Annotated in this window: 59 protein-coding genes and 2 pseudogenes (2 of these 61 cut by a window edge); 44 read left to right on the forward strand and 17 right to left on the reverse strand. The window is 33.3% G+C overall.

The features are described 5' to 3' along the window. From trpC to ABJM36_RS15095, 8 genes and pseudogenes are all read left to right on the forward strand, one after another. A protein-coding gene (gene trpC / locus ABJM36_RS15060; RefSeq protein WP_348452317.1) for an indole-3-glycerol phosphate synthase TrpC crosses the window boundary here: on the forward strand, positions 1–483 show its 3' portion. Its footprint begins 303 nt before the window's first position; 483 of the gene's 786 nt are visible here — the last part of the coding sequence; its start codon lies off the left edge, out of view; its stop codon occupies positions 481–483. A 17-nt stretch (positions 484–500) separates the two neighbouring features. After that, positions 501–1,076: pseudogene (locus ABJM36_RS15065) on the forward strand (phosphoribosylanthranilate isomerase); the annotation flags it as partial. 51 nt (positions 1,077–1,127) lie between these two features. After that, entirely contained in the window at positions 1,128–2,309 is a 1,182-nt protein-coding gene (gene trpB / locus ABJM36_RS15070; protein ID WP_348452520.1) for a tryptophan synthase subunit beta, read from the forward strand. A gap of 120 nt (positions 2,310–2,429) precedes the next feature. Further along, positions 2,430–3,194, forward strand: a complete 765-nt coding sequence (gene trpA, locus ABJM36_RS15075) for a tryptophan synthase subunit alpha (RefSeq protein ID WP_348452318.1) — start codon at positions 2,430–2,432, stop codon at positions 3,192–3,194. Positions 3,195–3,200: 6 nt separating this feature from the next. Beyond that, a complete protein-coding gene (locus ABJM36_RS15080; protein WP_348452319.1) occupies positions 3,201–3,425 on the forward strand; it encodes a hypothetical protein in 225 nt (74 codons plus the stop codon). A 93-nt stretch (positions 3,426–3,518) separates the two neighbouring features. Further along, a complete protein-coding gene (locus tag ABJM36_RS15085; RefSeq protein ID WP_348452320.1) occupies positions 3,519–4,805 on the forward strand; it encodes an NAD(P)/FAD-dependent oxidoreductase in 1,287 nt (428 codons plus the stop codon). Then, a complete protein-coding gene (locus ABJM36_RS15090; protein WP_348452321.1) occupies positions 4,805–5,266 on the forward strand; it encodes a tRNA (cytidine(34)-2'-O)-methyltransferase in 462 nt (153 codons plus the stop codon). Before ABJM36_RS15085 ends, ABJM36_RS15090 begins: the two co-directional genes overlap by 1 nt. Positions 5,267–5,332: 66 nt before the next feature. Next, the gene (locus ABJM36_RS15095; RefSeq protein WP_348452322.1) at positions 5,333–5,647 is read left to right on the forward strand and encodes a hypothetical protein; all 315 of its coding nucleotides are present in this window, start codon (positions 5,333–5,335) and stop codon (positions 5,645–5,647) included. Between the two features lie 458 nt (positions 5,648–6,105). On the opposite strand, the gene ABJM36_RS15100 is transcribed toward ABJM36_RS15095, so the two are convergent. The 4 genes from ABJM36_RS15100 to ABJM36_RS15115 form a co-directional block, all read right to left on the reverse strand. Further along, positions 6,106–6,330 carry a VF530 family protein gene (locus tag ABJM36_RS15100; RefSeq protein WP_348452323.1) on the reverse strand — a complete coding sequence of 75 codons (225 nt, stop codon included), beginning with the start codon at positions 6,328–6,330 and terminating at the stop codon, positions 6,106–6,108. Further along, positions 6,330–6,545 (reverse strand): DUF6500 family protein, encoded by a 216-nt coding sequence (locus ABJM36_RS15105; protein WP_348452324.1) that lies wholly within the window; start codon positions 6,543–6,545, stop codon positions 6,330–6,332. Before ABJM36_RS15105 ends, ABJM36_RS15100 begins: the two co-directional genes overlap by 1 nt. 5 nt (positions 6,546–6,550) lie before the next feature. Continuing rightward, on the reverse strand, positions 6,551–7,825 hold the full coding sequence (locus ABJM36_RS15110) for a DEAD/DEAH box helicase (RefSeq protein ID WP_348452325.1): 1,275 nt from the start codon (positions 7,823–7,825) through the stop codon (positions 6,551–6,553). Between the two features lie 126 nt (positions 7,826–7,951). Next, complete coding sequence (locus ABJM36_RS15115) at positions 7,952–8,632, reverse strand: uracil-DNA glycosylase family protein (RefSeq protein ID WP_348452326.1); 681 nt, start codon at positions 8,630–8,632, stop codon at positions 7,952–7,954. Positions 8,633–8,730: 98 nt separating this feature from the next. On the opposite strand from ABJM36_RS15115, the gene ABJM36_RS15120 reads away from it, so the two are divergent. Beyond that, positions 8,731–8,865 (forward strand): 30S ribosomal protein THX, encoded by a 135-nt coding sequence (locus tag ABJM36_RS15120; protein WP_348452327.1) that lies wholly within the window; start codon positions 8,731–8,733, stop codon positions 8,863–8,865. A gap of 135 nt (positions 8,866–9,000) precedes the next feature. Continuing rightward, positions 9,001–11,724, forward strand: coding sequence for a chondroitinase-B domain-containing protein (locus ABJM36_RS15125; RefSeq protein ID WP_348452328.1), 2,724 nt, complete (start codon positions 9,001–9,003; stop codon positions 11,722–11,724). A 178-nt stretch (positions 11,725–11,902) separates the two neighbouring features. On the opposite strand, the gene ABJM36_RS15130 is transcribed toward ABJM36_RS15125, so the two are convergent. Both ABJM36_RS15130 and yaaA read right to left on the reverse strand, forming a co-directional pair. Next, positions 11,903–12,628 (reverse strand): hypothetical protein, encoded by a 726-nt coding sequence (locus ABJM36_RS15130; protein WP_348452329.1) that lies wholly within the window; start codon positions 12,626–12,628, stop codon positions 11,903–11,905. A 51-nt stretch (positions 12,629–12,679) separates the two neighbouring features. Next, positions 12,680–13,438 (reverse strand): peroxide stress protein YaaA, encoded by a 759-nt coding sequence (gene yaaA / locus ABJM36_RS15135; protein ID WP_348452330.1) that lies wholly within the window; start codon positions 13,436–13,438, stop codon positions 12,680–12,682. Between the two features lie 135 nt (positions 13,439–13,573). On the opposite strand from yaaA, the gene ABJM36_RS15140 reads away from it, so the two are divergent. Next, the gene (locus tag ABJM36_RS15140; RefSeq protein WP_348452331.1) at positions 13,574–14,290 is read left to right on the forward strand and encodes a 3-ketoacyl-ACP reductase; all 717 of its coding nucleotides are present in this window, start codon (positions 13,574–13,576) and stop codon (positions 14,288–14,290) included. 58 nt (positions 14,291–14,348) lie between these two features. After that, a pseudogene (locus tag ABJM36_RS15145) lies at positions 14,349–14,783 on the forward strand (RbsD/FucU family protein). A gap of 435 nt (positions 14,784–15,218) precedes the next feature. On the opposite strand, the gene ABJM36_RS15150 reads toward ABJM36_RS15145, so the two are convergent. Continuing rightward, positions 15,219–16,256 carry an RluA family pseudouridine synthase gene (locus tag ABJM36_RS15150; protein WP_348452332.1) on the reverse strand — a complete coding sequence of 346 codons (1,038 nt, stop codon included), beginning with the start codon at positions 16,254–16,256 and terminating at the stop codon, positions 15,219–15,221. A 2-nt stretch (positions 16,257–16,258) separates the two neighbouring features. Further along, positions 16,259–16,816 carry a PASTA domain-containing protein gene (locus ABJM36_RS15155; protein ID WP_348452333.1) on the reverse strand — a complete coding sequence of 186 codons (558 nt, stop codon included), beginning with the start codon at positions 16,814–16,816 and terminating at the stop codon, positions 16,259–16,261. 475 nt (positions 16,817–17,291) lie between these two features. On the opposite strand from ABJM36_RS15155, the gene ABJM36_RS15160 reads away from it, so the two are divergent. From ABJM36_RS15160 to ABJM36_RS15170, 3 genes are read left to right on the forward strand one after another with little or no spacing between them, the layout of a single operon-like run. Further along, the gene (locus tag ABJM36_RS15160) at positions 17,292–18,263 is read left to right on the forward strand and encodes a D-alanine--D-alanine ligase (RefSeq protein WP_348452334.1); all 972 of its coding nucleotides are present in this window, start codon (positions 17,292–17,294) and stop codon (positions 18,261–18,263) included. Between the two features lie 18 nt (positions 18,264–18,281). Next, positions 18,282–18,740 (forward strand): pantetheine-phosphate adenylyltransferase, encoded by a 459-nt coding sequence (gene coaD / locus ABJM36_RS15165; RefSeq protein ID WP_348452335.1) that lies wholly within the window; start codon positions 18,282–18,284, stop codon positions 18,738–18,740. 8 nt (positions 18,741–18,748) lie between these two features. Further along, positions 18,749–20,287, forward strand: coding sequence for a phospholipase D family protein (locus ABJM36_RS15170; protein ID WP_348452336.1), 1,539 nt, complete (start codon positions 18,749–18,751; stop codon positions 20,285–20,287). 199 nt (positions 20,288–20,486) lie between these two features. Here the strand turns inward: ABJM36_RS15170 and ABJM36_RS15175 are convergent, their stop codons facing one another. From ABJM36_RS15175 to ABJM36_RS15185, 3 genes are all read right to left on the reverse strand, one after another. Then, positions 20,487–22,151: a SulP family inorganic anion transporter gene (locus tag ABJM36_RS15175; protein WP_348452337.1), complete on the reverse strand. Its 1,665-nt coding sequence runs from the start codon at positions 22,149–22,151 to the stop codon at positions 20,487–20,489. Between the two features lie 99 nt (positions 22,152–22,250). Next, complete coding sequence (locus tag ABJM36_RS15180) at positions 22,251–22,622, reverse strand: hypothetical protein (protein WP_348452338.1); 372 nt, start codon at positions 22,620–22,622, stop codon at positions 22,251–22,253. A gap of 135 nt (positions 22,623–22,757) precedes the next feature. After that, a complete protein-coding gene (locus ABJM36_RS15185) occupies positions 22,758–23,339 on the reverse strand; it encodes an NUDIX domain-containing protein (RefSeq protein ID WP_348452339.1) in 582 nt (193 codons plus the stop codon). A 133-nt stretch (positions 23,340–23,472) separates the two neighbouring features. Here ABJM36_RS15185 and pyrE point away from each other — a divergent pair, with 133 nt between their 5' ends. Continuing rightward, positions 23,473–24,117 carry an orotate phosphoribosyltransferase gene (gene pyrE / locus ABJM36_RS15190; protein WP_348452340.1) on the forward strand — a complete coding sequence of 215 codons (645 nt, stop codon included), beginning with the start codon at positions 23,473–23,475 and terminating at the stop codon, positions 24,115–24,117. 80 nt (positions 24,118–24,197) lie between these two features. Then, the gene (locus ABJM36_RS15195) at positions 24,198–24,593 is read left to right on the forward strand and encodes an SRPBCC family protein (protein ID WP_348452341.1); all 396 of its coding nucleotides are present in this window, start codon (positions 24,198–24,200) and stop codon (positions 24,591–24,593) included. Here the strand turns inward: ABJM36_RS15195 and ABJM36_RS15200 are convergent. Next, on the reverse strand, positions 24,590–25,321 hold the full coding sequence (locus tag ABJM36_RS15200) for a biotin--[acetyl-CoA-carboxylase] ligase (protein ID WP_348452342.1): 732 nt from the start codon (positions 25,319–25,321) through the stop codon (positions 24,590–24,592). The two genes, ABJM36_RS15195 and ABJM36_RS15200, sit on opposite strands and share 4 nt — an antisense overlap. 94 nt (positions 25,322–25,415) lie before the next feature. Here ABJM36_RS15200 and rsfS point away from each other — a divergent pair, with 94 nt between their 5' ends. The 6 genes from rsfS to ABJM36_RS15230 all read left to right on the forward strand — a co-directional run bounded on the left by rsfS (position 25,416) and on the right by ABJM36_RS15230 (position 30,219). Beyond that, positions 25,416–25,787: a ribosome silencing factor gene (gene rsfS / locus ABJM36_RS15205; RefSeq protein ID WP_092851508.1), complete on the forward strand. Its 372-nt coding sequence runs from the start codon at positions 25,416–25,418 to the stop codon at positions 25,785–25,787. 9 nt (positions 25,788–25,796) lie between these two features. Continuing rightward, positions 25,797–27,761, forward strand: a complete 1,965-nt coding sequence (gene ftsH, locus ABJM36_RS15210) for an ATP-dependent zinc metalloprotease FtsH (protein ID WP_348452343.1) — start codon at positions 25,797–25,799, stop codon at positions 27,759–27,761. Positions 27,762–27,882: 121 nt separating this feature from the next. Continuing rightward, positions 27,883–28,491, forward strand: a complete 609-nt coding sequence (locus ABJM36_RS15215) for an LUD domain-containing protein (protein ID WP_348452344.1) — start codon at positions 27,883–27,885, stop codon at positions 28,489–28,491. A gap of 1 nt (position 28,492) precedes the next feature. Beyond that, a complete protein-coding gene (locus tag ABJM36_RS15220; RefSeq protein ID WP_348452345.1) occupies positions 28,493–29,314 on the forward strand; it encodes a phosphatidate cytidylyltransferase in 822 nt (273 codons plus the stop codon). Continuing rightward, positions 29,304–29,960: a phosphatidylserine decarboxylase family protein gene (locus tag ABJM36_RS15225; protein ID WP_348452346.1), complete on the forward strand. Its 657-nt coding sequence runs from the start codon at positions 29,304–29,306 to the stop codon at positions 29,958–29,960. Before ABJM36_RS15220 ends, ABJM36_RS15225 begins: the two co-directional genes overlap by 11 nt. Next, the gene (locus tag ABJM36_RS15230; RefSeq protein WP_348452347.1) at positions 29,953–30,219 is read left to right on the forward strand and encodes an acyl-CoA-binding protein; all 267 of its coding nucleotides are present in this window, start codon (positions 29,953–29,955) and stop codon (positions 30,217–30,219) included. The genes ABJM36_RS15225 and ABJM36_RS15230 overlap by 8 nt, the downstream gene beginning before the upstream one ends. 197 nt (positions 30,220–30,416) lie before the next feature. Here ABJM36_RS15230 and ABJM36_RS15235 read toward each other — a convergent pair whose 3' ends face one another. Beyond that, a complete protein-coding gene (locus ABJM36_RS15235) occupies positions 30,417–33,050 on the reverse strand; it encodes a valine--tRNA ligase (protein WP_348452348.1) in 2,634 nt (877 codons plus the stop codon). Between the two features lie 305 nt (positions 33,051–33,355). On the opposite strand from ABJM36_RS15235, the gene ABJM36_RS15240 reads away from it, so the two are divergent. After that, complete coding sequence (locus ABJM36_RS15240; protein WP_348452349.1) at positions 33,356–33,772, forward strand: DUF1573 domain-containing protein; 417 nt, start codon at positions 33,356–33,358, stop codon at positions 33,770–33,772. A 55-nt stretch (positions 33,773–33,827) separates the two neighbouring features. Here ABJM36_RS15240 and ABJM36_RS15245 read toward each other — a convergent pair whose 3' ends face one another. Beyond that, positions 33,828–35,156: an aspartyl protease family protein gene (locus tag ABJM36_RS15245; protein ID WP_348452350.1), complete on the reverse strand. Its 1,329-nt coding sequence runs from the start codon at positions 35,154–35,156 to the stop codon at positions 33,828–33,830. A 118-nt stretch (positions 35,157–35,274) separates the two neighbouring features. Here ABJM36_RS15245 and ABJM36_RS15250 point away from each other — a divergent pair, with 118 nt between their 5' ends. The 10 genes from ABJM36_RS15250 to ABJM36_RS15295 all read left to right on the forward strand — a co-directional run bounded on the left by ABJM36_RS15250 (position 35,275) and on the right by ABJM36_RS15295 (position 45,351). After that, the gene (locus ABJM36_RS15250; protein ID WP_348452351.1) at positions 35,275–36,465 is read left to right on the forward strand and encodes a pyridoxal phosphate-dependent aminotransferase; all 1,191 of its coding nucleotides are present in this window, start codon (positions 35,275–35,277) and stop codon (positions 36,463–36,465) included. After that, positions 36,465–37,478, forward strand: coding sequence for a UDP-N-acetylmuramate dehydrogenase (gene murB, locus ABJM36_RS15255; RefSeq protein WP_348452352.1), 1,014 nt, complete (start codon positions 36,465–36,467; stop codon positions 37,476–37,478). The genes ABJM36_RS15250 and murB overlap by 1 nt, the downstream gene beginning before the upstream one ends. 67 nt (positions 37,479–37,545) lie before the next feature. Continuing rightward, a complete protein-coding gene (locus ABJM36_RS15260; RefSeq protein ID WP_348452353.1) occupies positions 37,546–38,079 on the forward strand; it encodes an RNA polymerase sigma factor in 534 nt (177 codons plus the stop codon). Positions 38,080–38,087: 8 nt separating this feature from the next. Further along, positions 38,088–38,876, forward strand: a complete 789-nt coding sequence (locus ABJM36_RS15265; RefSeq protein WP_348452354.1) for an anti-sigma factor — start codon at positions 38,088–38,090, stop codon at positions 38,874–38,876. Between the two features lie 283 nt (positions 38,877–39,159). After that, positions 39,160–39,363 carry a membrane or secreted protein gene (locus tag ABJM36_RS15270; RefSeq protein ID WP_348452355.1) on the forward strand — a complete coding sequence of 68 codons (204 nt, stop codon included), beginning with the start codon at positions 39,160–39,162 and terminating at the stop codon, positions 39,361–39,363. 6 nt (positions 39,364–39,369) lie between these two features. Beyond that, positions 39,370–40,482 (forward strand): glycosyltransferase, encoded by a 1,113-nt coding sequence (locus tag ABJM36_RS15275; protein WP_348452356.1) that lies wholly within the window; start codon positions 39,370–39,372, stop codon positions 40,480–40,482. Next, a complete protein-coding gene (locus ABJM36_RS15280; protein WP_348452357.1) occupies positions 40,473–41,018 on the forward strand; it encodes a sigma-70 family RNA polymerase sigma factor in 546 nt (181 codons plus the stop codon). The genes ABJM36_RS15275 and ABJM36_RS15280 overlap by 10 nt, the downstream gene beginning before the upstream one ends. 168 nt (positions 41,019–41,186) lie before the next feature. Then, the gene (gene lipA / locus ABJM36_RS15285; protein WP_348452358.1) at positions 41,187–42,065 is read left to right on the forward strand and encodes a lipoyl synthase; all 879 of its coding nucleotides are present in this window, start codon (positions 41,187–41,189) and stop codon (positions 42,063–42,065) included. Between the two features lie 3 nt (positions 42,066–42,068). Further along, positions 42,069–43,085 (forward strand): type I glyceraldehyde-3-phosphate dehydrogenase, encoded by a 1,017-nt coding sequence (gene gap / locus ABJM36_RS15290; protein ID WP_348452359.1) that lies wholly within the window; start codon positions 42,069–42,071, stop codon positions 43,083–43,085. Positions 43,086–43,149: 64 nt separating this feature from the next. Then, on the forward strand, positions 43,150–45,351 hold the full coding sequence (locus ABJM36_RS15295) for an ATP-binding protein (protein ID WP_348452360.1): 2,202 nt from the start codon (positions 43,150–43,152) through the stop codon (positions 45,349–45,351). Here the strand turns inward: ABJM36_RS15295 and lpxK are convergent. After that, entirely contained in the window at positions 45,341–46,339 is a 999-nt protein-coding gene (gene lpxK, locus ABJM36_RS15300; protein WP_348452361.1) for a tetraacyldisaccharide 4'-kinase, read from the reverse strand. The two genes, ABJM36_RS15295 and lpxK, sit on opposite strands and share 11 nt — an antisense overlap. A 125-nt stretch (positions 46,340–46,464) precedes the next feature. Between lpxK and ABJM36_RS15305 the strand changes: the two genes are divergently transcribed. The 3 genes from ABJM36_RS15305 (at position 46,465) to msrA (ending at position 49,317) form a co-directional block, all read left to right on the forward strand. Beyond that, a complete protein-coding gene (locus ABJM36_RS15305; protein WP_348452362.1) occupies positions 46,465–47,559 on the forward strand; it encodes a Nif3-like dinuclear metal center hexameric protein in 1,095 nt (364 codons plus the stop codon). A 3-nt stretch (positions 47,560–47,562) separates the two neighbouring features. Further along, a complete protein-coding gene (locus ABJM36_RS15310; protein ID WP_348452363.1) occupies positions 47,563–48,342 on the forward strand; it encodes a C4-type zinc ribbon domain-containing protein in 780 nt (259 codons plus the stop codon). Positions 48,343–48,654: 312 nt separating this feature from the next. After that, the gene (gene msrA / locus ABJM36_RS15315) at positions 48,655–49,317 is read left to right on the forward strand and encodes a peptide-methionine (S)-S-oxide reductase MsrA (RefSeq protein WP_348452364.1); all 663 of its coding nucleotides are present in this window, start codon (positions 48,655–48,657) and stop codon (positions 49,315–49,317) included. 340 nt (positions 49,318–49,657) lie between these two features. Here msrA and ABJM36_RS15320 read toward each other — a convergent pair whose 3' ends face one another. Further along, positions 49,658–50,458 (reverse strand): class I SAM-dependent methyltransferase, encoded by an 801-nt coding sequence (locus ABJM36_RS15320; RefSeq protein ID WP_348452365.1) that lies wholly within the window; start codon positions 50,456–50,458, stop codon positions 49,658–49,660. Positions 50,459–50,491: 33 nt separating this feature from the next. Here ABJM36_RS15320 and ABJM36_RS15325 point away from each other — a divergent pair, with 33 nt between their 5' ends. Then, the gene (locus ABJM36_RS15325) at positions 50,492–51,133 is read left to right on the forward strand and encodes a hypothetical protein (RefSeq protein WP_348452366.1); all 642 of its coding nucleotides are present in this window, start codon (positions 50,492–50,494) and stop codon (positions 51,131–51,133) included. 228 nt (positions 51,134–51,361) lie between these two features. Here the strand turns inward: ABJM36_RS15325 and ABJM36_RS15330 are convergent, their stop codons facing one another. Further along, entirely contained in the window at positions 51,362–51,784 is a 423-nt protein-coding gene (locus ABJM36_RS15330; RefSeq protein WP_348452367.1) for a (4Fe-4S)-binding protein, read from the reverse strand. Between the two features lie 116 nt (positions 51,785–51,900). Between ABJM36_RS15330 and kynU the strand changes: the two genes are divergently transcribed. The 6 genes from kynU to ABJM36_RS15360 form a co-directional block, all read left to right on the forward strand. Beyond that, positions 51,901–53,166 carry a kynureninase gene (gene kynU, locus ABJM36_RS15335; RefSeq protein WP_348452368.1) on the forward strand — a complete coding sequence of 422 codons (1,266 nt, stop codon included), beginning with the start codon at positions 51,901–51,903 and terminating at the stop codon, positions 53,164–53,166. Between the two features lie 128 nt (positions 53,167–53,294). After that, complete coding sequence (locus ABJM36_RS15340) at positions 53,295–54,698, forward strand: NAD(P)/FAD-dependent oxidoreductase (RefSeq protein ID WP_348452369.1); 1,404 nt, start codon at positions 53,295–53,297, stop codon at positions 54,696–54,698. Between the two features lie 2 nt (positions 54,699–54,700). Further along, the gene (locus tag ABJM36_RS15345) at positions 54,701–55,102 is read left to right on the forward strand and encodes a RidA family protein (protein ID WP_348452370.1); all 402 of its coding nucleotides are present in this window, start codon (positions 54,701–54,703) and stop codon (positions 55,100–55,102) included. Then, the gene (locus tag ABJM36_RS15350) at positions 55,103–56,542 is read left to right on the forward strand and encodes an aldehyde dehydrogenase (protein WP_348452371.1); all 1,440 of its coding nucleotides are present in this window, start codon (positions 55,103–55,105) and stop codon (positions 56,540–56,542) included. Between the two features lie 46 nt (positions 56,543–56,588). Continuing rightward, positions 56,589–57,371 (forward strand): SDR family oxidoreductase, encoded by a 783-nt coding sequence (locus tag ABJM36_RS15355; protein WP_348452372.1) that lies wholly within the window; start codon positions 56,589–56,591, stop codon positions 57,369–57,371. 222 nt (positions 57,372–57,593) lie between these two features. After that, positions 57,594–57,671, forward strand: the 5' portion of a protein-coding gene (locus ABJM36_RS15360; RefSeq protein WP_348452373.1) for a 3-hydroxyanthranilate 3,4-dioxygenase. Its footprint extends 456 nt past the window's final position; only the first 78 of its 534 coding nucleotides appear in the window; the start codon lies at positions 57,594–57,596; its stop codon lies off the right edge, out of view.

Consider the following 57,671-nt stretch of genomic DNA (forward strand, 5'->3'; position numbering starts at 1 on the left):
TTACTAACAGCAAGAGCAAGTTGCAACTTACCTTTGCTAAGAAAAGAATTTATAATGGATGAATATCAAATGCTAGAAGCTAAAGCTTATGGCGCAGATGTCATTCTACTTATTGCAGCTATTCTATCTAGAAACGAAATAAAACAATTCTCTGAGTTTGCTAAAAGCTTGCATTTAGATGTGCTTTTAGAAGTGCATAATGAGGAAGAATTACATAAATCTGTAATGCCAAGTTTAGATATGCTAGGTGTTAATAACAGAAACTTAAAAACGTTCGATGTTAGCCTAAATACAAGCAAAAGTTTAAGCAGCCTGATTCCAAATGAATTTGTAAAAGTATCTGAAAGTGGCATTAGTAATATTGAAGCTATAAAAGAATTACAACATTATGGTTACCAAGGCTTTTTAATAGGAGAAAACTTCATGAAAACAGATAACCCTGGAGCAAGTGCAACCGAATTCATAAAATCTTTAGAACAATGAAATTAAAGATTTGCGGCATGAAATATCAAGATAATATCAATGAGATTGCAGCATTGCAACCAAATTATCTTGGGTTTATATTTTATGAAAAATCGGCACGTAACTTTGATGCTAGTAGCATTCCTAAATTACAAAAATCAATTAAAAAAACTGGCGTTTTTGTTAATGCAGCTATGGATTTTGTAATTGAGAAAATAAACACATACGATCTGCAAGCTGTTCAATTACACGGAAAAGAATCTCCTGAGTATTGCAAAGCACTTAAATCTGAAAAAGTTGAAATTATAAAAGTATTTTCTGTAAAAGACGAATTTAACTTTGAAAGGCTTAAACCTTATGAAGCCGTTTGCGATTTCTTTTTGTTTGATACAAAAGGTAAATTACCAGGAGGAAACGGATATACCTTTGATTGGAATTTACTAAAGAATTACCCATCAACAAAACCCTTTTTTTTAAGTGGTGGTTTAGGTAATAATGAAGTTGAAGACATTAAACAATTCGCAAACAGCAAGGCATCAAAATACTGTTATGCTTTAGATGTAAACAGCAAATTTGAAATTGAACCAGGATTAAAAAACAGTTCAACTTTAAAAGAATTTAAAAAGAACCTCAGCGAGGTATTAGTTTATAAAAAAGAACATGTTATGAATTATAACGTAAACGAAAAAGGCTATTATGGTGACTTTGGAGGTGCATTTATACCAGAAATGCTTTACCCAAATGTAGAAGAGCTGCGCCAAAACTATTTAAAAGTCATGGCAGAACCCGATTTTAAAAAGGAGTTCGATCAACTTTTAAAAGATTATGTAGGTCGCCCTTCCCCTCTCTATTATGCCAAACGTCTTTCAGAAAAATATAACACAAAAATATATTTAAAGCGCGAGGACTTAAACCATACTGGTGCTCATAAAATCAATAATACTATTGGTCAAATTTTAATGGCCAAACGCCTAGGAAAACACCGTATTATTGCCGAAACTGGAGCAGGACAACATGGTGTTGCCACCGCTACTGTTTGTGCTTTAATGGGACTAGAATGTATTGTTTATATGGGTGAAATTGACATAGCAAGACAAGCACCAAATGTTGCCCGAATGAAAATGTTAGGTGCTAAAGTAGTGCCAGCATTATCTGGAAGCCGTACGTTAAAAGATGCTACGAACGAGGCTATTCGCGATTGGATTAACAACCCTGTGGATACGCATTATATTATTGGTTCGGCTATTGGACCACACCCGTATCCAGATATGGTAACAAGATTTCAAGCGGTAATTTCGGAGGAAATTAAATGGCAATTAAAAGAACAAACGGGAAATGAAAATCCAGATTATTTAGTGGCCTGTATTGGTGGTGGTAGTAATGCCGCAGGCACCTATTATCATTATTTACATGAACCAGAAGTTGGTATTATTGCCGTTGAAGCTGCTGGCTTAGGTGTAGATTCTGGTGAAAGTGCCGCAACATCGGTTTTAGGTAAAGAAGGTATAATTCACGGTTGTAAAACCTTGTTGATGCAAACTAAAGACGGCCAAATTACAGAACCATATTCTATTTCGGCGGGATTAGATTATCCTGGTGTTGGCCCAATGCATGCACATTTAGCTAAAACAGGACGCGCAGAATTTATGGCAATTACCGATGATGATGCTATGAATGCTGGTTTAGAACTTTGTAAACTAGAAGGTATCATTCCTGCTATTGAAAGTTCGCATGCTTTAGCCATTTTCGAACAGAGAACCTTTAAACCTGACGATGTTGTGGTGGTTAGTTTATCTGGTCGTGGTGATAAAGATTTGAATAATTATATTGAATATTTTAAAATATAAATTGAAAACGTTGCTAATGCGTTAGGGATTGAACGGCATGTTTGAGCTCCCCGACATTTTAGAAGGGAGCGAGTAGTAAAAGCCCGACCCTTGTGGTAACGCCAAAATAAAAAAATGATAATGAATCGCATTCAATCAAAATTAAAGGAAGACAAAAAATTATTGTCTATATATTTTACAGCTGGTTACCCAAACATTGATGATACCACTACCATTATTCAGAATTTAGAAAAAAATGGGGTTGATATGATTGAAATTGGATTACCGTTTAGTGATCCATTAGCCGATGGACCAACCATTCAAGCAAGCTCAACTGCAGCTTTAAAAAATGGTATGACCACAGAAGTGCTGTTTAAGCAATTACAAGACATTAGGAAAACAGTAAATATTCCCTTAATTATTATGGGATATTTTAACCCTATGTTTCAATATGGTGTTGAGGCGTTTTGCAAAAAGTGCCAAGAGATTGGGATTGACGGCCTAATTATTCCAGATTTACCTGTTGATGTTTACCATGAAGAATATCAGGCTATTTTCGAGAAATACGGACTTATAAATGTGTTTTTAATAACACCACAAACTAGTGTTGAGCGCATTCAATATATAGATTCCATATCTAACGGATTTATTTATATGGTGAGCAGCGCGAGTACTACCGGAGCGCAATCTGGTTTTGGAAATGAACAAACAGAATACTTTGAGCGTATTGGCAAAATGAACCTGAAAAACCCGCAGGTTATTGGCTTCGGGATTAGTAATAATGAAACCTTTACCCAAGCAACACAATTTGCTAAAGGAGCTATTATTGGTAGTGCTTTTGTAAAACATGTTACAACTAATGGCGTTAACAGCATAGATAAATTTGTAAATTCAATTTTAAATTAAACCTTTTTGAAACCAATTAAGGATCTTAGAATAGCTATACTACTTTGTCTTACTTTAGGCCTAGCCCCTTTTTATCCTGAGCCACATCTTTGGGGAAAATTAAAATGGGTTTTTGGAGGTGCAAATGGTATGGGATTTAAAGATTGGTTTGATTTACTAATGCATGGATTTCCTTTTTTATTTCTATTGTGGTTAACCGCTTTAAAACTATTTAAAAATTCATCCTCGTAATAAGGTTTTACTAGAATTTGAAATACTTAATAACACCTTAAAAAGAAGAGTTAGTATTATAAATAACATTGTTGAATCTATATTAAAATAAAAATGATACAACCAGAAAAAATCGTAATTATTGGTGCAGGATTTGCAGGATTAAGACTTGCTCAAGAATTAATAAACCACCCTAATTACGAAGTGTGGCTAATTGATAAACAAAACTACCACCAGTTCCAGCCATTAATGTATCAAGTGGCAACAGCAAGATTGGAACCGGCAAGTATTTCGTTTCCGCTAAGAAAAGTTTTTCAAAAAGCAAAAAATGTACGTATTAGAATTACAAAGGTTTCTGAAATTAATTTTAATGACCAATTTGTAAACACGCCAATAGGTGATTTTAATTACGATCATTTAGTCCTTTCAATAGGTTGTACTACTAACTATTTTGGCAATAAAAGTATAAAGAAGTTTGCCTACCCAATGAAAACTATTCCTGAAGCCATACAGCTAAGAAATAGAATTCTTCAAACCTTTGAAGATGCTTTAAATACCACAAACCCAGATAAACTTCAGGCATTACTGAATTTTGTAATTGTAGGTGGAGGTGCCACGGGAGTAGAATTGGCTGGTGCTTTAGCCGAAATGAAACACAACATTTTACCTAAAGATTATCCGGATAAAGATTTCTCAAAACTTACTATTTATCTTCTTGAAGGTAGTCCGCATACATTAAGTCCTATGAGCCAAGGCTCACAGAAAATGTCGCAACTTTACCTTGAAGAATTGGGTGTTAATGTAAAAACAAACACGTTTGTAAGCGATTACGATGGTTCTGTAGTAACTCTAAATTCTGGTGAAATAATTAATTCTAAAAATGTCATTTGGGCCGCCGGAGTAACCGGAAATATTATAAAAGGTTTTCCTGAACAATGTATTACACGAGGTAACAGATTAATTGTAAATCGACATAACCAAGTTGAAGGATTAAAGCAAGTTTACGCCTTAGGCGACATTGCCTATATGAGTACACCACATTACGAGCACGGGCATCCGCAAGTTGCAGGTGTAGCGCTACAACAGGCCGAGGTGTTAGCTAAAAACTTATCTAAACTAAGCGAAGGCAAACCCCTGAAAGACTTTGAGTATAAAGACAAAGGCTCCATGGCAACCATTGGTAAACGTAAGGCTGTGGTAGATTTACCTAAATTTAGTTTTCAAGGTAGATTGGCTTGGTTTACATGGATGTTTATTCACTTAATGCTAATTTTAAGTATTAAGAATAAACTTCTTATTTTCATGAACTGGATGATTAGTTATTTCAATAACGATAGTACTTTAAGAATAATAATGAAACCTGCTGCCACCAAGGTTAAGGTTAAAACCAAAACAGAATAATGCCATTAAACATCGTTTTAATAGAACCGGAAATACCTAATAACACAGGAAACATTGGCCGTTTAGCATTAGCTTCCGGATCGCATTTACATTTAGTTAAACCTTTTGGTTTTGAAATTACTGATTCCCGGTTAAAACGTGCTGGACTGGATTATTGGCAACATTTAACGGTTACTTATTATGATAATATTGAAGCGTTTTTCAATATTAATAAAAACAAAACCATGGCGTTTCTTTCTAGTCATGGCTCCAAAAACCACTGGGATATTCCCTTTGAAGATGATATGTTTTTAATATTTGGAAAAGAATCTGTTGGCTTACCTAAACAACTTATAGAAAAGCACAAAGAACAGCTTTTTAAAATCCCTTTATTTAGCGAACATATAAGAAGCTTAAACTTAGCCAATGCGGTTAGCATTACTGTTTACGAAGGTTTGAAAAAAATTCAAGTATCACATTAAACCTTTTTTATTTTTTTTAGTCTAATTTGACAGTACTATTACTAAACAAATAAAAAAAATAAAAAAATGAAATTAAATACAGTAAAATTAGGAGTGTTAGCACTTGGTTTATTTGGTTTTTCTTTATCTATGTCTGCTCAAGAGAAAAAGGAGCCTAACTTTGAGAAAATACTTAAAAAATTTGACGCTGATGAAAATGGTTCAGTATCTCTAGAGGAATTCAAAAATGCAAAAAGAAAGAATGAAATTCCTGCTGAAAAATTGGAAAAACAATATGTAAAATTAGATGCCGATAAGGATGGTGCAGTAACTTTAGTTGAACTAAAAGAGAACTGGGGAAAAAGCAAAGGAAAAGGAAGGAATAAGAAAAAACAAGACTAGTTTTTAAAAATTAAAATTGCAAAAAGGCTCAAGTTATAACTTGAGCCTTTTTATTTTTAGTACACTAAAGAATTACATTTTAAACTACATTTACTTAAATAAAGTAAATACCATGACATATCATATCGTTATTAATAGTGTAAAAACTGCAGATGAGTTAATAAGTCACTTGGAGTGATCATGACATTTTTTAGTTCTTGAACGTTTAGATTTTTCAGATGCTGGAAGTTCGAAATCTAAAGAAACAAATGGCTTATTAGTTATGGATTTATCTGATTTTGAGCCCACTGAAACTTCTACTATCATTCTTAAACATAAGTTTTCGGAACGTTTAAGCGACAATTAAATTGAGAAAATTTCTCATGAAATGTTGCTAAAGAAGATTTCTCATTTCATAATGAATTAATATGAGTTTAATACCAAAATAATCGATTTTGAACCTAATGAAGATCATTAGATTACCTCTTATTTTTAAGCATATTTAAATACATATTCTCAACCTTCGTTCTTGCCCAAGGCATTCTACGCAAAAATTTCAAACTTGATTTTACCGAGGGATTATCTGTGAAACATTTAATTTTTACAACAGTTCCCATATATTCCCATCCGTAATGCGCGACTAAATCATTAATAATTTGTTCTAGCTTTATTCCATGAAGCGGATTATTTGGTTGCGATTCCATTATAAATTTTCAACTAATTTTTTAATTTTAATGGCCTTTTCAAAATGGTCTAACTTATGGGTTTCAATCCACCAGGTTGCAGCTTCCATTAATAATTCTGGGTTATCGTTTTTATTCTTAAAAAAAGCATAGAAGGATACCCCAACATCGTCTCCTTTCGAGGCAATTTTTTTGTCGCAAACTTCTATGATTTTATCTTTAAGAATCTTGTTCATGTATACTATTTACGTCTGTTACTATTAGCGCTTCTAGATTTATTGCTTCTACCAGAGTTTTTATTAGAACCACCAGATTTGTTATTATTTCTAGGTTTTCTGTTTTGACGGCCTTGTCCTTGCTTTATTGGTGCTGTAGATGCATTAGGATCGGGCTCGAAACCTTCTACAATTTGTACCGGCAATTTCATATCAATAAGCTTTTCAATATCTCTTAAAAAACTAGTTTCATCGGCACTAACCAAGGATATAGCTTCACCTTTTGCTCCTGCTCTCCCTGTTCTTCCAATACGGTGTACGTAATCTTCAGAAATATTAGGCAATTCAAAATTAATAACATGCGGTAATAATGGAATATCCAATCCACGTGCGGCAATATCTGTAGCTACTAAAACACGTACTCGACCACTTTTAAAACCAGCCAAAGCCTTTGTTCTTGCGCCTTGACTTTTATTTCCATGAATAGCTGCAGCAGTTATTCCAGATTTAATCATTTTTTCACAAAGCTTATTAGCACCATGTTTAGTCCTTGTAAACACTAAAACCTGTTTCCAATTTCCATCGGAAATTAACTTAATAATTAATCCTGTTTTTAAACCTTTAGCAACACGATACACTTTTTGTGAAATCGCTTCCACCGTTGTATTTTCTGGTGTAGCCTCAACTTGCACGGGATGGTTTAAAATACCATGTGCTAATTTTTTAATATCTTTTGAAAACGTAGCTGAAAACATCAAATTCTGACGTTTTTCTGGCATAGATTTAATGACCTTCTCGATATCTCTTAAAAAGCCCATATCAAGCATTCTATCGGCTTCATCTAAAACAAATATTTCTACACGTTTTAGCGATATAATACCTTGACTCTGTAAATCTAATAAACGACCGGGAGTAGCAACTAAAACATCGACACCTTGACGAATGGTTGCTGCTTGAGGTTTTTGGTTTACTCCACCAAAAATTACAGCACTACGTAGGTTTAAAAACTCACTATATTCTCTAACATTAGCATAAACCTGTGCTGCCAACTCTCTTGTTGGTGTTAATATTAAAGCACGAATGGGTCTATATTTTTCTTTCGGATTTTCAGAAAGTATATGTAACAATGGTAATGTAAAACCGGCTGTTTTTCCAGTTCCTGTTTGTGCAGATGCTAGTACATCGTGCCCTTCTAAAACTGGAGGAATTGCTTTTTGTTGAATTGGACTTGGGGTTGTGTATCCTTTTTTGCTAATTGCTTTTAGCAAGGCTTCGGATAAGCCTAAAGATTGAAATGACATATATTGTATTTATGAAGACCCTTTATTGGGCATTTGAGATAACAAAACATAAATGCATTTTACCTCCTTCTTATTATTAAGGCGCAAAGGTACAGCTAATTTTCTCGCTAACTTTCAATTCAGCACTCAAAAAAACTCACTATACTGCATCACTCGAAAATCAAACGTATTAAAATCGGGATTTTTAGCCTTTAGTTGTTTGTAAAGTGGTATTCTACTTATTGAAATATTTGCAGCGCCAGAACTTGATGTTAACGAAACAGTTTTAACAATTCGTCTTGAATCAATAGCTTCCTGTGCATTACTTGGCATAACGAATTTATGAATTCGAGGCACTTCATTTTCAACCACATCTAATTTCAAATTATAAGTCTTTAAATGCCTTCTAAAGAAGTATTCAGGTCCATTTTTACTGTTCCCACCAATAAACAAGATGGTGTCAATATTTGGGTACTGCTTTAAATAGCCAATAATATCGCGAAGTTTAATATTTGTCATTCCTAAATCGGAAGCACCAATGGTTCCTCGTTCTGCACTTTCAACTATATCACAAATGCCAATTTTATGTTTTATTAAGAATACTTTGCGTTCTTCAATAGCCTCACTCGAATTATCGTAATGCAAACCTAGATTATGAATTTTATCTATAAATAACCAAAGTGAATTGTAATAACTTCCGTAGCAGAAATCGACATCTTTTTCTAAAAGGTCTCCTGTTGAAAATCTTGGAGGCGGTAAAGTACCAACAATCAATTTTGTGCTGTCTTTTTTAATAAATGGTTTATAGGGGTGTTTATGAAGGAACATCTACTTAACTTGTGTTTCTGCTATAATATTACTATCTTAAAATAGTTAAAGATAATGAGATTCCCTTCTTAATGGGAATTTAAAAAACTTAATTTATTATGGGAAAGGGAGACAAAAAAACAAAGCGAGGCAAAATAAACAGAGGTACTTTTGGCGCCAGACGACCACGAATAAAAAAGAAACCATCTGTTGAAAATAAAATTAGTATTGGAGGTAAGGCAGAAGCAAAATAACTTTTTAAAACTCTTTGGTAGTTTAAACAAAAAATAAGCCTTTTATCGGTATTTTTTTATAGTTCTGTTTTTTATTATATTTTTGGTAAACCAATTTGGTTTACCAAATCAAATAAACAAATAAAACTATACTAAATGAAAACTATTCAAATTAAACACGCCTTGTTTAAAGCGCATGTCTTTAAAACTTGCATTTTCACCTTATTATTATTCTGTAATAATGTATTTTCTCAAACCACTTATAATATTGATGATCCCACGGATCTTAGGAATGTAATATACGAACCCGGAGATATTATTATATTAAAAAACGGTACTTATACTACTGATGAGCGTATAAGATTTCTTGGCTCTGGTACCGCTGAAAATCCAGTTCTTTTTAGAGCAGAAACACCAGGTGGTGTTATATTTACTGGTGGACCACGATTAACAATTGGTGGCGAATCTGATAGTACCACAGGTGAAAAAATTGCGACTGGTGAATATCTAATTGTAGATGGTTTTCATTGGAAAGGTGGCTATGGCGCTAGTAATTTTATTGAATTTAGAAATGGTAATGATTATGCGCATCACAGTACTATACAAAACTGTGCAATTGATGGATTAGGCATTGAACCAAGCGAGTTGGCTGAAGATTTAGCTGATGAGCAAATTACAAAACACAGATGGATTGTACTATACGGCACTTACAATACGGTAATAAACTGTTCATTTATGAATAAAGTTAGTGCTGGAGCCATTATTTTAGGAGAGTATTCCTATAACGCATTTCCTGAAGTTCCAGATGGTGAACCAGAAGTTAATAATAGTTGCGCCGTAGTTGGTCATACTATTATGAATAATTACTTCTATAATTTCGAAAAAATGACAGAAAAATATGGAAGAAAAGCCAATGGCGATGAGCTGTCTAACGCTGGTGATAGCGAAACAATACGTATAGGTACAAGTTCCTATCAAATGGTCAACAGTGATGCTGTAGTTAGCAACAACTATTTTGTACAGTCTGACGGTGAAAATGAAATAATAACCAATAAAAGTAAAGGTAATACCTATACCAATAACACCTTTAGAAGATGTAGAGGATCTTTAGTGCTTAGACATGGATCTAACGCTACTGTTGATGGAAATTACTTTTTAGGTGAAGATGTTGAAGGTACTGGTGGCATTAGAATCTCTGACAGCAACCATTCGATCACTAATAATTATATTCAAGATTGTATTACAGTAAGCAACAATGCTAAGTGGAATAATGGTATAACATTTATTGGTGGAGGTGCTAACGCAGATGTAGATTGTTCTACTGATAATGTATCAAACGGGTATCAAAAAACTGAAAACATCGTACTTTCTAATAATTCGATTGTAAACACTAATTCCCCATTATTTTATAACGTAAATACAGATAACAATAATGATGTAAAGGGAACTGTAGCAAATAACTTAATTTATTTTGCAGCAGATTATCCTACTACCAATTTAACACCGGTAATTTCTGGTGACGAACCTACCTCTTATTCTAACATTGGCTCAACTTTAACGTACACCGGAAACGTGTATAACGGCACAACATTAGGCGAAACCAACGCTGGTTTCTCTGAAAAAACAGGCCTTATGGCCACAGCTGTAGGCGAAGGTGATGCCCAAATTTATACTTTTTCAGGAAGTGGATCCGAAGGAAAAGGTGCAGATATGGGAGCTTATGAACCCACTACAGATGCTATGGTTGGCTACGGCATTGGTGCTTGTTTTATAGATTATACTGGCGCAAGTATTATTGATGGTGATTGTACTATTGAAGTCGTAGAATCTTTAACTGTTAGCAGTCTAGAGCCACTTGGTCCAGAGGCAGCTAGTTATAATGTTACTGTAAATTCTAATGTAAGTTGGACTGCAACGTCCAACAACGATTGGATAACTATTAATACCAATTCAGGAACTGGTAATGCAACAGTATCTGTTTCGGTAACAGAAAACGCAGATACAAGCAGTAGAACTGGATCAGTAACATTTACACAAGTTGCTGGAGGCGATGATATTGAAAGAACACTAACTATTACTCAAGAAGGGGCAAATTTAACAGATATATACGACCTTATTAATACAGGAACAGGCTTACCTACCGATAAGGTTACTATACATTCCTTTTCAAAAGAAGAAGTAAACGAAACCACAAAATTTAATTACGCTAAGAATACTTTAGATAAAGATAACAACACAGTTTGGGCTGCCGATGATGGCGCCATTTTGGATGGTGATTTTAAAGGCGATGGAGAATATATTATTTTCGATTTAGGCAGCATTCATAACCTTGATTTAATTCAATTTACTACTACCAACAAATCTGATGCCTTTGGATATCAAGTTTGGGTATCGACAACGGGAACAGAAGACACGGATTTTACTATGGTATTACCCACCACAGGTGATTTACTATTAACTGCAACAGGCACTACAGATTTTAACACCTATGAAGTTGATGCCAACGCTCATTATATAAAACTAATTGGTTATGGAAGATTTAATAGCACTGGCGATACACGTAAAAGTCAATGGAATGCCATTGGAGAAATAGAATTTTATGGTTCTGAAAGTTTATCGGTTAGTGATAATCTGTTAAGTAAATTAAATGTATATCCTAATCCTGCTAAAAATAGCATTCAATTAGAGCATTTAAATTCTACAATTACATCTTTAAGTATTTATAGCATTCAAGGTAGAAAAGTTTTAGAACAACCTATTAGTAGCTCAAAATCTAAAATAGAGGTTGATATTTCATCATTAGTAAATGGACTTTACCTGTTAAATATTAAAGATGAAAATGGCGCTAAAGCCTCAAGAAAAATTGTAGTTTCAAACTAGTACTTTTTGTTTTGAACTATTTTGTGTAACTAAATGTCAGTTCGAGTGATTCCGATTTTTCGGAATTGTATCCAGATCAGGTTTAAAAATTGATTATCGATACAATTTTTACTCTTAAAAACGAGTGAAATTCAATCGAATTGACATTTTTTTATTTCGTAAAATGGGTTTCAGTAAGTTATCCCAATTCCTTTAAAAGCTTTTCAACCTCTAGAATCGTTACTCTATAAAGACGTTGATTTTGCTTAGTCATATGGCTAGATTCTGTCGAAATCTCATTTAAAATTTCTTTTGCATCCTCTGTTTTATTAATCTTTAGCAGAAATTTGGCTAATATGAGTCGTTCTTCATAAAAGGAATACCTTATATCGATACTTCTTAAATTGGTTTCAGCCACTTCTATTTCACCTAAACGTTCTAAGGCTAATCCGTATAAAAATTGCGTTCTAGATTTTTTAAATTCGGCATGGTTTTTAATTTTTTCAACATAAAAAACAACCTTTTCATAGTCTTCAATATTATAATAAGCTTCTATGAGTTGATTTGTAACGTAAAAATTGTTTTGAGATGTATCTTCTAAAGCTTTCAAATATTGAGCAATAGCCTTATTAAAATCATTTATTTCTATATAGGCATCGGCCAGATTCACTCGGTTTTGATAAGAATCTGAGAATTCAAATCGCTTTTCTAAATCTTTAACTTTTTTTGACGGATTAATTACATGCGCAATATCCTCTGTTATTTTTTCGGCATCGCCCCTATTATAAACTTGAGTTAATAAATAGATGGCGCAACCAATAGGACCTAAAAACAAAATAACGAACCACCAATAAAAGGCTTTCCTATTCGTGTAAAGGTGGTATAAACAATACACTTGAAGTGCAATTATTAAGTAGTAAAACATTTAAATATTATAGTTATAAAAGTTAAAAACTGCCGCCTAATTAAGAGAACATTATCTCGTAAAAACCAAATCATTCGTTTTAGATAGCTCATCGCTAAAACCGTAATCCATATAATTAAACCCTTTTAAGTCATCTATGGTTTTCGCATTAGTATCTACAATATACCGCGCCATAGCACCACGAGCTTCCTTAGCAAAAAATGAAATAACCTTAAACTTACCATTTTTAAAATCTTTAAAATTGGCAGTTACAACAGGCACCTTTAAAGCTTTAGTATCTATAGCTTTAAAATACTCATTACTAGCTAAGTTTAAAAACAACTCATCGTCTTCAAGCTCCTCGTTTAAGGCCTTGGTGATGTCTTTTTTCCAAAACTCGTAAAGGTTCTTTTTTTGACCAACTTTTAATTTTGTTCCCATTTCTAGTCGATAGGGTAGCATTAAATCTGTAGGTTTCAATATGCCATATAAACCAGAAAGTATGCGCACTGTGTTTTGAAGCGTTTCCAATTTTTCCTCCGGAATGGTGTAAGCATCTAAACCTCGATACACATCACCATTAAAAGCATATATTGCTGGTCGTGCATTTTCAGGCGTAAAAGGGGTTTCCCAATCTTGGTTACGCTCGTAATTTAATTGTCCTAAAGCATCTGAAATACTCATAAGTTTAGATAAACTTTTAGCCGATTTCGTTTTAAGTAATTTATTTAAACGTTCCGACTGCTTTAAAAATTCTGGCGTAGTATGTTTTGCCGTTGGTAACGGACTTTCAAAGTTTAAAGATTTTGCTGGTGATAATACTAATTTCATTGCTAATGCTATTTTTTTCATTTCAAATTTACAACTCCTAATTCACTTAAAAGTTTTAGCCTTAAAATTATTTATGATACGACTATAAATAGAATTGATGTTTTTATCTTTACTTAAAACTTAATCTAAAATATTATGGAAGTTATAAAAGGAAAAAAAGCAATTATTACAGGAGGAAGCCGAGGACTAGGGAAAGCAACTGCTATAGCTTTTGCGAAAGAAGGAATCGATGTGGCCATTACAGGCCGTAATGAAGACACCTTGCAAAAAACAGTTGCAGAATTAAAAGATTTAGGCGTAAATGCCACTTATGCGGTTTTTGATGTAAGCAATTACCAAGACGTACAAAAAGGCATCAAAAAACTTATAGCAGATTTAGGCACTGTAGACATTTTAGTTAACAATGCAGGTATTGCCGCCTTTGAAACTTTTAACGATATGAAAGTTGAAGATTGGACCCAAATAATTCAAGTGAATGTTATGGGTATGTATTATGTTACCAAAGAAGTATTACCTTATTTAATAGATAAAAATGAAGGTGACATTTTAAATGTATCATCAACTGCTGGTTTAAGTGGTAATGCACAAACCTCGGCATATTCAGCTTCCAAATTTGCAGTTATTGGTATGTCGGAATCTTTAATGAAAGAAGTTCGTAAAAACAATATTCGCGTGTGTACTTTAACACCTAGCACTATCGCTACAGATATGGCATTAGGTTTAGGGATAACCGATGGTAATGAAGAAAAAGTATTACAACCCGAAGATTTTGCAGAATTAATTGTGGCTGGTTTAAAATTACCAAGAAGAGCCATGTTAAAAGGCGCGTCCTTATGGTCTACTAACCCTTAATTAGGGGTGTATTTCCATTTACAGGCACAAATTAAAACCAGTATTTTAAAATAAAATTATGCTAAAAACACCAGTAATACATCCCACCATAATGGAAGCGCTTGGGCGATCAGGACATTTTGCACAAGTAGTAATTGCAGACGGTAATTTACCCGTTGGGGCTATGGCTGGTCCAAATTCAACCACCGTACACCTTAATTTTAAACCAGGTTTATTAGATGCCCTTACGGTTCTTGAAGGCATATTAGAAGTTTGCCCAGTGCAAGGTGCCATTGTTATGGAAAGGCCTGCTGAAGCTAGTGCAGAAATACACGATGCATATAAACAACTTTTAGGAAACGTTAATTGAGACGAAATGGAACGATGGGCCTTTTACGATAAAATTAGAGATGTAAATACCACTTTAATTATTCAAACAGGAGAACAACGTCGTTTTGCTAATTTAATACTAACGGTTGGTGTTGTTAAAATGGCTGAGGAGAGTAACTTTTAACATACAATAATGGCGCTAGTTTGCAACTAGTGCCATTATTGTTATTTATAGTTTAGTTATAAAAGGAATGGATTTACTTGACATTATAAAAAGGTTCATCTAAATTCATTTAACGTCGGATATAGATCATAAAAAGGATGCATATCCATTAAAAACATTAAACGAACGTTCCAAATTAAGTAAAATTTTCAAATTAGTTATTCAGCTCGCGTTAGGGATTGAGGTCCCGATACTATCGGGATTGAAGCTCTTTTTGAGTTGTTGCACATATGCAACACAAAAAAGCGACTGCCGCAAAAACCGACCCTTGTGGTAACCTGCCTACCGGTAGGTAGGCGCTCTACTTCCCGATTTAGACAAAAAAAACACGGCCTCCCAATTGGCAATTATATAAAATAATTTGATGAGATTCCTACCATCGCAAGAACGTTAAACCTATTTTAAATCTTGGTTTTTAGTATAATTACGCCATTTCTCAATACACTGTTGCATATCGTCTGGAATTGGTGTTTCAAAACGCATAAACTCTCCCGTTGTTGGATGCTCGAATCCTAATGTTTTGGCATGTAGGGCTTGCCTTGGTAACACCTTAAAACAATTATCTACAAACTGCTTATATTTAGTAAATGTAGTTCCTTTTAGTACTTTTTCGCCACCGTAGCGCTCGTCGTTAAATAAGGTGTGCCCAATGTGTTTCATGTGTACACGTATTTGGTGTGTACGTCCTGTTTCTAGTTTGCAAGACACTAAGGTTACATACCCCAAACGCTCTAAAACTTTGTAATGGGTAACTGCTGGTTTGCCTTTATCGGCCTCATCATCAAAAAACACAGTGTTTTGTAATCTGTTTTTTGGATGACGACCAATATTGCCTTCTATAGTTCCTTCATCTTCGCTCATGTTACCCCAAACAATAGCAACATATTCACGCTCGCTAGTTTTATTAGCAAACTGTGCCGATAAATGTGCCATGGCTTTTTCGGTTTTAGCTACCACTAAAAGTCCGCTTGTATCTTTATCAATTCGATGTACCAACCCCGGTCGTTCGCTAGAGTTGTTTGGTAAATTATCGAACCTATAAATTAAAGCATTTATAAGGGTGCCCGAGTAATTGCCGTGTCCAGGATGCACAACAATACCGGCCTCTTTATTAACAACTAACAGGTCGTCGTCCTCATAAACTACATCAATATCAATATCCTCACCTACCAATAAATTCTCGAATGGTGGGTGCGATAATAATACTCTAATTTTATCTAAAGGTTTTACTTTGTAGTTTGCTTTAACAGCCACATCGTTAACAAAAATGCTACCTTCTTTGGCAGCAGCTTGTATTTTATTTCGCGTAGCGTTTTCAACAAAATTCATTAAGTATTTATCTATACGAAGGGGAGTTTGTCCTTTATCTACAGTAAATGCATGATGTTCGTAAAGATTGTTTTCGTCTGGTAATTGCGGTGTATAGTCGTCCATAGTTACGGTCGGTTTCCATTACCAAGCACTAAATCTATAACCGAAGTTTTGGCTAATTTATCGCCAGCATTAAGTGTTTTTCCTTTGTGACTAAGCTTTAAAACCATGTCTTTTCCAATATTATCAACATAAGTTATTTTACCAATTTTAAAACCTAAGGCTTCTAAAGTTGGTTTAACCTGTCTAAATGTTTGATCTATTAATCCCTCTGGTATGTTCATTTTTCTGTAACCAGATGGGTTAAGGGTTATGTAAATTTTTCTATCTTTTTTTACTTGTGTTCCAACTTGTGGATCTTGCTCAATAACAGAAAACTTAGGATAATCCGGATTGTAATTTGCCGAATCCTGAATTTTCATAACCAAGTTATTATCCTTCAATTCTATTTCTGCTACACTTATAGATTTACCTGTAAGCTGTGGCACGGTTTCAAAATCACCATGATTCGTTGTAATATTTAACCATTTTAACATGATAAAACACAACACTACTACAGCTATAACAGCTAGTAAAACTTGTTTAAAAAAAGTTTTACTGGTTAAAAATTTTATAATACTCATGAATAGAATTTTCGATTAGGCAAATATATAAAAACAGAACTGTTTTTTCTTTTGCAATATATATGATATTTTAGCTTAACTAATAATAGTTACGTTTTATTATTAGTTTTTGGTTGTAAGTTCACAAAATTAGTTTTTTTAAATGTTATGTCACTTCAATTGATTTACGTGTTTAATCCTAATCTTATCTCGAAGTTGGGCGCCTGCCTGCCGGTAGGTTACCTCAAAGATCGGGCTTTAGTTCATTGGTTTAAATTATAAATTAATGAACTCATGAATGTAAACATTTCGGCAGTCGCTCTCTATGAGGAGCTTCACCAAATGTTTTAATCCCTAACGCAAGTGGAGATCCCAAATTAACTTTTAAAATTAAAAATCGTGTTTACAACGTTTAAAAATGAGATTCCCGAAGAATAGGGAAAGTAAAATATGATTAGATTCCCGCCTTAGTGGGAATAGAAAAAATACAATATCTATGAAAAATATCGCCATAATTATGGGTGGGTATTCTAGCGAATACAAAATCTCTTTAACTAGCGGAAATGTAGTTTATGACACGCTTGACAAAACAAAATACAAAGCCTATCGCATACATATTTTTAAAGACAAATGGGTTTACGTTAATGACGAAAACGAGGAGTTTCCAATCGATAAAAACGATTTCTCTATAAACGTAGATGCTTTTAAAATAAAATTCGATTGTGTTTTTAATGCCATACATGGCTCACCAGGAGAAGATGGCTTTATGCAAGGCTATTTTAACCTATTAAACATACCACATACTAGTTGCGATATGTATCAAGCAGGTATTACTTTTAATAAACGGGATTGTTTAAGTGTTTTAAAACCTTACGGTATAAAAACAGCCGAATCATTTTATGTAAACCTTGGCGATACTATTAATCCAAATGCTATTGTAGAAAAAGTTGGCTTACCATGCTTTGTAAAAGCCAATAAAGCCGGAAGTAGTTTTGGTGTTTCAAAAGTGCATAAAAAGGAAGATTTACAAAACGCAATCGATGTGGCTTTTAAAGAAGATAACGAAATTATTATTGAATCTTTTCTAGAAGGCACGGAGGTTTCTGTTGGCGTGATTACCTATAAAGGCGAAACCAAAGTATTGCCTATTACAGAAATCGTTTCAGAAAATGATTTTTTTGACTACGAGGCTAAATACCTTGGTAAATCTGAAGAAATTACACCAGCTCGATTAACACCCGAGCAAGAAGAAAAAGTAACCAAAGAGGCTAAAAAAGTTTACGAAGTTTTAAAAATGAAAGGCTTTAGCCGAAGCGAATTTATATTTAAAGACGACGAGCCTCATTTATTAGAAATGAATACCATTCCTGGGTTAACCAGAGAAAGTATTTTACCGCAACAAGCAGCAGCAGCAAACATATCATTAGCCGATTTGTTTGAAAATGCAATTGAAGAAGCTTTAAAATAAATATTGTAATTTTAAACTATGAAACGAGCTTTATTCCCTGGATCCTTTGATCCTTTAACTTTAGGACACGTAGATATTATAACTCGCGGTGTTACACTTTTTGATGAAGTTATTGTAGCTATTGGTGTTAATGCCGATAAAAATTACATGTTCTCTTTAGAAGAACGAAAAAGATTTATTGAAGACGCTTTTAAAGACGAACCTAAAGTTAAAGTTGTTACTTACAAAGGCTTAACGGTAGATTTTTGTCACGACATTGGTGCCGAATTTATTTTAAGAGGCCTAAGAAACCCTGCCGATTTTGAGTTTGAGAAAGCCATTGCGCATACAAACAGGCATTTATCAACCATTGAAACCGTGTTTCTATTAACCGCTGCTAGAACGTCGTTTATCGCGTCGTCTATTGTCCGAGATGTTATTAGAAATAACGGCGATTACACGAAACTGGTACCTGATAGTGTTCGGGTAAAACCTTAGAACTTTAAATGAATGGCTTTTTAAAATTAAAATACTATCTACTAGCAGTTGTAATGGCTTTAACGGCTTGCAACACTAAGAATACTGAAATTCCAGAAACAGATTTTTGTTCTAAAATCCATAGAAACGACAGTATTTCGCTATCCAAATCTTTAGAAGAGTTTAATCCCTTAATACAGAATAAAACGGGTGTTTATGTGCTTGAAGATGGAAGCGGATCGATGGTTGCTAGAGCTTGGCTAACCGAATATGCCGAAAAAACTATTGATATTCAATACTTTATATTTTCAACAGATAATGTCGGTTTAATAGCGTGCGATTATTTAATTAAAGCTGCAGACCGAGGCGTTCATATCCGTGTTCTAGTTGATGATATTATGGTTGAAGCTGATGCTCAAGATATTTTAACCTTTAATTCTCATAAAAATATATCGGTAAAAATATATAACCCTGGCGTAAATTTAGGTAAAAACATTTTTCAGAAAATAGGAAAGTTTACAACAGATTTCAAAGCTGCCAACCAGCGTATGCACAACAAAACATTTATTGTTGATGATAAAGTGGTTATTACTGGTGGCCGAAATATAGCCGATGAATATTTTGATTACGACCACGAATATAATTTTAGAGATAGAGACATCTTATTAATAGGCAAGGAAACAAAAGCCGTAAAAACATCTTTTGAAACCTTTTGGAATAACAAATTGAGTATAGATGTTACCCAAGTTATTAAGGACATTCCTAAAAATATACTTGAAGACGATAGGTTCGATAAACTCCATGAATATGCCTGCAATCCAGAAAATTTTTGGCCACAAGTAAGAACGCGTATTGAAAATTTACCCGAAACTTTTAATACTATTAAAAACTCTGGAGAATTAGTTTGGTTAGACCAGGTTAGTTTTATCTCCGATTTACCTGGAAAAAATGATGGTGAAAATGGTTTAAGTGGTGGAGGTATTTCTACTTCTGCGCTTATCAATTTGGTTAAAAACGCAAAGTCTTCTATAGACATACAAACCCCTTATTTAATAACCACAAAAGCCTCACGTAAGTTATTTAAAGACGCTGTAAATCGTGGTGTAAATATTAGAATACTTACTAATAGTTTAGCGTCTACCGATAACCTAGAAGCCTTTAGTGGTTACCAATCAAACAGAAATGATTTACTTAAAACTGGTGTTAGAATATTTGAGTTTAAACCAGATGCCGAAGAGCGAAAAAAGATTATGACTGGAGAGTTACAATCTACTTTAGACTACACTCCAATTTTCGGTCTGCATGCTAAATCGATGGTTATTGATGGTAATACAACCGTTATTGGCACCTTTAACCTTGATCCCAGAAGCGCTAATTTAAATACGGAATGTATTGTAGTTGTAAAGTCTAAAAAAATATCTGAAGGGGTTTTAATAGGTATGAATATAGAGTTTAACCCAGAAAACTCTTGGGAAACGACACTAGATTACAATCCAGATTCTGAGGTTAGCAACTATAAGCGTTTAAAAACTTGGACAAGGAAAGTAATTCCTAATTCGATATTGTGATAACTGTGATTAAACTAAAGCTACTTATTGCCTTCATTTTAAGTTTGCACACACCTTCTGAATGTCAACTAAAGATAGATACGAGTTTTATTAGTTTGCAGTTTGCGTTAGAGATAGTAATGGATAGCCAACAGCCCTCCCCTCGTTGGTAACGCCAAAATTTATAATAAAATTAGAAGGACTCGAAGTTACACGAAAATTAAAACTTATATTCTGAAAGCCCTTTGGTGAATGCCTCTGGGTTTTCAGCTAGATGATAACGTGGGTCGTCAATATCTTCAATTATAACTTCTCTAAACTTAGGGCTTGATTTGTAAAGTAATATTTTACAGTCTTCGCTTAAGTGTTTTAACTTAATAGTTTTACCTGCAGCCTCGTATTTATTAACAATATTGAAAATAGCTTCAAGCGCAGAATGGTCGCTTACTCGAGACTCTATAAAATCTATTTCGATATGGTCTGGGTCGTTTTTAACATCGAATTTTTCATTGAAAGCCTGAATAGAACCGAAGAATAAAGGCCCCCAGATTTCGTAAGTTTTTGTTTTACCATCTTCTGATAGACGTTTTCTTGCTCTAATTTTTTTAGCGTTTTCCCAAGAGAATACTAATGCTGAAATAATAACTCCTACGAATACTGCAATGGCTAAATCGACAAATACAGTTACTAAAGAGACTGTTATAAGCACAAAAGCATCGGACATTGGAATTTTCTTTAAAATCCTGAAACTAGACCATGCAAAAGTTTCAATAACCATCATAAACATAACCCCTATTAAAGCTGCAATAGGTACCATTTCAATTAATTTATCTGCAAAAAGGATAAAAGATAATAAGGTTACTGCCATCATAATCCCTGATAAACGGCCACGACCTCCAGAGTTTATATTAATTACAGTTTGCCCAATCATACCACAACCACCAGTACCACCAAATAAACCTGAAACGATATTCCCTGCTCCTTGTGCCACGCATTCTTTATTCCCATTTCCTCTTGTATCTGTTACATCGTCGACTAAATTCATAGTCATTAAAGTTTCAATTAACCCTACCGAAGCCGCTAAAAATGCTGGTAATGCAATAAATTTTAAGGTATCTAAATTAAACGGTAAACTTTGCCATAACTCAATATTTGGTGTTGGAAATTCGCCTTTTAAACCTGTTCCTCCGCCTTCAATAATATAAGATCCAACGGTTGAAACATCCATATTAAAACCAATAACAATAAGACTTGTTACTAAAATAGCTGTTAATGCTGCTGGTAATTTTTTTGTGATTTTTGGTAACCCCCAAATAATTCCCATAGTTAAAAGCACTAAACCAATCATAGTATATAACTCTGCTCCCTGCATATAGGTGCTAACGTATTCCTTTACACCTTCAGGAGATACCTGTAAAGATTTATGGGTAAACATTTTTACCTGTGCCATAAATATAACAATAGATAAACCGTTTACAAATCCCATCATAACTGGATGCGGAATTAAACGAACAAAACGTCCTAGTTTAAAAACTCCTGCTAAAATTTGTATAACCCCCATTAAAATAACACAGGCCATAAGGTAGAAAAAACCCATATTTTCAATAGGCGTATCGAATAACATACCTTTGGTATGCCCTTCAGCAATCATATTAACAAAAATTACAGCAACTGCACCTGCAGCTCCAGAAATTAACCCTGGTCGCCCACCAAAAACAGCAGTAATTAAGCCTATAATAAATGCACCGGATAAAGCCATTAACGGATCTATTTGCGCAACAAAGGCAAAAGCAACCACCTCCGGGATCATTGCTAAAGAAACGGTAATACCACTTAAAATATCGTTTTTTGCGTTAGCTGAGCGCTTTCTGAAAAATTCGGTCATATTTCTTTTATTGAAGCTGCAAATTTACGCTTAATATAATGGTAGGCAAGTGAGAAGGATTATAATTTACAATTCTGAAATTATAACGTTTTCGTAAGTTTAAGCTAATTCTTTTTTAAGCCACAAAAGCGCTTCTTCACGATCTTGAAATAGTTTGGAGTTTTTATAAATAGCCCCATTAATATTTAGTAAAGTTTCGGTAGACATTACACCTCCACTTGTTTTGGCAAGAATTGCGATGCTTTCTATTTCTTTTAAAGATCCAATAATTTTTTGAGCACTAAAAGTGTAGGTATATGAATTCTTTTTATTTACCAATAAACCAAAAGGAGGCTTTAAGTGCCGTAATAAGAAGTTGTGGTATTCGTCTACACGGCTCTCGTTCATAACAACACCTTGGTTAACAATAACCTCGGCTAATTTATCATGAAGAATTATAATAGAGCCAAATGACAATTTAAAAACACTCATTAAATAATAGTATAAGCCTATTAAAAGAAAAACATATAAAGTATATAAATTTAAATAGGTAAACCACTAAGGTAGTCATTTTACTTAACAACTCAAACAATAACAACCTAGTCATTAAACAAAAGTAATAGCATCTTAAACCAGTAACTTAATGTTTGCATAAGAGTTTTTCAGCGCCTCTTTTGTTTGGCTATCATTTAACCAAGCCACTTTAGTAATGCCTTCGTTTTCTTGTGCTTTTAACTTACCATCGTAGTTAGTTTTCATTTCAAACCAATACGTAACTTTTATTTTATAACGCCCGTTACGTTTAAAAATATGATATGTAGTATCTAGTGGCTTTACTATTTCTAAACCTTTGACACCTGTTTCTTCCTCTACTTCACGTATTGAGGTTTGCTCAATACTTTCCTTCTTTTCTGTTTTTCCTTTAGGTAAATCCCATTTATCATTTCTATAAATAAATAGAACCTCCCCATTAGCATTATAAACTTTACCTCCCCCAGCAACAACATTTGGAAGTTTTTTTAAGAACTTTTTTAATATTTTTTTGGGGTTTTTATGAATGAGCCTAACCTCACTTAATTCTGTTTTATTAAGCTTTTTAATAACCTTTACCATATCCACTTTTTTAAGCAAATAATTTTTAAAGTTAGTTTCTTCTTCGGCAACAGTGGTTAATAATATTGGTTTATCGCCAACAAAAATTTTGTACATGGTTTGCAATGGTTAATAATTTGGTGTTGTAAAAATATCATTTTTAGGCATATCTAAACCATTGTTGAAAAAAAATAATTTTATTAATAACTAACAGATGATTTAAATTTAAATTTATCCGTAATTTTGCAACATGATTTTTGATAAAGACACAGCTAAAAAAACCGCAGAAGTTTTATTGCAAATTAATGCCATAAAACTAAGTCCACAAGAGCCTTTTACTTGGGCATCTGGATGGAAATCGCCAATTTATTGCGATAATCGAATAGTTCTTTCTTTCCCTACCATTCGTAATTATATCCGTGAAACCATGGGTAAATATATTGAAAAAGAGTATGGGAAACCCGACGTTATTGCAGGTGTTGCTACAGGAGCTATAGGCATAGGCATGCTAGTTGCAGAATACTTAGGGCTACCTTTTATATATGTTAGACCTGATGCAAAAGGCCATGGTAGAAAAAACCAAATTGAGGGTTTTGTAGAAAGCGGACAAAATGTAGTGGTGGTTGAAGACTTAATTAGCACTGGAAAAAGTAGTTTGAATGCAGTTAAAGCCTTAAAAGAAGCTAACATTAACGTTAAAGGTATGGTTGCTATTTTTACTTATGGTTTTGAAATAGCAGAAGTAAATTTTAAAGAAGAGAACATTCGTTTGAATACTTTAAGTAATTATGAAAGTTTACTTGAAGAAGCTTTGGAAACGAATTATATTTCTGAAAAAGAATTAAAAACCTTGTCTGAATGGAATACCAATCCAAGCGAATGGACCGGTATTTGATACAAAACGTTTAGTGTTAAGTTGTGAAGTCCTTTAGATTAAAAACTTAACAATTTTACTTATAACAACTTTACAACAATATGAAATTAGAATCTCCGAAAATTAGTGTAAAAAAATCCCCTGAAGACGTTTTTAACTTTCTGTCAGATATAAAAAATTTTGAATCTTTAATGCCGGAAAAGATTAGCAAATTTGAAGTTTTAGCTGAAGACAAATTTCTGTTTGCGTTAAAGGGCATGCCAGAAATTGTATTGAAAAAGAAAGAAGTTACACCTCCAAATAAAATTGTTTTAGGTGCTGCTGGCGGAAAAATAGATTTTTCATTAATAGCTAATATTATCCAAATAGACGCGGAAACAAGTGAGGTTAAACTAGATTTTAAAGGCGATTTTAACCCTATGATGGCCATGATGATTAAAAGCCCAATCACTAAATTTATTGAAACACTAGTAACAAGTATCCCGAAATCCATTTAATACAAAAGGGTAATTTCTTTTAAATCGAATGCCTTCAATACATCATCCTCTAACAGGACTTGAAGATACCCTGCATCGGAAACACTTTTTATAAAACCAGAAAACATTTGGCCTTCAGCATTTTTAAATGTTGAAGGTTTATTTTTTCTAAACAGTTGTGCTTCATATTCTGCCTTTATAGTTTCGTATTTTCCATCTTTTAATATCAAAAAATAGTCTTTAAAATTACTAATAACAGCCAAAAGGATTTCGTTTATATCAAAAGCCTTATTAGTAATACTTTTTAATGAAGCGGCTTTAGGTAAATTCTCGAATGTGGTTTGGTTAACATTTAAGCCTATTCCAATAATTGAAGCATTAATTTTATTTTGTTTTATGACATTTTCTATTAAAACGCCACATATTTTTTTGTCTGCTGACAAAATGTCGTTAGGCCATTTTACACTCAATTTAGGAATTTCAAACGACCTTAAAGTTTTTAAAAGCGCCAACGAAGTTATCATGCTTATATAAAAAGGATACTCTAAATGAACATCTGTAAAATCCTTAAACACACTAAACATCAGGTTTTTACCAGACTCAGAACTCCAAACAGCACCTCTTTGCCCCTTACCTTCAGTTTGATTTTCTGCCGTAACTACTGTGTAATCTCCAATAAATTCTGAGTTTCCTAACGCCTTTAAATAGCTATTAGTTGAATCAATGGCATTAAGTTTGACTATACGCATATAAAAGTTATTAACAATACTATAAAATCTTATGAAAATTTTAAAGTATAAAGAACTAAAAAAATAATAACTTTGCACAAATTAATTATATTTAATGGCGAAAGAAAAAATAAGCGCAGACCAATTAATATCAGTAATAATCAGTGGGATTGAAGATGTTAAAGGAAAAGAAATTAATATTCTAGATTTAAGGGAAATTGAAAACACGGTTTGCGATTACTTTATTATTTGCGAAGGAACTTCAAATACGCAGGTAAACGCTATTGTAAATTCTATCCAAAAGAAAGTAAGTAAAACTCTTAAAGATAATCCTTGGCATACCGAAGGTGCAGATAATGCCGAATGGGTATTAATTGATTATGTAAATGTTGTTGTCCACGTATTTCAAAAACATATTAGAGAATATTATGATATTGAAAGTCTTTGGGGTGATGCAAAAACAACTGTTATAGAAACGAGTTACTAAAAAGAACAAATGGCAAACGATAAGAAAAATATAAAGGATAAAAAGCCTAAATTTAGTCCGTATTGGGTTTATGGAGTACTAATAGCCCTTTTCTTGGGGTATCAACTATTTAGTGGCGCCAATTACCAAGACGCGAACAAAACAACACCTTCAGACTTTTTTAAGTATTTAGAGGACGGAGATGTCTCACGTATTGATATCATTAAAAATACCCGAGTAGCAAAAGTATATCTAACTAAGGAGGCATTAGAGAAAGAGATTCACAAAAACTCTAAACCACAAACATTTATTCCTTCTGCTACGGTATTACCAAACTACAGATTTGAATTTGGTGATCTTCAAAATTTTGAAAATCAATTAAATGAAAAAACCGCAGATTTATCAGCTAAACCCGTAGTTACTTTTGATACCGAAACTAACGACTGGGGCAATTTACTTATGGGAATCCTGCCTTTTATTCTATTAATAGGAGTTTGGATATTTATTATGCGTAGAATGTCTGGTGGTGCTGGCGGTGGTGCCGGAGGACAGATTTTTAACATAGGAAAATCTAAAGCTAAACTTTTTGACCAAAATACAGAAGTTAAAACAAGTTTTAAAGATGTTGCCGGGCTTGAAGGTGCTAAAGAAGAAGTTCAAGAAATTGTAGACTTCCTTAAATTTCCAGAAAAATACACAACACTAGGTGGTAAAATTCCTAAAGGTGCCCTACTTGTAGGACCTCCAGGAACGGGTAAAACCTTATTAGCCAAAGCTGTTGCTGGTGAAGCTAAAGTACCATTCTTCTCATTATCAGGTTCAGATTTTGTTGAAATGTTTGTTGGTGTTGGTGCTTCTCGTGTTAGAGATTTGTTCAAACAAGCTAAAGAAAAATCGCCATCTATCATTTTTATTGATGAAATTGATGCCATTGGTCGTGCAAGAGGTAAAAACGCCATGTCTGGAAGTAATGACGAACGCGAAAACACCTTAAACCAATTATTAACTGAAATGGATGGTTTTGGTACCAATACTAATGTAATTGTAATTGCCGCTACCAACAGAGCTGATATTTTAGATAAAGCGCTTATGCGTGCTGGTCGTTTCGACAGACAAATTTTTGTTGATTTACCAGATGTTCGCGAACGTGAAGAAATTTTCGAAGTACATTTACGTCCTTTAAAAAAGGCAAAAAACTTAGACTTAGATTTTCTATCCAAACAAACACCTGGTTTCTCTGGAGCAGATATTGCAAATGTTTGTAACGAAGCCGCTTTAATTGCCGCTAGAAATGGAAAGAAAGCCGTTGATAAACAAGATTTCTTGGATGCCGTAGATAGAATTATTGGAGGTCTAGAAAAGAAAAACAAAATAATAACACCAAGTGAAAAACGGGCAGTTGCTTTCCACGAAGCTGGACACGCCGTTACAAGTTGGATGTTAGAGCATGCAGCGCCATTAGTTAAGGTAACTATTGTACCTCGTGGCCGATCCTTAGGTGCCGCTTGGTATTTACCAGAAGAACGCTTAATAGTGCGTCCGGAACAAATGCTGGACGAAATGTGTGCCGCATTAGGTGGTCGTGCCGCAGAAAAGGTGATTTTTGATAAAATTTCAACAGGCGCTTTAAGCGATTTAGAAAAAGTAACCAAACAAGCCAGAGCCATGGTAACTATTTATGGTCTTAGCGAAAAAGTTGGAAACCTTACTTACTATGATTCTTCAGGGCAAAATGAATATGGTTTTTCAAAACCATACAGTGAACGCACAGCAGAGTTAATAGATAAAGAAATTTCAGATATTATTGAAAAACAATACCAACGCGCTATAAAGTTGCTTGAAGCTAATAAAGATAAGCTTACCCAACTTGCGGAAGTATTATTGGAAAAAGAAGTTATTTTTAAAGATAACCTTGAAAAAATATTTGGAAAGCGACCTTTTGAAAAGGAAGTAGCTTTAAATACAAAAGAAAGCATAAAAGACGAAGAGGAATAAAGCTCAAACATCTTAATTTGTTAAGCATTTGGTAAAAATCTTAAATTAAGCGTAAGGTTAATTTAAGATTTTTTATATTTGAAGAACCTCATCATAATATCAGTTAATAGCAACACATTAAATGAGTCTTTTTAGAAAACTTTTTGGTTCTAAATCTGCAAAATCAGAAGAAGAATTAAAATCTGACAATAGAGGCAAATACATGCCTGAGATTAAACTACCAATAGACGAAAGGTTTACTATAAACTTTAAAGCTAATGGCGGTAAGTTTCTGTATTGTGAAAACTTAGATGAAATATATAAAACGTTAGAGTACATCATTGACGAAAATGATTGGCAAGAAGAACAAGTTCTTTTATTAGATTCCGAATTAAAAGCTAAGTTTAAAAACTCCAATTTACTTCCAACTAAAAAAATAAGTGAAGCCACTTTTTTCCTTACCACTTGCGAAAACTTAATTGCTAACGATGGTTCATTACTAATTTCATCAAAGCAAATATTTGAAAAGAAACTTCCGGAATTACCTTTTAACTTTATTGTTTTTGCAACAACTAGTCAAATTGTAGATAATATTGGCGAAGGGTTGAGAGGAATAAAGTCAAAAAACAAACAGAACATCCCAACAAACATTACAACAATAAAGCATTTTAAATCTGGAGATAAAAAGGATTTTTTAAGCTATGGAAGTAGCGCAAAAAACTTATACCTACTACTTTTAGAAGACTTATAGTATGAAAGAAACCTTGACACGATCAATTTCTGGAATAATCTATGTTTCATTATTACTTATTTGTATATGCTTTGAACAAGCTTTAATTGGTCTTTTCTTTGTTTTTGGAATGATATGCTTAGGTGAATTCAAAAAACTAATTCAGTTAAAAAGTTTTATTCCTTATATCATTTTTGTTCTATTATATGCTGTTTTCGTATACTGGAAATCCGTATTAAATACCAATGAAGGTTTAACTGAAGCCGTTCAAATTTTAATGGTATTATCCATATTCGTAAACTTATTTTTAATAAAAGATTTATTTTCACCTCGAAGCATACCTTTATTTGCCACTAAACGCTATTTACTCACTACATTTTATGTTTCTAGTGCGTTTGTATTTTTAATTTTAATAGCCAACTATTACGAAAAGTACAACCCTAATATTGTTTTAGGCACATTCATATTGGTTTGGATTAACGATTCTTTTGCTTATTTGGTAGGTAAAAATTTTGGTAAACAAAAGCTTTTTGAAACAATATCTCCTAAAAAAACAGTTGAAGGATTTCTAGGAGGATTATTCTTTTCGTGTGTAGCAAGTTATTTTATTGCTACCTTTACACACACCTTAGGAACTACAAGTTGGTTAATATTAAGTATAATTATAAGTGTATTTGGTACTTTAGGCGATTTAATAGAATCTAAATTTAAAAGACAAGCAAACGTTAAAGATAGTGGGGTTATAATGCCAGGTCATGGCGGATTATTAGACCGACTAGACAGTATATTTTTTGCAGCACCATTTATATATTTATTTTTAAGAATTTTGAATTATGTTTCATAAAGAAGGTCATAAAATTATAATCATTACACTAATTATAGTTGTAGCAGGTTATTTGTTAGTTGATAGGTTTATTGATATTACATGGCTGAGCACCCTTATTATGCTTGTTTTATTAGTGTTCTTAATACTAATACTTCAATTTTTCAGAAACCCTAAAAGGCATACACAACTCAATGATGCCCAGGTTATTTCTCCTGTAGATGGTAAAGTGGTTGTTATTGAAGAAGTTTTTGAAAAGGAATACTTTAAAGAAAAACGTTTACAAGTTAGCGTATTTATGTCTCCAATAAATGTGCATGTTACTCGTTATCCTATTGGCGGAAACGTTGTTTTTAGCAAATACCACCCAGGCAAATACCTTGTTGCATGGCATCCTAAAGCTAGCGAAGAAAACGAACGTACCACTGTAGTTGTTGAAAATAAAACATACGGCAAAGTGCTACACAGACAAATAGCAGGAGCTTTAGCTAAGCGTATTGTAAATTATGCAACGGTTGGCGATAAGGCCGTTCAAGGTGGTGAATCAGGGTTTATAAAATTCGGGTCTAGAGTCGATTTATATTTACCTTTAGATACTAAAATTAAGGTGGCGTTAAACCAAAAAGTTAAAGGAGGCGAAAGTATTATTGCAGAAATTAATGAGTAGTACTAAATTAGACATACAATTTGAAGAGGCTGTTGCGAGAGTTAATGCGCATAAAGAGCCATTTCCTGCAGACACGCTTTTAAAACTTTATGCTTATTATAAAAAAGCAACGAACGACTACGGACGCCCAAAAAGTAAAAAAGAAATAATTAATGCGTTTAAAACAAACGCTTTATTTCAGGCTAAAGGACTTTCAGAAGATGATGCTAAACAAGCCTATATTGACTTGGTTACCAATTACTTTTTATACAGAAAATAATTTTCAATACCGTTTCCTTCACAAGTATTGATTTTCAAAAATTCTCCTTTCTTTTTAATAAGACATGCTTATGCATAAAATTTTATTCATACACTTTCTTTAAATTTGAAAACAGTTTTTAAACAAACATTTTAAATAAAAAACAGCCATGGTATGTATAACACCATGGCTGTTTTGAATTAATTTGAAACTCTATACTAGCCTAAACTCGCCAAACTCGTTTTCAACGTTTCTATTTTAGCTAAAGCATCAGCTTCCTTTTTCTTTTCACTTGCTACTACTTGCTCCGGCGCACCTGCAACAAAACGCTCGTTAGAAAGCTTCTTTTGTACCGATTTCAAGAATCCCTCTGTATAGTTAAGCTCATCGGTTAATTTTTTAATTTCAGCGTCAACATCAATAGCACCAACCATTGGAATAAAATACTCATTCGATTTTACTCTAAAGGTTAATGCACCTTCAACAGCTTCAGAAATAGACTCTATACCTTCAAGATTTCCTAATTTAGCTATAACCCCATGAAAGGTAGTATTAGATTTTTCATTATTTATAACTGAAAAACCAATAGCATCTTTAAAAGCTATATTTTTCTGCTTTCTAATATTTCTGATCCCTGAAATAACTTCCGATGCAAATTCAAACTCAGTAATTAACAAATCGTTAATTGGTTTAGCTTCAGGCCATTTTGAAATGATTAAAGCTTCTTCTGGTGTGCGTTTAGAAATATACTGCCAAATCTCTTCCGAAAGGAATGGCATAAACGGGTGCAATACTTTCAAATTATTTTCGAAAGCCTCAATAACCAATTTATACGTTTTGGCATCAATTGGTTTTTGATATGCAGGTTTAATAATTTCTAATAACCACGAAGAAAAATCGTCCATGATTAATTTATAAATAGCCATTAAAGCATCGCTCAACCTATATTTACTAAAATGATCTTCAATTTCTACTAAAGCTTTTTGAAACTTAGCTTCGTACCACTCTAAACCAACTTTTGCAGTTTCTGGTTGCGGTATTGTTTCATCTATTTCCCAACCTTGAATTAATCGAAATGCGTTCCAGATTTTATTTCCAAAACCCTTTCCTTGTTGACAAAGCGCTTCATCAAACATTAAATCATTTCCTGCAGCAGAACTTAATAACAAACCAACACGAACACCATCGGCACCATATTCTTCAATAAGTTTTAAAGCATCAGGAGAATTCCCTAAAGATTTACTCATTTTACGGCGTTGCTTATCGCGAACTAAACCTGTTAAGTAAACATTTTCAAAAGGCTTTTTATCTTTATACTCATATCCAGCAATAATCATACGAGCCACCCAGAAGAAAAGAATATCTGGACCTGTAACCAAATCGTTGGTTGGATAATAGTATTTTATTTCTTCGTTTTCAGGATTGCGAATGCCATCAAACACACTCATTGGCCATAACCAAGATGAAAACCAAGTATCTAATGCATCTTTATCTTGTTTTAAGTCGGAAGCTTGAAGTTGAGGGTTTGAAGTCACAATTTTTGCCTTATCAAGAGCTTTCTCAATATTTTCGGCTACAACAAAATCCTCTTTTCCGTCGCCATAAAAATACGCAGGAATTTGTTGTCCCCACATTAATTGACGCGAAATATTCCAATCGCGGATATTTTCCATCCAATGACGGTAGGTGTTCTCGAACTTTTTAGGGAATAACTTAATATCATGATCCACTAAAACCGACTTAATAGCAGGTTTTACTAACTCTTCCATTTTTAAAAACCACTGGTCACTTAAACGAGGTTCAATAACAGCCTTTGTTCTTTCAGATGTTCCTACTTTATTTAAATGCGTTTCGGTTTTAACTAAAATCCCGTTTTTCTCTAATTCTTTAGCTATTTCCTTTCTAACTACAAAGCGATCTTTACCTTCATAATGTAATCCGAAGCTATTTAAAGACGCATCTTCATTAAAAATATCGATAACTTCTAAATTATGCTTATCTCCTAGATTCTTATCGTTTTCATCGTGTGCAGGTGTTACTTTTAAACATCCTGTTCCAAACTCCACATCAACATACTCATCTTCAATAATAGGAATAACACGATTACAAATAGGTACAATAGCCTTCTTTCCGCGTAAATGATTAAATCGCTCATCGTTAGGGTTAATACAAATTGCCGTATCTCCAAAAATAGTTTCAGGACGTGTAGTTGCAATGGTTAGTGTGTCATCACTACCATCTATTTTATATTCTAAATAATATAGGTTTCCTTGACGTTCTTCATGAATAACCTCTTCGTCAGACAAGGTCGTTTTAGCTTCTGGATCCCAATTAACCATACGGTAACCACGATAAATCATGCCTTTTTCGTATAAATCAACAAAAACCTTAATAACAGCTTCACTCATCTCATCATCCATGGTGAATTTAGTCCTTTCCCAATCACAAGAACATCCTAATTTTTTAAGTTGTTCTAGAATAACACCACCATACTCATCAGTCCATTCCCAGGCATGCTTTAAAAACTCATCGCGAGACAAGTCGTTTTTATCGATACCTTGTTCTTTCAATTTAGCAACTACCTTGGCTTCTGTAGCAATAGATGCGTGATCTGTACCAGGTACCCAACATGCATTTTTACCCAATAAACGTGCACGACGAATTAAAACATCCTGTATGGTATTATTTAGCATGTGCCCCATGTGTAACACACCGGTTACATTTGGTGGCGGAATTACAATAGTGTAAGGCTCTCTTTCATCTGGTGTTGAATGAAAATAATTATGTTTCATCCAGTAGTCGTACCATTTACTTTCTACCTGATTTGCATCATATTTTGATGGAATTTGCATGCTTTGGAATAGTTTTTGAATATTGAGGTGCAAAAGTACTCATATTTCTTTTTCTATAAAAACTATATCGAGTAATTGAAAAGATGGTGAACAACTAATTTTAACACTAATTAAACATTGTTATAGAAATGTTATATGTATTTTTAGCGGTGATTGATATGTTAACACTTACGCATTACATCTAATATTTTTGCAGATTATAGTAAAAGTAAGTATGTTTGGCAGGGTTTTGGAGCTAAAAATCATAAAATGCCCATTTAATTATTAGGCTTTAAAATTTAAGAATATATAAAAAGGATAAAATTATGAAACAATTAATTACTATTTTATTTATCGGATTAATAAGTTTTGGTATTAACGCTCAAGCAAAAATTGAGTTTAAAACAGAAACTATTGATTATGGTACTGTAGAAAAAGGTGCTAACGGTGTAAGAGTATTTGAATTTACAAATACTGGAAATGAGCCATTAATAATATCGAACGTTAAGTCGTCTTGCGGCTGTACTGTTCCTTCTAAACCGGAAGGCCCAATTATGCCAGGTAAAACAGGTGAAATTCAAGTTAAGTATGATACTAACAGAGTTAATCCTATTAGAAAAACAATTACAGTAATGTCTAACGCAGAAACACCAACTGTAGCTTTAAAAATTAAAGGTTTAGTTGTAGACACAGGCAAAGCCAATGTACTTGACAAAAAAGAAAAGAGCATTGTAGAAAACTAAAATACTCTATAAAATTTAAAAGAGGCTTGACCAGTAGTGTTCAAGCCTCTTTTTTTTACATTAACTTTTTAAGTTTAAAGTTAAAACTTAAAACCTCGCCATCTCTATCTACAACTAACTTTATTTTTTTTCCATCTTCTCCATAAAACATGTGCATAATTTGTTGTAAGGTAAATTGATAACTCTTTTTTCCATTTATACTTAAAATTACATCTCGTATTTTGAGGCCTGCTAATTCTGCTGGAGATCCTGGTCTTAATTCAACTACCGCATAAGCCGGTATTAAAGAAATGGTTAAGGCATTCGAATAAACGAGTTCACCTTTTTTAACCTGAGACTCATTGGTAGTTTTTGAATCGTTTCTTTTTAATTCTTGTATAACCCTAATACCATCATGCGCTAATTCTACTCCACTTTTATTATAACTAAATGGATCTTTAAACTTCCTGTTTTTTTTAATAACCATAAGTGCCTTTCTATAGTCAAATATGATATTGAACCGCTTTAAAACATCTCCTGATATACTTCCATTTCTATCTTTTATTTGCGTAGCATGAAATATATTTTCGGTGTTAGGGAATGCTACATTAGCATTTTTAAGCACAAAACTTTGTAGTGATAACTCTTTTATTTTAGAACGCCTACCATATACACTTCCATTTAATCCATGCCCTAGAAAATCGTCAAAATATTTCTCACCGCACTTAATACCGCGTTCTTCATCTTCAAATAACCATAAAGCATCACTACCTCCAGAATCTATCAAAAGTTTTACGGGTATATCCATGTTGTCTAAATTTACCTTAACATTTACATACGGCTTGCCATTATAAAATTCTAAATTTAACTGTTCGCAACTTTTACATTTTTTAGTTTCATAGGTTTCAGGACTGGTTAACCTCAAAAACTTTTTCGAATAATTTATTTCGACTACTAAATCTTTAAATAAATCGAAACCAATAATACCATGTACCGGGAAACCTAAACGAGGCGCTAGATTTAAATTACTGTTGTAAACGGCATATAAATCTTGATTTAGTTTAACGGCATCACCAATTTTAAAAATATTATTGGAAGATTTCAAGGCTTCAACCGATTCTCCTCCACCCAAACCTCTTAATGTAATACTTTCTGTATTCTTAATGTTTAAAGAATCTGAAACGTTTAAAAAATTAAAAATTATAGGTTTACTTACCCCTGTATCTAACAAAAATGACAGTGTTACTCCGTTAATCTCAACCGGAATAACTATTAAATTATTAATTAATTTGAATTTAATTTTATGTGATTGTTTTTTATTTTGAACAACAAACTTATTCTGAGATAAGGTTGAAAACCACAAAAGACAGAAAAATAATACAAAAATTAAACTTTTATTCATCATTAATTTAATTAATAGCATATTCAATTTACAAATCTTTAGTTTAGCATAATTATTTACCGCTATTTTTTTAAAAAAATTTAAGATTATTTTTTAAAATTTGTAGCTTAAAAAAAGATAAATGCCAACTATATCTAAAAAAGGGCATAATATGCCTGCTTCACCAATTCGAAAGCTCGTTCCGTATGCAGAACAAGCTATTAAAAACGGAAAAAGCATTTACTATTTAAATATTGGCCAGCCTGATATAAAAACCCCCGAGGTAGCATTAAATGCTGTTAAACAAAACGATATTGAAATTTTATCGTATTCAAGATCCGAAGGCTCTGACTCTTATAGAAAAAAGTTAGCCAAATATTATAACACCCATAATATTGAGGTAACTTATGAAGATATTATAGTTACAACAGGAGCAAGTGAAGCACTACTTTTTTTATTTAGTAGTACTATGGATCCCGGTGATGAAGTTATTATTTCTGAACCTTTCTACGCCAATTACATTGCCTTTTCTACAGCTTCGGGAGTTAAAGTAGTGCCGGCTATTTGTAATATAGAAGATAATTTTGCACTTCCTTCTGTTTCTGCATTTGAAAAACTAATAACACCAAAAACCAAAGCTATTTTAATATGCAATCCGGGAAACCCTACAGGTTACTTATACTCAAAAGAAGAAATTGAGCAACTTGCTGGGCTTGCGGTTAAACATGACTTATTTTTAGTTGCAGATGAAGTTTATAGAGAGTTTGTTTATGACGGTCATAAACACCATTCTATCATGGAAGAAAAAGGTATTGACGAACATGCAGTAGTCATTGATTCCGTTTCAAAACGTTACAGTATGTGTGGTGCACGTGTTGGCTGCCTTGTTACTAAAAATAAACTTGTAAGAGAAACGTTTCTTAAATTTGCTCAAGCTAGGTTGAGCCCTCCAACTTATGCCCAAATAGCAAGTGAAGCTGCCTTAGATACTCCTCAAAGTTACTTTGATAATGTTATTGAAGAATATGTGGGCCGAAGGGATATATTAATTAGCGAACTTAATAAAATTGAAGGTATTAAAGTGGCCAAACCTAAAGGTGCTTTTTATTGTATTGTTGAGTTACCTATAAAAAATTCTGACCATTTTGCAAAATGGCTTTTAGAAGACTTCCATATTGATAATGAAACGATTATGGTAGCTCCAGCTGCTGGATTTTATTCTACACCAGGAATTGGTTTAAACCAAATTAGAATTGCTTACGTACTTAATAAAGAAAGCTTAATTAAAGCTGTTTATATTTTAAAAGAAGCTTTAAAAGTTTATAAAGACTAGTGCAAATACAAAATAACATATCGTTAAAACCATTCAATACTTTTGGTATTGATGCAAATGCAAAACACTATGTTTCGGTTAGTAATTTAGTTAATTTAAAAAACATCCTAACTGCACCCGATTATCCTAATAAACTTATTTTAGGCGGAGGCAGCAATATGCTATTAACTAAGGATTTTGATGGTCTAGTTATCCACATAAACTTTAAAGGCATAAAAATTATATCGGAAAATGAGGATACCGTTATTGTACAGGCCAATGCTGGAGAAAATTGGCATGAGTTTGTACTATGGTGTATAAAAAATGATTTTGGCGGAATTGAAAATTTGTCCTTAATTCCTGGTAACGTCGGTACAGCTCCCATTCAAAACATTGGCGCTTATGGCATTGAACTTAAAGATGTTTTCGAATCTTGCCAAGCTATTGAATTGACCACCAAAACCATTAAATCTTTTTCTAAAACAGACTGTAAATTTGGCTACAGAAATTCTATTTTCAAACAAGAAGCCAAAGGGAAATTTATTATTACAAGTGTTCGTTTTAAACTTTCAAAAAAACAACACAACTTAAGTGTTAATTATGGTGCAATAACCTCGCAATTAGAAGTTATGAAGGTTAGTAAACCAACCATACAAGATATTTCAAAAGCTGTCATAAGTATAAGAGAAAGCAAATTACCAAACCCAAAAGAGATTGGTAACAGCGGAAGTTTTTTTAAAAACCCCGTAATTCCAAAAGCCCATTTTAATACATTACTTGAAAATTTTAAAGATATTCCTAATTACCCTGTAACAGAACACGAGGTTAAAGTGCCTGCAGGCTGGTTAATTGAAAAAGCAGGCTTTAAAGGCAAATCGTTTGGATCTTATGGTGTTCATAAAAACCAAGCTTTAGTGCTTGTTAATTATGGCAATGCGAAAGGTGAAGATATATTAAACCTTTCTAAATTAATCCAAAAAACAGTATTACGTATTTTTGGAATTTCAATTGAAGCCGAAGTAAACATCCTTTAATCTAAAAGAAATTTCTAACTTTGGTAAAACATTTAGCAACTTAAAGCACTTATAAAAACCAACCATCTTGATTTCACCAATAGAAAAGCAAATAGTTACTTTACTTCAAAATAGCGATAAGAAAGCGATTAGCCTGCTTTATGAAAACTATGCTGATGCCTTATTGGGGGTTATAAAAAAAGTAATTTCAGATGACGATACGGCCCAAGATGTGCTTCAAGAAACCTTTGTGAAAATTTGGCGATACGCTAAAAAGTACGATGCTAGTAAAGCAAAACTATTTACTTGGCTTTACAGAATCGCCTATAATTCAGCTATTGACAAAATTCGATCGCAGAAGAATAAAACCAATAATGAAGTCCAAATGGAAACTTCAACCGTATATAAAGTAACATCCAACGAACTAAATCAGGATGTTTTGGATATAAAAAAACATTTAAGTAGTTTAGATATAAAATACCAAATAGTGATTAATGCACTCTTTTTTGAGGGCATGACGCAGCAAGAAGCTAGCGACGAATTAGAAATCCCATTGGGAACCATAAAATCAAGATTAAAAATAGGATTACGTGAATTAAAAAAAATTTACGATCCTCAATAACCAAAGTCATGAATGAGAAAATAAATACTTTTTTAAGTTCTGGCCTATTAGACAAATATCTATTAGGTGAAACCACGCCTGCAGAAGCAGACATGGTGGAATCTTTTATTGCAAGATACCCAGAAATCGAAAATAACTACAACATGATGCAACATAACCTAGAAGTGGTTGCAAAAGCTAATGCTGTAGAGGCACCTAAAGCTATCTTAGATTCTATTTTAGATGAGCTAAACGACACACCTGTTGTAGAATTAAATAGTCCTAAAAAACACAAAAAATGGTATAAACTTAGTATTGCAGCTAGTGTTGCAGCACTAATTTTTGCTGGCTCATCTACTTACTTTTACGATCAAAATCAAAAATTACAAAACGACACCGTAGTAGTCGATGAAGAGATTGAAGATTTAAGAAGTGACATAGCAAAAAATAATGCCATGTTAGACAAAGTAATGAGACAACTTTTAAAGCTTAATAATCCTGAAACTGAAAAGTATATTATTAAAGGAAATGAGCGTGCTAAAGACTTAAAAACAGTTGCTTATATAAACCCTAAAGAAAAAACATCTATGATTGATGTCGTTTCTTTACCAGAATTACCTGAAGAACAATGCTACCAAATATGGGCAGAGTTACAAGGTAAAATGGTAAACCTAGGGATTTTAGATAAGGCAGATCGAAAATTAAGAAACATACCTTATATGGAAGACGCCCTTGCTTTAAGTATCACTATTGAGCCAAAAGGCGGTAATGCTGTGGCATCGACCGAAAATTCGGTAGCCCAAATTAGTTTGCATTAAATTACAATTTACTATAAATAATGAAGCCTCATTTTGTATACAAAATGAGGCTTCTCCTATAATAGACATATTTAAAATGTAAAACTCTACCGTTGAAAAAGCTTAAAAGGCACCACGAATAAATTTTTTTTTTAAGTATGACATTTTAAATCATTGATAAACCCCACCTAGTAACCTCATAATATACTACCTAAAAATTTCAAATTCTCCCTAAGTTTCACCTATCATTCTTTTAAAAACTACAAACTAAAATCTTATCTTTGCACAAACAATTACAATCTCAATGAAACTTTTTTTAATTACCATTGCACTTTTAGGATTAGGAATAGCCGGTATTGCCATTAAAATTTGGGCTAAAAAAGACGGTAAATTTGCCGGTACTTGCGCTAGCCAAAACCCTATGCTTAATAAAGAAGGTGAATCTTGTGGTTTTTGCGGAAAAACACCCGACCAATTTAGCGATTGTAACGAACCTCAACATTCATAGCACTTTATGGGGTTTCTTGATTTTGTATTCTACGGTTTTATAACCGTAGTAATTATTCAAGTTATTTTTTATCTTTTTTTATTTGGAAGGTTTTCATTCCTAAAACAAAAAAATAGCACTCCGAAATCCTTAGCAGTATCCGTAATAATTTGTGCCAAAAATGAAGCGGAAAACTTAAAAACATTTCTTCCGTCCATTATAAACCAGGATTATAAAAACTTTGAAATTGTTTTAATTAATGACGCTTCTTCCGATAGCACCCTTGATGTTATTGAGCATTTCGCTAATTCACACAACATTATTAAAGTTGTTAATGTTAAAAGTATTGAAGCCTTTTGGGGAAATAAAAAATATGCTTTAACTTTAGGTATAAAAGCAGCTAAAAACGACTACCTTTTATTTACTGATGCCGATTGCAAGCCTGTATCAAAACATTGGATACAAGACATGACGGCTCATTTTGATAATAAAAAATCGATAGTTTTAGGCTATGGTGCTTATACCAAAATAAAAAAATCGTTTTTAAATAAACTCATTCGTTTTGAAACCTTTATAACGGCTACAACCTATTTTTCGTTTGCTAAAATGGGACTGCCTTACATGGGGGTTGGGCGAAACTTAGCTTATACTAAAAAAGCTTTTTTTGATGCAAATGGCTTTATAAACCACATAAAAATTCGATCTGGAGATGACGATTTGTTTATAAACCAAATAGCCACATCACAAAATACAGCAATTAGCTTTAACAAAGATAGCTTTACAGAATCGATACCTAAAACTACTTTCAAAAACTGGTTTAAGCAAAAAAGACGTCATATATCAACCGCAAAACATTATAAAATGCAGCACAAAGTATTGCTCACCCTTTTATACGTTTCCTCATTTTTATTTTGGTTATTTGGTTTAGTACTACTAATCCCTTTATTCAATTGGGAAATTGTAATATGTTTATTTCTTTTTAGAATTGCAATTCAATATTTAATTTTAGGAATGGTATCAAAGAAACTAGGCGAGACAGATTTATTGATTTTCCTTCCTTTTCTAGAACTCTTTTTAATTAGTACACAATTAACTATATTTATAAATAATCTTATATCAAAACCTAATCATTGGAAATAAAGGAAGCTATTTTGCGAGCCAAAAAAAATGACCAAAAAGCATTTAATTACTTATTAGATACTTATTGGGATAACGTATATGGTTTTCAATTAAAGCGAACAGAAAATGAAAATGATGCCGAGGATATTACCATACAAACCTTCTCTAAAGCCTTCGATAAGATTAATACTTTCGATGACAACTATACTTTTAAAACGTGGTTAATAACCATTTCGAAGAATATTCATATCGATTTACTAAGAAAGGAAAAAAACTCTATTGCTCAAGTTATTTCAAAAGATAATCGAGAACTATTCCAGGTTTTAGACGAAACACCTTCTGCAGAAGACAAATTAATTACCGACCAAAATTTAGCCAAATTACTGCGAGACATTAAAAAATTAAAACCTCATTATCAAGAAATCATAAACTTACGCTATTTTCAAGAGCTTAGTTACAAAGAAATTTCAATAGAGCTTAATGAACCAATGAATAATGTAAAAGTAAAATTACTAAGAGCAAAAAAACTATTAGCTGAAATTATTAGAGGGAAATAACCACTCAAGAAATCAACATCTTTTATTTTTTTAAAGCTCTGCAATCCTTAACGATAACCATACCATTTTAGCATCTTAAAAAAAATAAAACAGCAAGCTTTTGCATTGCTACTTGGGGCATCTATTTAAAAGAATACTTTGTATCTTTGTCTTCTACATTTTAGAGATATGAATACCGAAACAAAATCGAATATATTACCAGAACGAATAGCCAAACCAAAATGGTTACGTGTAAAGCTTCCAACCGGAAAAAAATACACCGAACTAAGAGGTTTAGTTGATAAATATAGCCTAAATACCATTTGTACTTCTGGAAGTTGCCCAAATATGGGTGAGTGCTGGGGCGAAGGCACAGCTACATTTATGATTTTAGGTAATGTGTGTACCCGTTCTTGTGGGTTCTGTGGTGTAAAAACAGGGAGACCAGAAACGGTAGATTGGGATGAACCAGAAAAGGTAGCTCGATCTATAAAAATCATGCAGATTAAACATGCCGTTTTAACAAGTGTTGATCGGGATGACTTGAAGGATATGGGAAGTATAATGTGGGCCGAAACTGTTAAATCTGTTAGGCGAATGAATCCTAACACAACACTTGAAACACTTATACCTGATTTTCAAGGCATAGAAAATCATATTGATAGAATCATAGAAGTTGCTCCAGAAGTGGTTTCGCATAACATTGAAACCGTACGTAGGTTAACACGTGAAGTAAGAATACAGGCACAATACGACCGGAGTATGGGCGTTTTAAAATATTTAAAACAACAAGGACAACGTAGAACTAAATCTGGTATTATGCTTGGTTTAGGTGAAACCCGAGAGGAAGTAATTGAAACGCTACACGACCTAAAAGCAAATGATGTAGATGTTGTAACTATTGGACAATATTTACAACCTAGTAAAAAACATTTACCAGTAAAAGAATTTATAAATCCGGATCAGTTTAAAGAATACGAAGAAATAGGATTAGATTTAGGTTTCCGTCATGTTGAAAGTAGTGCTTTAGTAAGGTCGTCTTATAAGGCACAAAAACACATAAATTAATATATGATTAATGTTGCCATCAATGGTTTTGGCAGAATTGGTAGACGCGTTTTTAAACTACTACAAAACCATGAAACTATGCAAGTTGTTGCTATAAATGACTTAGCCGATGCAAAAACTTTAAGCCACTTACTTAAATACGATAGTGTGCACGGTGTTTTTAATGCAGATATTTCGCATAGCGAAAACAGTATTATGGTTAACCAAAAACCTATTACACTATTAAATGAAAGACACCCAAGCACTATTAATTGGGAACCATTTAATATTGATTACGTAATTGAAGCTACAGGAAAATTTAAAACAACTGCCGATTTACAATGCCATATTAATAATGGTGCGAAACAAGTTGTATTGAGTGTTCCGCCACTTGAAGATGATATTAAAACGATAGTGTTAGGCGTAAACGATTCAAGCATTGATGGAAACGAACCTATAATATCAAACGCATCGTGTACCACAAATAATGCTGCCCCCATGATTGATATCATCAACAGATTATGTGGTATTAATCAAGCTTACATCACTACGGTTCACTCCTACACTACGGACCAAAGTTTACACGACCAGCCACATAGAGATTTACGCAGGGCTAGAGCAGCAAGTCAATCTATAGTGCCAACTACAACGGGTGCAGCAAAAGCATTAACTAAAATTTTCCCTGAACTTTCAAATGTTATTGGTGGTTGTGGTATTCGAGTTCCTGTTATAAATGGATCGTTAACAGATATTACGTTTAATGTAAAAAAAACAGTAAGTATAGAAGATATTAATACCGCCTTTAAATTGGCTGCACATAAAAATTACAAGAACATTATAGAATATACGGAAGACCCTATCGTTTCTATTGATATTGTAGGAAACCCACATTCTTGTATTTTTGATTCGCAAATGACCTCTGTAATTGGAAACATGGTAAAAATTATAGGTTGGTATGACAATGAAACAGGGTATTCACAAAGAATAATCGACTTAATATGTAATTTATCGGTAAAAAAGTGTCTTTTATCGATAAAATAATTATATTTGTCAGCAACATTAACAAAGAATGTCAAAAATAAGGTCTTATATATACATATTTTTTATGCTCATCAGCGTTGCTGTTTGTGCACAGCAGTCTATTGACGAGGATCCTGAGTTGCTACAAAACAAAATCAATTATTGGATTTTGCAATCTAAACTTGAGCTTGAGAATTTTAATTATTTTAAGGCTAAAAAGAATCTAGACGAAGCATTAAATCTTGCTACAAAGGCAGATAATAAAAGGAGTCTTGGTATTATTTATGCTGTTAAAGGAAAAATTGAACTTGTTATAGAGGAAGAGGACAATGCCATAAAATCACTTAATAAGGCTATAGAAATCCAACGTATTATAAACGATAATGTAAACCTTGGAAACTCATACAAAACATTTGGCGATGTTTATTTGGCAAAAAAAGACTACTATTCGGCTTTAGATTCCTATACAGCAGCAAAATCAAAATTTCAAGAAGAAGATTTAAATCAAGAATTAGCTGAAACACTTCTTGCGGAAGGTAAAACCTACTACGAGTTAAAAAACTACAAAAACGCTAGAGATATTATTGAGCAAGCATTAGCTATGGCTAAAAAGTACGACTACTTTAATATACAAAGTGAAGCATTAATAAATCACGCTAAAGTTTACAACAAATTAAGCAATGACCAAAAGGCTTTGGAAGCTGTTCTAGAAGGCCTTGAGATAGCAAAAACCCATAAACACACAAACATTACCAATCAAGGTTTACTTATAGCCAGCGATTTGTATAATAATTTAGGAAACTATAAGCTTTCTAGGAACTATTTACATTCTCACCTACAAATTTCTGACTCTATTAGAGGTCTAACAAAAATTAATTCTCCAAGAAATCAAAAAACAGAATTTAGACTTAATGCTGAGATTGAAAAAAACAATGAAATTGTTCAGAAGTTAGAAAAAGCAGAGGACGACAAAAGTTTAGGAACATTAATTTCTATTTTAAGTGTTGCATTAATTACAATCTTATCCCTATTAACGCTGTCCCTGTATAAAAACAATAATATAAGGCTTAAAACCAATAACATGCTCCATAAAAAAAATGGAGAACTTATTGTAGCTAAAGAAAAAGCAGAACTAGCTTCAAAAACAAAAGCAAACTTCTTATCTACCGTAACCCACGAGTTAAGAACCCCCTTATATGCTGTTACAGGCTTAAGTAATATGTTGCTAGACGAAAACCCAAGACCAGAACAAGTACAGCATTTAAAATCGCTTAAATTCTCTGGAGATTATCTTTTAACCTTTATAAACGATATCCTTCAAATAAATAAAATAGAAGCCAATAAGGTTGACATTGAACCTGAATCATTCAGCTTAAAAAAGAAAATAAAGAACATAATTTTAGCCCTAAACAATTCAGCATTAGATAATAATATTAAAATTCATTTAGAATACGAAAAAGAACTTCCTGAATTCTTTATTGCCGATCAATTAAAGATTTCACAAATATTAATAAACCTGGTTGGAAACTCAATCAAATTCACTAAAAATGGAGATATCTGGATTCGTGTTTATAAAATTGAAGAACAAGGTAAAATTTTCACTCTACGCTTTGAAGTAGAAGATAATGGTATTGGTATTAGCCAAGAGAAGCAGGACCATATGTTCGAAAGTTTCTCTCAAGGCTCTATTCAAATTAACCGTAAATATGGAGGTACCGGCTTGGGGCTTTCTATTGTTAAAGGCTTAATTGATATTTTAAAAGGTAAAATTTACGTAAAAAGTGAATTAAATAAAGGAACAACATTCTACTTTGAAATTCCTTTAGAACAAACAAATATTAAAGAGGTCGAAGAATCTAAAATTACATATTTTGATGGTAATACTAAGGATATAGATTTATCTAAAGTTAAAATCCTAGTTGTTGAAGACAATAAAATCAACCAAATGATTACCAAAAAGATTTTAACCAAAATGGAACTTAAATGCGATATTGTAGACAATGGTGAAGAAGCTGTTGAAAGAATTCGCAATAATAACTATAATATTATCCTAATGGATATTCACATGCCAGGTATTAGTGGTATGGAAGCTACAAAACGCGTTAGGGAATTTGACAAAGACCTTACTATTTTTGCATTAACAGCAGTAACCATTGAGGATAAAATGCAGGAATTTGACGATGCTGGATTTACAGATATTATTCCTAAACCATTTAAGCAAGAAGAATTTGAGAAGAAGCTCTACAATGCTTTAACCCAAAAAACAACAACAGAACCTAAGGCCTAACAAATTCTTTAATAAGGGCGTTTAGCTTATTTGAATCATCAATAGTAACGGTTATAGGTAAGTAAAACAATTTGGGTTTTAAACTCTCAAACTGTTTTAGCCTCATATAATCTTTTTCGGTAGTAACTATTACATCCTTTTGCTCTAAATTTTCAATATCATTTAAAGTAAAATTATAATGATCTTTAAAATTTAAATGTTCAAAATTCAAGTTTTTAGCATTTAAATAGTTCACTAACGGTGTCGCGTTTGCAATTCCTGTAACCAAAGTAAATGGAGATAAGTTTTCAATACGCTCGGTTTTATCTGTTGCTATTACAGTATTAGAATAATCAATGGTACTAAAAAAAACATGTTGGTGTTTCTCAGGCCTAATTCGTTTTACTAGATTACTTTTTTCATTCAAACTTAAACCTTTAGGACATTTGGTAACCACTATAACGTCGGCTCTATTTGCGCCACTTCGTGGTTCTCTTAAATTACCAGTTGGCAATACAATATCCTTATAAAAAGGGTTGGCATAAGTAGTTAATAAAACGGAAAACCCAGGAGTAACCTTTCGGTGCTGGTATGCATCATCTAACAAAATAACGTTTGGTTTTTTCTTTTGTAGATTTTCGATACCGGTTTGTCTGTTTGCATCAACAGCTACAATAACCGAATCCTTAAACTTTGTATAAAACTGAAATGGTTCATCGCCAATAGTATCTGCCGTAGACGTTGTGTTTGCTAATTGAAACCCATCCGTTTTACGTTTATAGCCACGACTTAACGTAGCAACTTTAAAATCGTCTTTTAACAATCTAATTAAATACTCAATCATTGGCGTTTTTCCCGTACCACCCGCACTCAAATTACCTACACAAATGACAGGAAATTTGTAAGACTTCGATTTTTTAATTCCTAAATCATATAATTTATTTCGCAACCAAGTCACCATAAAATAAATGGGAACAATGGGTAGTAATAGTTTTCTTATAATATTCATTACACGAAATTGTATTTAAGGTCGAAATATAATTATTATATCAAAGAAGATGTAATAACATGTCTAAAAATAATTAGTTAAGGTGAAAGTAATTATTTTATCTTTGAGTTTAAACACCAATAACTATGATTATACAAGACGTTATAAATCATTTAGAAGCCTTAGCTCCTTTAGCTTACGCCGAAGATTTCGATAATGTTGGCCTATTAGTAGGCAATAAATCTAACAAAGTAACAGGAATTTTAGTTACCCTAGACACCCTTGAAGCCGTTGTAGATGAGGCTATTGAAGCAAATTGCAATATGATTGTAAGCTTCCATCCTATTATTTTTAAAGGCCTAAAAAAAATAACAGGAAAAAATTATGTAGAGCGCGTTGTTTTAAAAGCCATAAAGCATGATATTGCCATTTATAGTATCCACACAGCCTTGGATAATGCCCATTACGGTGTAAATGATATGATTTGCAACCAACTGCAACTTATAAACAAACGTATTTTAATACCACAAAGCGCAACTATAAAAAAACTAACCACCTATGTTCCTAAAAATGAAGCCGAACAATTGCGAACAGCCTTATTTAAAGCTGGCGCAGGAAGTATTGGAAATTACTCCAATTGTAGTTTTAATGTAGAAGGCCAAGGCACCTATAAAGGCAATGAAGATTCTAACCCTACCATAGGCCTAAAAGGTAAAACCCATACCGAAACCGAAACAAAAATCACGGTAACCTTTGCTAAACATTTGCAAAATAACATTTTATCCACCCTTTTTAAAACACATTCTTATGAAGAGGTAGCGTATGAAATTACAACCATAGAAAACAAAAACCAGAATATTGGAATGGGTATGATTGGTGAATTCGCCCAGCCTATGGACGAAAAACAGTTTTTAAACCATTTAAAAAACCAAATGAACACCCAATGCATTAGGCATTCTGCTTCATTAAATAAAAACATAAAGCATGTAGCGGTTTTAGGCGGCTCAGGAAGTTTTGCTATTAACGCCGCTAAAAGCGCTGGTGCTGATGCATTTATAACTGCCGATTTAAAATATCATGATTTTTTTACAGCTGAAAACACCATACTTTTGGCAGATATTGGGCATTACGAAAGCGAGCAATACACAAAAAATCTTTTAGTAGCCTATCTTACAAAAAAAATTACTAATTTTGCAATCATTTTATCAAAGATAAATACCAATCCTGTTAAGTATTTTTAAAGTATGGCTAAAAAGAAAGAAGTAACTGTTGAAGAGCGTTTAAGAGCTTTATACGATTTACAACTCATCGATTCACGTATTGATGAAATTAGAAATGTTCGTGGAGAACTTCCTTTAGAAGTTCGAGATTTAGAAGATGAAGTCGCTGGATTAAACATAAGATTAGAAAAACTTATTGCTAATTTAGAAGTAGTAGATAACGATATTGTTGGGAAGAAAAACTCAATCGAGGAATCTAAAGCTTTAATAAAAAAATATAGCGAGCAACAAAAAAATGTTAGAAATAACAGGGAATTCAACTCTCTTACTAAAGAAGTAGAATTTCAAGAATTAGAAATTGAATTAGCTGAAAAGCACATTAAAGAATTCAAAGCACAAATAGAGCAGAAAAAAGCAGTTATTTCTGAAACTAAAGACCGTTTAAAAGAGCGTGAAAACCACTTAAAACACAAAAAGAGTGAGTTAGATGCTATTTTAGCTGAAACCGAAAAAGAAGAACAAGCTTTATTAGGCAAATCTGAAGATTACAAAAAGCAAATAGAAGAACGTTTAGTTAAGGCTTACACTAGAATTAGAACAAACGTAAAAAACGGATTAGCAGTTGTACCAATTGAAAGAGGAGCATCTGGCGGATCATTCTTCACAATTCCACCACAAGTACAGGTAGAAATTGCTTCTCGTAAAAAAGTAATAACCGATGAGCATAGTGGACGTATTTTAGTTGATGCAGAATTAGCTGAAGAGCAAAAAGCAAAAATGGAAAAAATGTTTTCTAAACTATAATCCATTTTAAATAACCTATAATTAAGCCTTCATATTTTGTGAAGGCTTTTTTTATGCCTAATAATTTAGGCATTACCAAAAAAGGTCGAGGTTTCCTCTGCAATCCCTAACGAAAACTCCATCCATACACTGTTGTTAGTTTCCTTTTAGCAATCAGTTTCCGCCTTTAAAATTAGATATTCTGATAATCAGCTAAACAAAAGTTTAGTCTCAAAGCATTACAAAAACGACTAAAGGGTTCTATTTTAAAACAACATTAACTCAAACTATTTAAGGTTTTATACCTTTATACGTCTAAACAAATAAAACTTCATGAAAAACATCATTCCAATAGTTGCCTTAACCCTATTTTTTAGTTGTCAAAATTCAGCGCAAACATCAAAAAAACAAGATGATGTTATAAATGCAGAACCTATTGAAGTTGCCATTAAAAACGGAAAGACTAGAGCCTATTTTGCAAGTGGATGCTTTTGGTGCGTAGAAGCCATTTACGAAAGCGTTAAAGGGGTTGAAGAATCTATTTCAGGATATTCTGGAGGACACACTAACAACCCAACTTATGCCTTAAGTAACACAGGAAAAACAGGGCATGCGGAAGCTGTAGAAATTATTTACGACCCTAAAGTGGTAAATTTTGAAACGTTGGTCGATGTTTATTTTGCATCCCAGAACGTAACCCAAGTAAACGGACAAGGAAACGACCGCGGGTCCCAATACCGCTCGATAATTTTTTACCAGAATGAAACACAAAAGCAAATCATTTTAAAGAAAAAAGAAGCATTAGCCAAAAAATTAAATGTAAAAATTGCAGCCGAAGTGTATCCTTTTCAAAAATTCTGGATAGCCGAAGATTATCATCAAGATTATGAACGCTTGCACCCAAACAACAGCTATATAAGAAATGTATCAATTCCTAGATTGAATCGATTTAAGGCTAAATTCCCAAAGGCGTTTCTTAAAGATCATGCACATTAACACATCAATTCCATCTAAACTAGTTTTAAACATTTCAAATATTAAGTTATAGAAAAACACTTGTTATTTGATTTAACTTACAAAAACGTTAATTGTATTTACAGGATAACAATAACAAAAGAGTTACTTTTTTTTGAGTTATGCACAGCCTAAAACGGGTAACTATACTTTGTTTTTTGCTCTCCAGTTTAACTATCCACTTCCTATGAAAAATCAAATATGCAAAACTCATTTCAGGTTAATTTAACAACAATTATTAAAACCTAAGTCGTTGAAGAGTCGTTAAAGTTTATTGAATCTAAAAACAAAGATTAAGTAAAGATTCAAATTCTTGAACACACTATATCTTTGTAGCCTTCAACGTAAAAATTAAAGGATACAATTTATCTTCAGTTACAAACATACCAGAATCTGTCTTTTTTAAATTTGGCAATACATCATAAGGGCTTTCATTAAACTCTTTTAAATACTCAATTTGTAAACCAGCCTCAGCTAAAGCATTAATCACTTCACTTAAGCCATGGTTCCATCCATACTCTTTACTAATCATTTTTGAGTGTTGGTTGGCGTAGGTACCTTCATATTCTTCATAAATAACTCCGTCTTGCATATAACCATATTTTAAAACGGGTTTATCTTCCAAATAATCAAACATCCAAACAATTGGGTGAAATTCAGCCATAAAAAATGTACCGCCTTCTTTCAAACGCTCAGCAATCATTTTGCCCCATGGTTTTAGGTCAGGCAACCAGCCTATTACGCCATAAGTCGTATAAACAATGTCGAATTCATCTTTTATAAATTCCGAAGTATCCAAAACATTACAACAAACAAATTCGGCGTCAAGTTTTAATTCATCATTTAAATGTTTTGCAAGCTTTATTCCTTCATCACTCAAATCGACACCTGTACATTTAGCTCCTATCCTGCTCCAACTTAAAGTATCTTGTCCAAAATGACATTGTAAATGCAATAGCGATTTTCCTTTTACATCTTTTAAAGCATCTAACTCATAGGGCATTAAAGAGGATTTTCCATTTTTAAAAGCCTCCAAATCATACATATCACTTTTGGAGTGTACTTTCACCTTTTCATTCCAAGTGCTTTTATTTGTATTAAAATATTTATCGTAATTACTCATCTTCAAATGATATATTTGTGGAAACTCTAAATTATGAAAAAATTACTAGTAGCAATTTGCTTAATTTCACTTTACTTTTCATGTAAGCAAAAGAACGAAAAAGCGTTAAGAGATATTAGTATAGCTGAAAAAATAGCCAATGCCCATGGTATTGAAAACTGGAATGCTATTACTCAAATTCAGTTTACCTTTTTTAATAAAAGAAGTTGGAACTGGAAACCAAAAACTAACGATGTAACGCTAATTACAGAAAAAGATACCATACACTATAACAGAAATACTTTGGATAGTTTATCACTAAAAGCAGATAGAGCATTTATAAACGATAAATTTTGGTTGTTAATACCGTTTCAATTGGTTTGGGATCAAGGCACAACAATTTCTGAACCTACAAAAGAACAATCTCCCGTACATAAAACACCACTAAATAAAATCACCCTTACCTATCCTGATATTGGTGGTTATACACCTGGTGATGCCTACGATATTTATTACAGTGACGATTTTATAATTAAAGAATGGGCATTTAAAAAAGGAAACGCCGCTACAGCTGGACTTATAAATACTTTTGAAAACTACCAAGACTTTAATGGCATTAAAATAGCCTTAGATCATAAAAAGCCCGAAGGTAAATGGAACTTAACCTTAACAAACATAAAAATTAAAAAAGAGTAATTTATTTTTGGACTATTTAAGTAAATAAAACGTCTAAACTGCGGCCTAACACGTAAATAAGGTACAAGAGTTATTTTTCCGCAATATGCGTCTATATATATTAAAGCGCTTTAATCAATGATTAAAGCGCTTTTCCTTTTTAGCTAAAATCCTCTTATAGCATTAAATTTAACTAAGCCTTTATAATTCGTTGTTATACTAATCTATAATAAAATTGAAACCTACGTATTAGCCTTTAAACTCCTCCTTAACATGCGCACCATCGCAATACGGTTTATTGTTTGATTTTCCACACCTGCAAAAAGCCGTGGTTTTACTTTTCATTTCGGTTCCGCCGTCATTCTTTATCACTTTGAGTAATCCATAAACCAACAGTGGCCCGTTTTCTAAAACTTCAACTTTAGTTTCAGCAATTTCAGTATTATCATCATCTTTTTCACCGTTCAAATAATAACTTAAAGCACCAGATGGGCATTGTTTTACTTGATTTATTATAGCTTCTGTTTTAGCAGCATCAATCTTTATCCAAGGCCTTAATTTTGGACGAAATACTTCTGGTAATCCTTTGGCACAAATGGCAGAATGAATACACTTATCTGCTTCCCAAACTACCGTGGCTTCTCCGTTAGAATATTCTTTTAATTTAGCCATATCTATATTTTTTTATTAAATATACGAAAAAATAGTGCCTTTTAAACTTCTATTATTCGTGTTCATTCCTAAATTTATATTCCTTATTTTTGTTAGAAACCGAAAACTAAATCACTTTGTCTAACTACAAATTAGGTCTTGATTACGCTATACAAGAAGACCAAAACGATCCATTAAAAACGTATCGAGATCAATTTCACATTCCTAAAGACAAGCAAGGAGCCCCTTGGATTTACATGACAGGAAACTCACTAGGACTCCAACCCAAACAAACGTCCACTTACGTAAACCAAGAGTTAAAAGATTGGGCGAATTTAGGAGTTGAAGGACATTTTGAGGCGAAAAACCCGTGGTTACCATATCATGAATTTCTAACCGAAAGCATGGCTAAGGTAGTTGGAGCTAAACCTATTGAGGTTATTGTTATGAATACACTAACAGCCAACTTGCATTTTATGATGGTGTCGTTTTACAAACCAACAAAAACACGCTATAAAATTCTTATTGAAAGCGATGCGTTTCCCTCAGATAAATATGCCGTAGAATCTCAACTTCGCCATCATGGAATCGATGACAAAGCAGGTTTGGTATTATGGAAACCGAGACCGGGCGAAACCTTATTAAATTACGAGGATTTAGAAACTATTCTTAAGGAACAAGGCGATGAAATCGCGCTAATAATGATTGGTGGCGTTAACTATTATACTGGGCAATTTTTTGACTTAAAGCGCATAGCAAGCCTAGGCCATAAACATGGTTGTAACGTTGGTTTTGATTGTGCTCATGGCGCCGGAAATGTGGCATTGAACCTCCATGATTCTGGAGCAGATTTTGCCGTTTGGTGTACTTATAAATATTTAAATTCTGGCCCAGGAAGTTTGGGTGGCTGCTTTGTGCATGAACGTCATGCCCATAAAAAAGACTTAAACCGTTTTACAGGATGGTGGAGCCATAATAAGCAAACCCGTTTTAAAATGCGCGATGAGTTCGACCAAATGCCTGGTGCCGAAGGTTGGCAATTAAGCAACCCTCCCATTTTATCGATGGCGGCTATAAAAGCCTCGTTAGATATGTTTAATGATGTCGGCTTTGAAAACCTGATTAAAAAATCTAAAAAGCTAACAGGGTATTTCGAGTTTTTACTTAAACAATTAGGCGAAGACACTATAAAAATTATTACACCCAGCAATCCAAACGAACGCGGTTGCCAACTATCCATTCAAGTTAAAAACGCAGATAAAACATTACACAATAAATTAGCCGAAGTTGGTATAATTAGCGACTGGAGAGAACCCGATGTTATTAGGTGCGCTCCTGTTCCATTTTATAATTCATTTGAAGATGTGTATCGATTGGTTGAAAAACTAAAAGAAATAACATAAAAGCAGGAAGTCCTTCACCTATTTTATGGCAAGGCGGTTTCATTTAAACACCTTCAAATAAATGCAATAGGATTAAATAATAATAAAACCAAAATCATGCGATTTACGCCTTCGCGAGACTGACAAAGATGAAAGAGAAACAACAAAATATACTAATAATAGGCGCTGGCTTATGCGGTTCGCTTTTAGCACTTCGTTTAGCCCAGAGAGGATTTAACGTAAACATTTACGAAATGCGACCCGATTTACGAAAAGTAGATATTTCTGCGGGACGCTCTATAAATTTAGCCTTTTCCGATCGTGGAAACAAAGCCATAAAATTAGTTGGTTTAGAAAATAAAGTAAAAGCCCTTTGTATCCCCATGAATGGCCGCATGATTCATGATACCCATGGCAATACATTTCAATCAAACTACAGTGGTAGGGATTATGAGTATATCAATTCGATTTCTCGTGGCGATTTGAATGCCTTACTTTTAAATGAAGCAGAGAAACATAAAAACGTAAACATTCAATTTAATAGCAAATGTAAATCTGTAGATTTTGAAAATACCACCGCACTTTTTAAAAACTATATCACAAAAGAAGAGTTTACTGAAGATGCAGACGTTATTATCTCCACAGATGGCGCAGGATCTGCAATGCGTAAAAGTTATTATTTAGGCAAAAAATTCTTGTTTAGCTTTTCACAAGCATATTTAACCCATGGTTATAAGGAATTAAGCATTTTACCAAAACCAAATGGCGATTTTAAAACCTATAAAAATGCGCTGCATATTTGGCCTCGCGGTAGCTTCATGCTCATTGCATTACCAAATTTAGATGGTAGCTTTACCGTTACTCTCTTTTTAAGTTATGATGAAGGCCAATTCAACTTCAACAATTTAACTACCAAGGAACGGGTTCTAGAATTTTTCCGAAACGAATTTCCAGATGCTTTAGCTTTAATGCCAAATCTTTTAGACGACTTTTTCGCTAACCCAACATCGCCTTTAGGCACCATAAAATGTTCGCCATGGCATTATAAAGGCAACACCTTGTTAATGGGCGATGCAGCACACGCCATTGTTCCGTTTTACGGTCAAGGTATGAATGCTTCCTTTGAAGATGTTGTTGAGTTAGACCAGGTTCTAGATCAAGATTTAGAAGATTGGGAAACGGTTTTTAAAACCTACGAAAACAACCGTAAAAAAGACACCGATGCTATTGCAGATTTAGCCATAGATAATTTTCATGAAATGAAAGGTCACGTCAATCAAGCTATATTCCAAGAAAAGCGTAAATTAGAAATGGCTTTAGAAAAAGGGTTTCCAAATGAGTATTCTTCAAAATACTCTTTAGTTACCTTTAACGAACATATTGGATATAGAGAAGCTATGTTAAAAGGTAGAGCCCAAGACAAAGCCATTTTAAACTTATTAACCGATGGCTTGATTACTAGTAATGACGACTTAAAGCTCGTTTTAAACAGAGTAAAGCAAGAAACCGAAGCTATCCTTGAAGATGATAGAATAGCTGGATTAAAACATTAACTATGAGTAACAAAGTAATCCCAAGAGGCGCCTATCCAACTACCAAACGCGTTGGCGATTTTATATTCGTATCCGGAACTAGTTCTCGCAGAGCAGACAATACCATTGCTGGTGTTGCTATTATTGACGAGATGGGAACCAAACGATTAAACGCTGAAGTTCAAACTCGTGAAGTTTTAAAAAATATTGAAAAGAATTTAGCAAATGAAGGTGCCACTTTAAAAGATGTGGTTGACATCACCTCATTTTTAGTTAATATGAATGATTTTGCAGATTACAATAAAGCATATGCCGAATTTTTTGATACGGTAACAGGACCAACTCGAACTACAGTAGCTGTACATCAATTACCGCATCCAGATTTGGTGATTGAGATTAAGGTGACGGCTTATAAAAAGTTATAAATGAACATCCAGAACTTCATAAATGGCAAGTTCGATAATCCAATTTCAACAGATTGGATAGACAACTATTGTCCTGCAAATGGAGAAGTTTACGGTCAAATTCCAAACTCTTCAAAAGCAGATGTAGAAAAAGCATATCAAAGTGCCAAAACTGCATTTAAGAACTGGTCACAAACAACTTTAGAAGAACGCAGTAGAATACTCCTTAAAATTTCGGAGTTAATAGAGACAAATTCACAACGCTTCGCAGAAGCAGAAAGTAAAGATAATGGCAAACCGATTAGCTTAGCGAAAGCTATTGATATACCCAGAGCAGCTAGTAATTTTAGATTCTTTGGAAATGCCATTACCCAGTTTGTTAGTGAAAGTCATGAAAGCGTAGGACAAAATGCCATAAATTACACCTTAAGGCAGCCCATTGGAGTTGTTGGATGTATTTCTCCTTGGAATCTACCGCTCTATCTCTTTACTTGGAAAATTACTCCAGCTATTGCTGCAGGAAACTGTGTGGTTGCCAAACCTAGTGAAGTTACGCCTATGACGGCTTTTTTACTCGGGGAAATTTGTAATGCAGCAGGTTTACCAAAAGGTGTTTTAAATATTATTCATGGATTAGGAACAACAGCAGGTCAAGCCATAGTTGAGCATCCTGAAATTAAAGCCATTTCTTTTACAGGAGGAACCTCAACTGGAGCGCAAATAGCCAGAGTTGCTGCACCAATGTTTAAAAAACTATCTTTAGAACTCGGTGGAAAAAACCCTAATATCATTTTTGCAGATTGTGATTATAACCAAATGCTAGAAACCACAGTGCGTTCTTCTTTTGCTAATCAAGGACAGATTTGTTTATGTGGTAGCAGAATTTTTGTTGAGGCTTCTATCTATGAAAAGTTTAAGGTAGATTTTGTTGAAAAAGTAAAACAACTTAAAGTTGGTCATCCATCTCAAGACTCAACAGATATAGGCGCTTTAGTTTCAAAACCACATTTAGAAAAGGTTTTAAGTTATAACGACATTGCTAAAAATGAAGGTGGAAAAATACTTTGTGGCGGCAATAAAGTAATTGTGAAAGGCTTTGAAAACGGTTATTATCTAGAGCCTACAATTATTGAAGTTGAAACGGATGAGTGCAGAGTTAATCAAGAAGAAATATTTGGCCCCATAGTAACCATTATGCCTTTTAAAACCGAAGAAGATGTTTTACAAATGGCAAACAAAGTTAAGTATGGTTTATCGGCAACACTATGGACCAATAATCTTAAACGCACGATGCATTTTAGCAATAAATTACAGGTTGGTATTGTTTGGGTAAACACATGGATGTTACGTGATTTGCGAACACCTTTTGGGGGTGTAAAAGCATCAGGCGTTGGTCGTGAAGGTGGTTTTGAAGCATTACGCTTTTTTACAGAAGCTAAAAACGTATGTATAAAATATTAATTCCTACAAAGTCGGGAGTTTATTAAATTGAAAAAGATATAAAATTATGGATTTAAAATTAAATAATAAATATGCATTAGTTTGCGGTAGCACTCAAGGTATTGGTAAAGCAACAGCAATAGCATTGGCTAACGAAGGTGTTCATGTAACGCTTGTTGCTAGAAACAGAGAAAAACTAAAAGCCGTCTTAGCCGAATTACCAGACCACAGAAACCATAATTACATTGTGGCAGATTTTTTAAACCCTAGAGAGCTACAAGAACAACTTATTAAATTTATCGAGAAAGAACATGGGTTTCATATTGTTATAAATAACACCGGTGGCCCAAGAAGTGGCGAAATTTTAACAGCAAGTTTAGAGGCTTTTGAAAATGCGTTTACCATGCATCTTAAATGTAATCATTTACTTGCCCAAGCTACAGTTCCCTTTATGAAAGAAGCAGGTTTTGGTCGTATTATTAATGTGATTTCTACGTCGGTTAAAGAACCTATTCCTGGTTTAGGAGTTAGCAACACCATTAGAGGTGCGGTAGGTAATTGGAGTAAAACCTTATCTATAGAAGTTGCCGAATTTGGTATTACCGTAAACAACGTACTTCCGGGTTTTACAGAAACAGAACGATTAAACGAGATAATACAAATAAAAGCAAATATTGAAGAGCGCTCTATAGAGGCTATGGCAGAAATAATGAAAAATTACACGCCTGCTAAACGCTTTGCTAAACCTGAAGAAACTGCCAGCGTAATTACCTTTTTAGCCAGTGCTCCTGCTGCTTATGTTAATGGTGTTAATATACCTGTTGATGGTGGACGTACCAAATCTTTGTAATAATTTACCCCTTATAACTTTAATAGAATTTAATGGGTTTGTATATTAGTAACGAAATTGCGTTAAGGATAGAAGCGGCATCCTTTTTTGTGAACTACAAAGTATATTACAAACGTTAATTTACTATAATTGCACGATTGTAATAAGATTCTATAAAAATTAAGCACGAAAAAGATATAGCGGATAGCCTGCCCCTTGTGGTAACGCCAAAAACATAAAACTATGAGTAACCTAACATCGCCTATAAATTTTAAAGCTTGGATTGAAGAAAATCGACATCTTTTAAAACCGCCTGTTGGA

This window comes from Algibacter sp. (assembly GCF_039977455.1).
Taxonomy (GTDB): domain Bacteria; phylum Bacteroidota; class Bacteroidia; order Flavobacteriales; family Flavobacteriaceae; genus Algibacter_B.

Excerpts from the sequence above, each read along its gene's own strand:
- trpB (WP_348452520.1), top strand. The coding sequence starts at position 1,128 with ATGAATTATAACGTAAACGAAAAAGGCTATTATGGTGACTTTGGAGGT.
- trpA (WP_348452318.1), top strand. The coding sequence starts at position 2,430 with ATGAATCGCATTCAATCAAAATTAAAGGAAGACAAAAAATTATTGTCT.
- ABJM36_RS15085 (WP_348452320.1), top strand. The coding sequence starts at position 3,519 with ATGATACAACCAGAAAAAATCGTAATTATTGGTGCAGGATTTGCAGGA.
- ABJM36_RS15090 (WP_348452321.1), top strand. The coding sequence starts at position 4,805 with ATGCCATTAAACATCGTTTTAATAGAACCGGAAATACCTAATAACACA.
- ABJM36_RS15095 (WP_348452322.1), top strand. The coding sequence starts at position 5,333 with ATGAAATTAAATACAGTAAAATTAGGAGTGTTAGCACTTGGTTTATTT.
- ABJM36_RS15100 (WP_348452323.1), bottom strand. The coding sequence starts at position 6,330 with ATGGAATCGCAACCAAATAATCCGCTTCATGGAATAAAGCTAGAACAA.
- ABJM36_RS15105 (WP_348452324.1), bottom strand. The coding sequence starts at position 6,545 with ATGAACAAGATTCTTAAAGATAAAATCATAGAAGTTTGCGACAAAAAA.
- ABJM36_RS15110 (WP_348452325.1), bottom strand. The coding sequence starts at position 7,825 with ATGTCATTTCAATCTTTAGGCTTATCCGAAGCCTTGCTAAAAGCAATT.
- ABJM36_RS15115 (WP_348452326.1), bottom strand. The coding sequence starts at position 8,632 with ATGTTCCTTCATAAACACCCCTATAAACCATTTATTAAAAAAGACAGC.
- ABJM36_RS15120 (WP_348452327.1), top strand. The coding sequence starts at position 8,731 with ATGGGAAAGGGAGACAAAAAAACAAAGCGAGGCAAAATAAACAGAGGT.
- ABJM36_RS15125 (WP_348452328.1), top strand. The coding sequence starts at position 9,001 with ATGAAAACTATTCAAATTAAACACGCCTTGTTTAAAGCGCATGTCTTT.
- ABJM36_RS15130 (WP_348452329.1), bottom strand. The coding sequence starts at position 12,628 with ATGTTTTACTACTTAATAATTGCACTTCAAGTGTATTGTTTATACCAC.
- yaaA (WP_348452330.1), bottom strand. The coding sequence starts at position 13,438 with ATGAAATTAGTATTATCACCAGCAAAATCTTTAAACTTTGAAAGTCCG.
- ABJM36_RS15140 (WP_348452331.1), top strand. The coding sequence starts at position 13,574 with ATGGAAGTTATAAAAGGAAAAAAAGCAATTATTACAGGAGGAAGCCGA.
- ABJM36_RS15150 (WP_348452332.1), bottom strand. The coding sequence starts at position 16,256 with ATGGACGACTATACACCGCAATTACCAGACGAAAACAATCTTTACGAA.
- ABJM36_RS15155 (WP_348452333.1), bottom strand. The coding sequence starts at position 16,816 with ATGAGTATTATAAAATTTTTAACCAGTAAAACTTTTTTTAAACAAGTT.
- ABJM36_RS15160 (WP_348452334.1), top strand. The coding sequence starts at position 17,292 with ATGAAAAATATCGCCATAATTATGGGTGGGTATTCTAGCGAATACAAA.
- coaD (WP_348452335.1), top strand. The coding sequence starts at position 18,282 with ATGAAACGAGCTTTATTCCCTGGATCCTTTGATCCTTTAACTTTAGGA.
- ABJM36_RS15170 (WP_348452336.1), top strand. The coding sequence starts at position 18,749 with ATGAATGGCTTTTTAAAATTAAAATACTATCTACTAGCAGTTGTAATG.
- ABJM36_RS15175 (WP_348452337.1), bottom strand. The coding sequence starts at position 22,151 with ATGACCGAATTTTTCAGAAAGCGCTCAGCTAACGCAAAAAACGATATT.
- ABJM36_RS15180 (WP_348452338.1), bottom strand. The coding sequence starts at position 22,622 with ATGAGTGTTTTTAAATTGTCATTTGGCTCTATTATAATTCTTCATGAT.
- ABJM36_RS15185 (WP_348452339.1), bottom strand. The coding sequence starts at position 23,339 with ATGTACAAAATTTTTGTTGGCGATAAACCAATATTATTAACCACTGTT.
- pyrE (WP_348452340.1), top strand. The coding sequence starts at position 23,473 with ATGATTTTTGATAAAGACACAGCTAAAAAAACCGCAGAAGTTTTATTG.
- ABJM36_RS15195 (WP_348452341.1), top strand. The coding sequence starts at position 24,198 with ATGAAATTAGAATCTCCGAAAATTAGTGTAAAAAAATCCCCTGAAGAC.
- ABJM36_RS15200 (WP_348452342.1), bottom strand. The coding sequence starts at position 25,321 with ATGCGTATAGTCAAACTTAATGCCATTGATTCAACTAATAGCTATTTA.
- rsfS (WP_092851508.1), top strand. The coding sequence starts at position 25,416 with ATGGCGAAAGAAAAAATAAGCGCAGACCAATTAATATCAGTAATAATC.
- ftsH (WP_348452343.1), top strand. The coding sequence starts at position 25,797 with ATGGCAAACGATAAGAAAAATATAAAGGATAAAAAGCCTAAATTTAGT.
- ABJM36_RS15215 (WP_348452344.1), top strand. The coding sequence starts at position 27,883 with ATGAGTCTTTTTAGAAAACTTTTTGGTTCTAAATCTGCAAAATCAGAA.
- ABJM36_RS15220 (WP_348452345.1), top strand. The coding sequence starts at position 28,493 with ATGAAAGAAACCTTGACACGATCAATTTCTGGAATAATCTATGTTTCA.
- ABJM36_RS15225 (WP_348452346.1), top strand. The coding sequence starts at position 29,304 with ATGTTTCATAAAGAAGGTCATAAAATTATAATCATTACACTAATTATA.
- ABJM36_RS15230 (WP_348452347.1), top strand. The coding sequence starts at position 29,953 with ATGAGTAGTACTAAATTAGACATACAATTTGAAGAGGCTGTTGCGAGA.
- ABJM36_RS15235 (WP_348452348.1), bottom strand. The coding sequence starts at position 33,050 with ATGCAAATTCCATCAAAATATGATGCAAATCAGGTAGAAAGTAAATGG.
- ABJM36_RS15240 (WP_348452349.1), top strand. The coding sequence starts at position 33,356 with ATGAAACAATTAATTACTATTTTATTTATCGGATTAATAAGTTTTGGT.
- ABJM36_RS15245 (WP_348452350.1), bottom strand. The coding sequence starts at position 35,156 with ATGATGAATAAAAGTTTAATTTTTGTATTATTTTTCTGTCTTTTGTGG.
- ABJM36_RS15250 (WP_348452351.1), top strand. The coding sequence starts at position 35,275 with ATGCCAACTATATCTAAAAAAGGGCATAATATGCCTGCTTCACCAATT.
- ABJM36_RS15265 (WP_348452354.1), top strand. The coding sequence starts at position 38,088 with ATGAATGAGAAAATAAATACTTTTTTAAGTTCTGGCCTATTAGACAAA.
- ABJM36_RS15270 (WP_348452355.1), top strand. The coding sequence starts at position 39,160 with ATGAAACTTTTTTTAATTACCATTGCACTTTTAGGATTAGGAATAGCC.
- ABJM36_RS15275 (WP_348452356.1), top strand. The coding sequence starts at position 39,370 with ATGGGGTTTCTTGATTTTGTATTCTACGGTTTTATAACCGTAGTAATT.
- lipA (WP_348452358.1), top strand. The coding sequence starts at position 41,187 with ATGAATACCGAAACAAAATCGAATATATTACCAGAACGAATAGCCAAA.
- gap (WP_348452359.1), top strand. The coding sequence starts at position 42,069 with ATGATTAATGTTGCCATCAATGGTTTTGGCAGAATTGGTAGACGCGTT.
- ABJM36_RS15295 (WP_348452360.1), top strand. The coding sequence starts at position 43,150 with ATGCTCATCAGCGTTGCTGTTTGTGCACAGCAGTCTATTGACGAGGAT.
- lpxK (WP_348452361.1), bottom strand. The coding sequence starts at position 46,339 with ATGAATATTATAAGAAAACTATTACTACCCATTGTTCCCATTTATTTT.
- ABJM36_RS15305 (WP_348452362.1), top strand. The coding sequence starts at position 46,465 with ATGATTATACAAGACGTTATAAATCATTTAGAAGCCTTAGCTCCTTTA.
- ABJM36_RS15310 (WP_348452363.1), top strand. The coding sequence starts at position 47,563 with ATGGCTAAAAAGAAAGAAGTAACTGTTGAAGAGCGTTTAAGAGCTTTA.
- msrA (WP_348452364.1), top strand. The coding sequence starts at position 48,655 with ATGAAAAACATCATTCCAATAGTTGCCTTAACCCTATTTTTTAGTTGT.
- ABJM36_RS15320 (WP_348452365.1), bottom strand. The coding sequence starts at position 50,458 with ATGAGTAATTACGATAAATATTTTAATACAAATAAAAGCACTTGGAAT.
- ABJM36_RS15325 (WP_348452366.1), top strand. The coding sequence starts at position 50,492 with ATGAAAAAATTACTAGTAGCAATTTGCTTAATTTCACTTTACTTTTCA.
- ABJM36_RS15330 (WP_348452367.1), bottom strand. The coding sequence starts at position 51,784 with ATGGCTAAATTAAAAGAATATTCTAACGGAGAAGCCACGGTAGTTTGG.
- ABJM36_RS15340 (WP_348452369.1), top strand. The coding sequence starts at position 53,295 with ATGAAAGAGAAACAACAAAATATACTAATAATAGGCGCTGGCTTATGC.
- ABJM36_RS15345 (WP_348452370.1), top strand. The coding sequence starts at position 54,701 with ATGAGTAACAAAGTAATCCCAAGAGGCGCCTATCCAACTACCAAACGC.
- ABJM36_RS15350 (WP_348452371.1), top strand. The coding sequence starts at position 55,103 with ATGAACATCCAGAACTTCATAAATGGCAAGTTCGATAATCCAATTTCA.
- ABJM36_RS15355 (WP_348452372.1), top strand. The coding sequence starts at position 56,589 with ATGGATTTAAAATTAAATAATAAATATGCATTAGTTTGCGGTAGCACT.